Raw genomic sequence first — 56126 nt, 5'->3', positions numbered from 1 at the left:
GCCGGTTATTTTTGCGCTCAAGATTACACTCGCATTCAACGCGTCAGTGAACAACTTGAATGTGGCATGTTAGGGATTAATGCCGGCGCAATTTCTCACGCGTACAATGCTTTTGGCGGCGTGAAAGAATCCGGTATTGGCCGTGAGGGCTCTCGTTATGGCTTGGCCGAATACCAAGAAACTAAGAACATCACCTTAGGCGGCTTTGCATGAAACAACAGTTAGAACAACGCTTGCAGCGATTGAGGACCACCTACAATAGCGGTTTGACCCGCTCAGTTGCGTGGCGCAAAGAGCAACTCCAGAAATTGCAGCAGATGCTTGATGAGCACGAAAAAGAACTCCTAAACGCGTTACAAGAAGATTTAGGGAAATCATCAGCTGAAGGTTGGCTTACCGAGCTAGGTTTTCTTATAAGCGATATCAAGCATACACTGCATCATTTAAATCAGTGGGTGAAGCCAAAACGCGTACGGCAGCCACTGCTAGCGTGGCCAGGTAAAAGTTATCTGCATCCAGAACCTCTTGGTGTGGTTCTTATTATTGGGGCTTGGAACTATCCACTACAATTACTCCTTAGTCCTCTGGTAGCTGCTCTTGCCGCAGGTAACTGTGTGGTTGTTAAGCCATCTGAGTTATCACCTAAAACGGCAGAGCTTATTGAGCGCCTATTGCCTGATTACCTGGCTCCAGAAGCTGTTCATGTTGTCACCGGTGGCGCCGATGTCGCCTCTGAGCTATTAACACATCGTTTCGATCACATTATGTATACAGGTGGTGGACGCGTGGGCAAGATTGTTATGCATGCCGCTGCAGAACATCTAACCCCGGTAACTTTAGAGCTAGGTGGAAAAAGCCCAGCTGTGGTTTTAGCCGATGCCAATATCAGCGTTGCAGCACGACGAATTGCTTGGGGGAAATGGATAAATGCCGGCCAGACCTGCATTGCTCCCGATTATGTCTTGGTGGATGAGGCAAAACATGACGAGTTTATCGCTGCGTTAAAACAATCCTGCGAAGCTTTTTTTGGAGATGATCCGCAACACTCAGCTGATTATGGTCGAATTGTTAATCGTCAGCATTTTGATCGCCTTAAAACTTATCTCAATGACGGCCAAATTGTGTTTGGTGGCGAGTTTGACGGAGACGACCGTTACATTCAGCCGACTGTTCTATCTGACGTTGACCCTGACAGCAAGGTCATGCAAGAAGAAATCTTTGGCCCTATTTTACCGGTTCTGAAAGTTAAAAATCTGGCGGAAGCTATCAACTTTATACAAGAACGAGATAAACCTCTGGCTCTCTACGGCTTTAGTAATTCCGCACGGCAACTACAACAACTCACCGAACAAACTCACGCGGGGAACCAGTGTAACAATGACACCTTGATGTTTATGCTCAATCCAGAGTTGCCGTTTGGTGGCGTCGGACCTAGTGGTATGGGCCGGTACCACGGTAAATTTGGTTTTGATACGTTTAGCCATATGAAATCGGTAATGACGAGACCATTTGCTATTGACCCAAATTTTCGGTACCCGCCATACACGTCATTCAAGCAAAAATTACTACGTTGGTTCTCGTAATCGACACGTGACCAGACTAAAACCGCATATTTTTAGCGGTTGGTCTGGTCTGCTTGCCGGCGATGAACGCATGCGCTAGGATTGTGCGGTTTGCAAACCATTATAATAACGAATAGCAAGGGTTCTCTCTATGAGCGCATCTCGTGAGCATTTCAGCTCCAAAATCGGTTTTATTCTTGCCGCAGCTGGTTCTGCGGTCGGCATTGGTAATCTTGTAGGCTTCCCCGTTGCAGCAACCAAAAATGGCGGCGGCGCATTTTTATTAATTTATGCATTATTTGTAGCGTTCATTTGTCTACCTGTCATGTTGGCAGAAATGGGACTTGGCCGCCGAGCTCAGCACAGTCCTTATAAAGCGTATTCAGAACTTGGACAGGGCTTAAAACGTTGGCGTATAGCTGGCTTCTTGGCGACCATAACGCCGTTTATGATCGCCGTGTTTTATATGGTCATCACGGTATGGATTTTTGGCTATCTCGTGCAATCGTTGCTTGGCAACCTTGATGCTCTGGCCAGTGAGGGGTTCTTTACTAACTTCGTTAACGACTATGATTTCATTTGGTATTTAGTCGGCGTTACCATCATTATCAACTTTATTTTGGTTGGTGGTGTTCGCAAGGGCATTGAGCGCGCATCTAAAATTCTCATGCCAACGCTATTTCTGATGCTCATCTTGCTTGTTATTTTCGTCCTGACATTAGATAACGCATGGGCTGGAGTGAAATTCTATCTGGTGCCAGATTTTAGCCAAATTAATGGTTCAGTGATTAACGGGGCATTGGCGCAGGCATTTTTCTCATTATCGCTCGGTATGGGTATTCTGATCACATACGGTTCTTACTTCCGCCGTAGTGATGACATTGTCACATCAGGTAAACTGGTTGCAGTCACTGACACAGCGGTTGCATTTATTGCCGGTCTAATGACATTGCCAGCAATTTTCGCCATTTATCCAGATACTAATCCTGATTCGTTGAGCGATTCTTCGGTAAGCATGATATTTTCATTCTTTCCAAATATTTTCCTAGCACTATCAGAATCGGTTGGATACTTAGCTGCCAGTGTTGCTGCGACCATTTTCTTTTTATTAGCGTTTGTTGCGGCAATTACGTCGCTGGTTTCTATTATTGAAGTACCAACGTCATCATTAATGGAAAAGCGTGACATTTCACGTAAGAAAGCCCTATTGATTATGGGTATTGCAATTACCGTACTTACGCTAATTGCGGCAACCTCATTTGGTTTGGTTCCATGGTTCACAGCTTTCACCCATTATGCCGGTGTTGATAAATCGGTTTTTGATGTCATCTATGACGTCTTCTACGATACAATTTTACCGCTGAATGGTTTGCTCATCTGTTTGTTTGTACGTTTTCGTTGGAAACGCAGTCAGCTAACCGCAGAATTAAGCGAGGGGAATCAAGCTTATGCAACCTCATGGCTGGAAAAGTACGTAAGCTTTGCAATTGGTACATTTATTCCGTTGATTCTTGCTGTTGTATTCATCAACACCGTGCTAACTAAATTCTTCGCAATCTCGCTCATTTAAACTATGGGATTACAGCGAATTGCTCATCACCTAAAGACTGCTCGCGTTCGAGCAGTCTTTTTGTTTGATGGTCCACGTGATTGGCAGGCATTTCACAAAAATGCAGTGATAAATCAACTTCCTACTGCGTTGTGTTTATCTGATAACGAAAGCAATGACATTGCGGTACATCGGTATCGCGATTACTTAGGTTCGTCGAACGATTTCGTTGTGCTTGAGTTCACAGAAGTGATTCACGCTGATGCCCTTGCTGCATTAGCGGGGACCGTGAACGGAGGTGGCATTTTGTTTGTCTTTCTGCCGGAAGCAGTAACGCCTTTTAAAAAGCGTCTGCTCGCTTCCAGCGTTAATTTTGCTCGAATTGAAATCCTAAAACCGGATACAGATTTAAAAGCCTTAACGCAAGAATTAGCCGGCTCGAACTTACCGAAATCAAAAAAAATAAGCTTACCGAACTCAACGCAAAAGACAATTATTGAGAGCATGATTGATCTACCCGGCACCTGCCATATTCTCATGGCCGACCGCGGGCGAGGGAAAAGCACAACTCTTGGCTTGGCTTGCCAAGCATGGATACGAAATTATCGCGGCCGCGAGCTGGTAGTCACCGGACCTCGGCCCTCCGCAACCACAACGCTACTTGAACATGCAGCAAAATCAGTTCGCTTTGTACCTTGGGATAAATTATTGAGTGATTATGCCCCACAAAGCGTACGACTTATCATTGACGAAGCCGCAGCGATACCAATGCATGTATTACAACAACTAGTGCAACGATTTACCGTTTGGGCAGTAGCGAGTACCGTAGATGGTTATGAAGGTTGCGGCCGAGGTTTTGCAGTTCGCTTTGTTGAATGGTTACAGCAGCAGCGTACGTGCAAGCTGCATGACTTAACAGAGCCAATGCGTTGGTCGGTAAATGATGAAGTGGAGCCGTGGTTGAATCAGGCGTTATTAATGCAGGCTCACCATCAGAAAAATGACCATTCAATTTTTACAGATACGCAATCGTCGACAACGTTTCAAGACACGCGCGCAAGCGAACTGTCTGAGTATGACCTGCAAGAAGTTATTACTTTACTTCTAGAAGCTCACTATCAGAGTAGCCCTAACGACTTACGCTTACTGCTCGACGACCAGCAACAAAGACTTGTTTTAGCTCGTCGCCAAGATAGTATCATTGGTGTTATCTGGTATAGCCTCGAGGGTCAATTACCGCAAGAATTACAACAACCTATCGTCGATGGAAAACGCCGCTTGAATGGTCAAATATTGCCACAAGCAATAGCATTTTACTTGCAACAATTAGAGGTTTTGAGCTGGCGGTGGTGGCGAGTTACCCGAGTAGCAGTTCACGATAAAGTTCGTCGCCAGGGTATTGGTTTAGAACTCCTAAACGAGCTAAAGAAGCTATCATTACACGCACAAGTTGATGCGTTAGGATCAAGTTTTGGTGCCAGCCCCGACGTATTAGAGTTTTGGCGTCAAAGTCCTTATAAAATTGTGCGCATGGGCCGAAAACTCAATATGGCGAGTGGTTACCCAAACGCCATCCTCGCACTCGGGCTTAATGATGAAAGTCGCGAGCTTATTGAAAGACTTCACCAGTATTGTAATGCTGAGCTGGATTGGCGTAATCATGTTGATGTGAGTGTTAACACAGCCATGTACCGTATTGCACGAGCAGTATTGGTGGGATTCGCATATGGAAATTTACCATTTACTGAAGCTCAGTTCGCATGGAACGTTTGTGATAAAAAATATCCAATAAAAGCCTCTGGTGTCACCCTTCCAGGGCAGATATTGAACGTGGCTGAAGACCTTGCCCGACTCACTCAAAAGTACGGATACAGTAGTCAGCAAACGATGCAAAATCAGTTGCGCCAAATTGCACGCGAATATCTCGAACTCACCCGTTAAACACTGTTAAAATAGTTACCTAAACATGCTTAGTTAGCAAAATTATGCTATCTTTTAGCCTTTGTGTTCACCCACAACGGAAGGGTATTTTTAACATGTCACGAGTTTTAATTATTGGTGCGGGCGGCGTTGCTGGCGTCGTTGTAAAAAAATGTGCGATGCTGCCGGAGTACTTTTCGGAAATTCACCTAGCTAGCCGAACCGTTTCTAAATGCGAAAAGCTTCAAGAAGAAGTGGGCAAGGATCGCGTCGTCGGTGTTTATCAAGTTGATGCTGATCAAGCTAGCGAAGTTGCTGACCTTATTCGCAAAGTACAACCAAGTCTAGTGATCAACGTTGCCTTACCATATCAAGATTTACCAATTATGGATGCTTGTCTCGAAACTGGCGTACATTATCTTGATACCGCGAACTATGAACCGAAAGACGAAGCCAAGTTTGAATACTCATGGCAGTGGGCTTATCAAGACAAGTTTAAAGAGAAAGGCATTATGGCCTTACTTGGAGCTGGATTTGACCCGGGTGTGACTAACGTGTTCACTGCATATGCAGCGAAACATTATTTCGATGAAGTTCACTATTTAGATATCGTTGACTGTAATGGAGGCGACCACGGTCAGGCCTTTGCAACCAACTTTAACCCAGAAATAAATATCCGCGAAATTACCCAACGCGGTAAATTCTGGGAAAACGGTGAATGGCACGAAACCGATCCAATTAGTGTTCGCGAAGACCTAGACTATCCGGGTGTTGGTGTGCGCGCTTCTTACCTACTTTTCCATGAAGAGTTAGAGTCATTAGTGAAACACTTTCCAACCTTGAAACGTGCGCGATTCTGGATGACCTTTGGCGAGCAATACCTAACGCATTTGCGCGTGTTAGAGAATGTTGGCATGACCTCAATTGAGCCAATTGAGTTCCAAGGACAAAAAATAGTACCGTTGGAATTCCTTAAAGCCGTTTTACCTAACCCGGGTTCTTTGGCTGAAGGTTACACCGGTATGACTTGTATTGGTACCTACGTCACCGGTATCAAAGATGGCAAAGAGAAGACTATCTTTATCTACAACAATTGTGATCACGCTGTTTGTAATGCTGAAGTAGGCGCTCAGGCTGTGTCATATACAACTGGCGTTCCTGCGATGATCGCTGCATCAATGATGCTGCAAGGTCATTGGATGAAGCCAGGCGTTTGGAACATGGAACAATTTGATCCAGACGAGTTCATGGAACGCCTGAATAAATATGGCTTGCCATGGAAAGTTGTTGAAACTGAATCGCCATTTAAGCGCTAATATCATGACGAATCCATTTCTAGACTCGGCAATTCCGTCGCCTTGTTACGTTTGTGACGAGGCGGCGCTTGAGCGCAATCTTCAATTAATGCAGCGCGTTCAACAAGAAAGCGGTGCCGACATCATTTTGGCACTGAAAGGTTTCTCGATGTGGAGTACCTTTCCTTTAGTAAAACAGTATTTGAAAGGGTGCACTGCTAGCTCAGTTTGGGAAGCACGTTTAGCTGCCGAAGAATTTGGTCGCGAAGTTCATGCTTATGCTCCTGCGTACAAACAAAGTGATATTGATGAATTATTACCAATAGTTCATCACATTTCTTTCAACAGTTTGTCGCAATGGCAACGCTATCGCGAACGAACTCTCGCTTCCGGTGTTTCAGCTGGACTACGCGTCAATCCTGAACATCAAGAAGCAGAAACTGAGTTGTACGATCCGAGTGCTCCTGGTTCACGCCTTGGCATTCGCGCTTCAGAATTGGCAGGCGCAGATTTAACGGGTATCGACGGACTACACGTTCATAACCTATGCGAGTGCGACTCATTTGCTCTCGAGCGCACCCTTGCGGCGGTCGAGTCAAAGTTCGGGCATCTTCTGCATAAAATGAAGTGGCTTAACCTAGGCGGTGGTCATCTGATGACCCGTAAAGGTTATGATGTTGAACACCTGATTAAACAATTAAAGCGCATTCAAGAAACCTACAGCATTCAGGTTATTCTTGAACCGGGTTCAGCCGTTGCATGGCAAACAGGTCCGTTGGTAGCTGAAGTCGTTGATATTATCGAAAATGATGGGCAAATTGCCTTGTTAGATATATCTGCAACAGCACACATGCCTGATGTATTAGAGATGCCTTATCGACCGAATATCACCGGTGCTCGTGAACCTGGTGTATTACCACACACTTATAAGCTAGGTGGTAACTCATGCTTAGCTGGTGATGTGATTGGTCTGTATAGCTTTGAGGAACCGCTGCAGCCAGGCGATCGTCTTATTTTTGAAGATATGATGCACTACACAATGGTAAAAACATCATTCTTTAATGGCGTTGAACATCCTAGCATTGGCATTTTGCGCCGCGACGGTAAATTCGATTTGATTCGAAAATTTACTTACGAAGACTTCCGCGGAAGGCTCTCATAATTACTTGTTTTCATCGATGTTTGCTTACGCTTTACAGAAAAAAGCACAGCTAAATAAAGCTGTGCTTTTTTTATGCCTGCCGCGCGTAACAAGCTAGTCCTTGCAGAACTAACTCACTTCGGACTTCTCCTCGACGCTTTAAATCTGCAGGAAGTAGTGGAATCGAGCCACCGCTAAATAGAATGCGATAATCAAACCAGTCAAGCTCAGTTTCAGAAACGGCTATTGCTTGTCGAACTAAGCCAACAAAAGCATTCACACAGCCATTCAATAAACATTCAGGCGTGTTTTGCCCCAGTTGATGCGCCTTACCCCAATGATCATCACCTTCGTGGCCGACAAACACTCCTGGAGCCCGATTGATAACCGAATGTTTCATGAGATGCACACCCGGCGCAATCCAGCCGCCCAAATGCTGCCCATTCTCATCTATCCAGTCCACCGTGATGGCTGTTCCAGCATCGATGATCACTGTAGCTTTTGGTTGCTCATCAAATGCGCCTACCATAGCCAACCATCTATCAACACCGAGATTCCTGAATTCGGCATACGAGTTTGTTACACCGAAAGCCTTAGATTCTGTAACGACTCGTACAACCGTTTTCTTCGCATTATCGAGCCAAGCTTCAACCACCTGATTGCGGTCTTGGCTGCTCACGCTCGCCAACCACACACTTTCAATACCGTCAGGCAATGTGTGCTGATTAAGTTCTGCGTAAGCCACATTCAGCCATGGCTCTAGGTGCCCTTCTGCATCCATTAAGGCTGTTTTAACTCGCGTATTACCTGCATCTATTAACAGTTTATGCGCCATAACGTAAACTTACCTCTCCTGCGTGAAAACGCTCTAGCTTACCGTCGCGTTTTACTAGTAATGCCCCACTTTCGTCTATACCTTCAGCGATGCCATGCAGTTCCTTCTCTCCCATGATAATGCGAACGGGCTTAAGAGCGAGTCGATCAAATTTTTGCCAGCGAGAAATAAATGGCTTCAATCCCTTACCTTCATATAGCTTCAGAGCTTTTCGGCATTTTGCGAGCAGGAGCGCGGCCAACTGATTTCGGTCAAAGTTATTGTTCAAAAGCGTACTCAAGTCTGTCCATGGTTGATCGATCTGCTCGCCTAGCCATTTTGGCATTTGAATATTGATACCAATTCCAATAATGGCATGCGCAACACCAAGCGCTTGACCTTCGAGTTCTATAAGAATACCGGCAACTTTCTTTCCGTCGACGATCACATCATTTGGCCATTTCACCTCGACATCATAAACGCCAAGCTCCGATAGCAGCTCAGCAATAACAGTACCTAATGCGAGACTCAACCCCATAGCCGCGCCCATACCATCTTCAAGGCGCCAATACATGCTCATGTAGAGGTTGCTACCAAATGGTGAGATCCACCGTTTACCACGACGACCGCGGCCTTCGGTTTGCGCTTCAGAGAACACGGCATAACCAGAATCAATCGGACTGTTTAGCGCATGTTTAATAAAGTCATTGGTCGAGCCAATGACTCGCTCGAGGTGAACATTCTCTACGTTTTCATCGTTGGCGCGTAAATAATTGGTAACTCTTTCTAAATCGAGAAGCTTTAACTCATTGGCAAATTTATATCCTTTACCCGTAACTCGAAAAACATCGATACCAAGCGCTTGAACATCCTTTATATATTGACTAATCGCGGTTCGGCTTACGTGAAGTTTTTCACCCAAGGCTTCACCGGAGTGAAACTGACCGTCACTCAGCATTTCGATAACCTGAACTATTCTTTCTATTCGCTGTGGCTTCATAACGAAACTAATCCTTTTTCGTCTAACAACCGAACTTCAGCTTCCAACTCAATACCGTAATTTTCATAGACAACTGATAGTATATGACGCGCTAGTTTAACCACATCTGCACCAGTTGCCCCGCCTGAATTTATCAATACCAAAGCTTGCTGCATATGAACTGCCGCACCACCAATCTTAAATCCTTTCAGGTTTAAATGATCAATTAACCACCCTGCAGCTAATTTAATTTCACCGGTAACTAATTCAAAATAAGGCATTGTTGGAAAACGCTCAATCAGCTCGGAATATTTGCTTCTACTTATCACTGGATTTTTGAAAAAGCTACCAGCGTTTGGAATGACTTTAGGATCTGGTAGTTTCGCAGTTCGGATAGCTATAACCTTGTTCAAAATATCAGTAGCGGAAACTGGCTGATTTAATGCTTTTAGTTCACCATAAGATAACTCTGGTTGCCATAATTTTGGAATCAGGAAATGAACCTCAAGAATCACCCAGCGCATAGGATACTGTTTAAAAATGCTATCACGATAGCCAAACTGGCAATCAACAGTCGAAACGTTTACTAGTTTTCTTTCCTGTCTATCCCAAACCTGAACGTAGTCTATAAAATCACTGACTTCTCGACCGTATGCTCCGATATTCTGAACCGGTGCGGCTCCAACTGTTCCTGGAATGAGAGCTAAATTCTCAAGTCCATGAATACCCTTCTTGTTTAAGAATAGTACCAGATTATGCCAATCTTCACCGGCTCCGACTTTAACTGACCAGTGCTCTTTAGCTTGCCTTACTTTTATACCTTTAACACGAACACAGACAATCGGCTTTTTAAAATCAGTCAAGAATATAGTATTAGAACCGCCTCCTAATATATATGCATCAGAAGGTATGTCGTTTACCTGTTCTTGGCTATCCAAGAAAATAATATCTTGCGCCTTTGCAGGTAATCGAAATGTATGAAGTGTAGATAAATCAGTGGAGATTTTTGTTTCGCTCATTCGCTGATTATACGGCTAAAAAGTTTAGAACGGTAGAAGGTGAAGGGCGTTATTCGTTATTCGTTACTCGTTGTTCGTTGTTCGTGCGTTCACTTCGTTCACTGTTCGTCCGTGCTACGCACTGTTCGTTATCGAACAGAGAGGCGAAGCCGAACGCACGAACAGCGTAGCGCACGAACCACGAGTCACGCTTTTGGCTTTCCCAAACGAAAAAACCCCGAGCGTTAGCTCGGGGTCTCGTCGTATTTGAAGCCTGGCGGTGTCCTACTCTCACATGGGGAAGCCCCACACTACCATCGGCGCTGAAGCGTTTCACTACTGAGTTCGGAATGGATCAGGTGGTTCCACTTCGCTATGGCCGCCAGGCAAAAACTGTTAAACAATATAAACGCGCTGATTGTTCGTATGAATGCGCACCCTACAGGAACGTATTTTAATAGAAGCTCGAACTTGCGTCCCCGGCGTCAAACGCCGGGCTACATTAGCCCTAAACACCTTCGGTGTTGTATGGTTAAGCCTCACGGGCAATTAGTACGGGTTAGCTCAACGCATTACTACGCTTCCACACCCCGCCTATCAACGTTGTAGTCTCCAACAACCCTTCAGGACAATTACATGTCAGTGAGAGCTTATCTTGAGGCTCGCTTCCCGCTTAGATGCTTTCAGCGGTTATCGATTCCGAACATAGCTACCGGGCAGTGCCACTGGCGTGACAACCCGAACACCAGAGGTTCGTTCACTCCGGTCCTCTCGTACTAGGAGCAACCCCTCTCAACTCTCAAACGCCCACGGCAGATAGGGACCGAACTGTCTCACGACGTTCTAAACCCAGCTCGCGTACCACTTTAAATGGCGAACAGCCATACCCTTGGGACCGACTACAGCCCCAGGATGTGATGAGCCGACATCGAGGTGCCAAACACCGCCGTCGATATGAACTCTTGGGCGGTATCAGCCTGTTATCCCCGGAGTACCTTTTATCCGTTGAGCGATGGCCCTTCCATTCAGAACCACCGGATCACTATGACCTGCTTTCGCACCTGCTCGACGTGTCTGTCTCGCAGTTAAGCTGGCTTGTGCCATTACACTAACCGTACGATGTCCGACCGTACTTAGCCAACCTTCGTGCTCCTCCGTTACTCTTTGGGAGGAGACCGCCCCAGTCAAACTACCCACCAGGCACTGTCCTCGATCCCGATAAGGGACCTAAGTTAGAACATCAAACATACAAGGGTGGTATTTCAAGGATGGCTCCACGTCAACTAGCGCCAACGCTTCATAGCCTCCCACCTATCCTACACATGGAGGTTCAATGTTCAGTGCCAAGCTATAGTAAAGGTTCACGGGGTCTTTCCGTCTAGCCGCGGGTACACCGCATCTTCACGGCGATTTCAATTTCACTGAGTCTCGGGTGGAGACAGCGTGGCCATGGTTACACCATTCGTGCAGGTCGGAACTTACCCGACAAGGAATTTCGCTACCTTAGGACCGTTATAGTTACGGCCGCCGTTTACCGGGGCTTCGATCAAGAGCTTCGCTTACGCTAACCCCATCAATTAACCTTCCGGCACCGGGCAGGTGTCACACCCTATACGTCATCTTTCGATTTTGCAGAGTGCTGTGTTTTTAATAAACAGTCCCAGCCACCTGGTCACTGCGGCCAGCTCCAGCTCCCCCCGCAAGGGGTTCACTAGCTCTGGCGTACCTTCTCCCGAAGTTACGGTACTATTTTGCCTAGTTCCTTCACCCGAGTTCTCTCAAGCGCCTTAGTATTCTCTACCTGACCACCTGTGTCGGTTTCGGGTACGGTCAACATGTACCTGAAGCTTAGAGGCTTTTCCTGGAAGCAGGGCATCAACAACTTCGCATCCGTGGATGCTCGTCTCGTATCTCAGTCTTAGTCGCCCGGATTTTCCTAAGCAACCAACCTACATACTTTCACCGGGATAACCAACACCCGGCTTGCCTAGCCTTCTCCGTCCCCCCATCGCAGTACATGTCGGTTCAGGAATATTAACCTGATTCCCATCGACTACGCCTCTCGGCCTCGCCTTAGGGGCCGACTTACCCTACCCTGATTAGCATGGGATAGGAAACCTTGGTCTTCCGGCGTGCGGGTTTTTCACCCGCATTATCGTTACTCATGTCAGCATTCGCACTTCTGATACCTCCAGCATGCTTCTCAACACACCTTCAACGGCTTACAGAACGCTCCCCTACCCAGCACACAAGTGTGCTGCCGCAGCTTCGGTGCATGGCTTAGCCCCGTTACATCTTCCGCGCAGGCCGACTCGACTAGTGAGCTATTACGCTTTCTTTAAAGGATGGCTGCTTCTAAGCCAACCTCCTAGCTGTCTGAGCCTTCCCACATCGTTTCCCACTTAGCCATGACTTCGGGACCTTAGCTGGCGGTCTGGGTTGTTTCCCTCTTCACGACGGACGTTAGCACCCGCCGTGTGTCTCCCGGATAGTACTCACTGGTATTCGGAGTTTGCATGGGGTTGGTAAGTCGGGATGACCCCCTAGCCCAAACAGTGCTCTACCCCCAGTGGTATTCGTCCGAGGCTCTACCTAAATAGATTTCGGGGAGAACCAGCTATCTCCGGGCTTGATTAGCCTTTCACTCCGATCCACAAGTCATCCCCATCTTTTTCAACAGATGTGGGTTCGGTCCTCCAATTGATGTTACTCAATCTTCAACCTGCTCATGGATAGATCGCCCGGTTTCGGGTCTATACCTTGCAACTAAAACGCCCAGTTAAGACTCGGTTTCCCTACGGCTCCCCTATACGGTTAACCTTGCTACAAAATATAAGTCGCTGACCCATTATACAAAAGGTACGCAGTCACCCCGAAGGGCTCCTACTGCTTGTACGTAGACGGTTTCAGGTTCTATTTCACTCCCCTCGCCGGGGTTCTTTTCGCCTTTCCCTCACGGTACTGGTTCACTATCGGTCAGTTGGGAGTATTTAGCCTTGGAGGATGGTCCCCCCATATTCAGTCAAGATAACACGTGTCCCGACCTACTCGTTTTCACAATCATTGCCTCGTCGTGTACGGGACTATCACCCTGTATCGTCAAGCTTTCCAGCTTGTTCCACTAAAACTATGATTGCTTAAGGGCTACTTCCCGTTCGCTCGCCGCTACTAGGGAAATCTCGGTTGATTTCTTTTCCTCCGGGTACTTAGATGTTTCAGTTCTCCGGGTTCGCTTCCTTAGGCTATGTATTCACCTAAGGATACTGAGCAAGCTCAGTGGGTTTCCCCATTCGGAAATCCATGACTATAACGGCTCTTACTGCCTCATCATGGCTTATCGCAAGTTAGTACGTCCTTCATCGCCTCCAACTGCCTAGGCATCCACCGTCTACGCTTAGTCACTTAACCATACAACCCGAAAATGTTTATTCGAATCGCATGGGCTGTTCTCTATGCTGTACACAAGTTCGATACGCCTCTACCAAAATGGTGTTTCAAGTAGAGTGGCATTTCATTACTTTATTACAATCAGCTTGTTCATATTGTTAAAGAGCGTCGTAACATCAGGTTACTGATAACTATTCTCGTAAGAATGTTTATCGCTAACCTTGGATAAAAACCGTTATTCGTTATTGGTTATTCGTTATTCGAAAAACCCAACACCAAGCCAGAAGCTTGCTTCAAAGTTAGGCAAGGCGGGAAGCCGCGAAGCATACATCAGTATGTGAGTGGCTTTCCAACGCAGCATAACGTTGAAGTGGTGGAGCCAAGCGGGATCGAACCGCTGACCTCCTGCGTGCAAGGCAGGCGCTCTCCCAGCTGAGCTATGGCCCCACAGGCCGTAGGCCTGTCGTTGTTCGTTATTGGTTATTCGTTATTCGTGAAAACAACAACCAAACCAAACACAACAAACCGATAAGGGAAATTCGCGTGAGAGCAAGGCGAGAGGATGCGAAGCATACATCAGTATGCGAGTATCCGAACAACGCAGCTATCGCGAGAATTTGGTGGGTCTGAGTAGACTTGAACTACCGACCTCACCCTTATCAGGGGTGCGCTCTAACCAGCTGAGCTACAGACCCAGTATCCGCTAAATCTGCAACTCCGCTTCGGTCGGTACGACCTCACCCGCTTATGCAGGGCAGGTGCACTCTATCGAGCTGAGCTACAGACCCAGTTTCTATCCGTTACATCTACCAAACCAGGCAATCTGTGTGAGCACTTAACTTCTTCAAGGCTTTTTCATAAGGAGGTGATCCAGCCGCAGGTTCCCCTACGGCTACCTTGTTACGACTTCACCCCAGTCATGAACCACACCGTGGTAAACGCCCTCCCGAAGGTTAAGCTATCTACTTCTGGTGCAGCCCACTCCCATGGTGTGACGGGCGGTGTGTACAAGGCCCGGGAACGTATTCACCGTGGCATTCTGATCCACGATTACTAGCGATTCCGACTTCATGGAGTCGAGTTGCAGACTCCAATCCGGACTACGACGCGCTTTTTGAGATCCGCACACTCTCGCGAGTTAGCTTCCCATTGTACGCGCCATTGTAGCACGTGTGTAGCCCATCCCGTAAGGGCCATGATGACTTGACGTCGTCCCCACCTTCCTCCGGTTTATCACCGGCAGTCTCCCCAGAGTTCCCGCCATTACGCGCTGGCAACTAAGGATAAGGGTTGCGCTCGTTGCGGGACTTAACCCAACATCTCACAACACGAGCTGACGACAGCCATGCAGCACCTGTCTCAGTGTTCCCGAAGGCACTCATCTATCTCTAGAAAATTCACTGGATGTCAAGGGATGGTAAGGTTCTTCGCGTTGCATCGAATTAAACCACATGCTCCACCGCTTGTGCGGGCCCCCGTCAATTCATTTGAGTTTTAACCTTGCGGCCGTACTCCCCAGGCGGTCAACTTAGTGCGTTAGCTGCGTTACTCACTTCGTTTATGAAACGAACAACTAGTTGACATCGTTTACGGCGTGGACTACCAGGGTATCTAATCCTGTTTGCTCCCCACGCTTTCGTACCTCAGCGTCAGTTTCTGACCAGGTGGCCGCCTTCGCCACCGGTATTCCTTCCTATATCTACGCATTTCACCGCTACACAGGAAATTCTACCACCCTCTTCAGAACTCGAGCCTGCCAGTTCAAAATGCCATTCCCAGGTTGAGCCCGGGGCTTTCACATCTTGCTTAACAAGCCGCCTACGTACGCTTTACGCCCAGTAATTCCGATTAACGCTTGCACCCTCCGTATTACCGCGGCTGCTGGCACGGAGTTAGCCGGTGCTTCTTCTGTGGCTAACGTCAATATGCAAGAGTATTAATCTTACATCCTTCCTCACCACTGAAAGTGCTTTACAACCCGAAGGCCTTCTTCACACACGCGGCATGGCTGCATCAGGGTTTCCCCCATTGTGCAATATTCCCCACTGCTGCCTCCCGTAGGAGTCTGGGCCGTGTCTCAGTCCCAGTGTGGCTGATCATCCTCTCAGAACAGCTAGAGATCGTCGCCTTGGTGGGCCTTTACCCCACCAACTAGCTAATCTCACTTGGGCCTATCTCTAGGTGCAAGGTCCGAAGATCCCCTGCTTTGGTCCGTAGACATTATGCGGTATTAGCCACAGTTTCCCGTGGTTATCCCCCTCCTAAAGGCAAGTTCCCAAGCATTACTCACCCGTCCGCCGCTCGCCGGCAGAGTAGCAAGCTACTCCCCGCTGCCGCTCGACTTGCATGTGTTAGGCCTGCCGCCAGCGTTCAATCTGAGCCATGATCAAACTCTTCAGTTTAAAGTGTTTAATCGACCCATTGAATCAATGACTTAATAAATCTAATTTGTTAAGCACTTTTCCAATCAGTCAGGTGGTCTATTTAAAGACCTTTTGTGCATCCGAAGATGCTTTCTCTGCCTGAATCCGGTAAGTGCCCACACAGTTTGCTTGGCTTGGTATATTGTTAAAGAGCGTTCGCTTCTTCGTGAAGCGGGATGCGTATTTTACGCCATCCTTGGTTCAGGTCAAGATCCTTTTGGATCTTTTTTTGTGACCTACGTCACTTTCTGAACCCGCGTCACCACTCGGTGACAACGGCGGCGAATTATAAGGATCGCCGCCTACGGTGCAAGATCTTTTTTTACATTTTTTTCTAATTGGTTTATTTTTACTCAAATTGAACAAAGTTTAACTATTGATTGTCTATAAACACTGCTATTGTTCAAGGTCGTCACTAATAATTACTAGAAAGACACATTGTTAAATCGGGGTGCGCCTATGAAAGTTTTACCAACTTTATTGGCTGCGAGCGTATTTATGACTTACGCAAGTTACGCAGCAGACTCTGCTGTGGTCGAAACGACCAAACCTAGCGTTTATGTTTTAGATGAAGAGAACCAACGACTCGCAGATACATACGCACGGATGCTTCGTTATTATGAACAACGAAATTTTTCCTCTACTCGGTCAGTTAGGGTATTGATGAGTAATTATCCTCATCATGTTGAACCTATTCTCTACGCCGCTTTTGATCGCTACCCTCGTCATTACCGGCACATTATTAAAGCAGCTATAGATGCTGAACCTGCATTCACTCGCGACGTGATTTCAGCCGCACTCAATTTACGTGTCGCTGATCCCGCCGAAATTGTAAGAATTGCAGTTGAAACCGAGCCAAGTTATGCAGAAGCTATAGTCGGCACTGTCGACGAGATAGATCCTGCTCACTTAAATGAGGTGATTCGCGTTGCAGTAACAACCGAACCACATACCGCCGACGGAATTCTTCGCGCCAACAAAGAAGCCGAAGTAGGAAAACTAGAATCAATCATTCAAGCCGTATTAGCAGCAGCTCCAGCAGTGGGCGGCTATTTAGCTGATACGATAAGCGACATCATTGGTTCTGCAGAGGCCGAAGAAAGCGGTGAGATTAACCAAGATCAGGAACGGCAACGTGCGATTACATTACTACGAAGCGCATACAATGCTGGTGGTTTAACTAAAGAGCAACTCAATGCGATTGCTGCTCGGCATGAACTCACTTCACAAGAGTTAGATTCGATCGTTAATCAATAGTCAAATTTAGAAACTAAGAAACAAAAAAGCCGCTCATTGAGCGGCTTTTTTCTTAGCGAAATACTTCGCTTATTCCTCTACTGCTACTTCTTCAGCAACAGTAGCGTCTACTTCTGGACGGTCAACTAGTTCAACATATGCCATAGGTGCATTGTCGCCAGCACGGAAGCCACACTTCATGATACGAGTGTAACCGCCTGCGCGCTCTTGATAACGCGGACCTAATTCATTGAACAACTTACCAACCACTTCTTGGTCACGTGTACGTGCAAAAGCCAAACGGCGATTTGCAACACTATCTTGCTTCGCTAATGTGATTAGCGGCTCGATTACACGGCGCAGTTCTTTCGCTTTTGGCAAAGTGGTTTTAATCACTTCGTGACGAACCAGTGAGCTTGCCATATTGCTGAACATCGCTTTGCGATGGCTGCTGTTGCGGTTGAGTTGACGACCACTCTTACGATGGCGCATACCTATACCCTTCTCAGTAAATCTCTGTAAAAGATAACTTAGTCGCGATCAACGAGGCTTGCTGGTGGCCAGTTCTCTAGACGCATGCCTAAAGACAAACCACGTGACGCAAGCACGTCTTTGATTTCGGTGAGCGATTTTTTACCCAAGTTTGGAGTTTTCAACAACTCAACTTCGGTACGCTGCACTAAGTCACCAATGTACTGAATAGCTTCTGCTTTCAAACAGTTCGCAGAACGCACAGTTAATTCCAAATCGTCTACCGGACGTAAAAGAATCGGATCGAATTCCGGCTTCTCTTCTTTCTCTTCTGGCTCGCTCATGTCACGTAATTCAACAAACGCTTCTAGCTGTTGAGCAAGAATGGTTGCTGCGCGACGAATCGCTTCTTCTGGATCCAATGTACCATTGGTTTCCATATCGATAACCAGTTTATCCAAGTCGGTGCGTTGCTCAACACGTGCAGAATCTACACTGTAAGCAATACGCTCAACTGGACTGAAAGAGGCGTCAACTAATAGTAGACCGAGCGGACGCTCTTCATCGTCAGCAGACTGACGTGCCGAGGCTGGAACATAACCACGACCACGCTCAACTTTGATTGACATGTCAATCTCGGTGTCACCTGTAAGAGTACAGATGAGGTGATCAGGATTAATGATCTGGATATCACCATCATGAGTGATATCGCCAGCCTTGACAGGGCCCGCTCCGGATTTTTTCAAGGTCAGAATCGCTTCATCTTTGCCTTCCATGACTACTGACAAACCTTTAAGGTTCAACAGAATCTCGATGATGTCTTCCTGAACACCCTCTTTGCTGCTGTATTCGTGTTGAACACCGTCAATCTTTACTTCAGTCACTGCCACACCTGGCATTGACGAAAGCAAAATACGGCGCAACGCGTTGCCCAGCGTGTGACCAAAGCCACGCTCAAGAGGCTCCAACGTCACTTTAGCGTGAGTCGGGCTAATTTGTTCGATATCGACTAGCCTTGGCTTTAGGAATTCGGTAACAGAACCCTGCATTGTGTCCTCTCTTTATGCTTAAGCTTTACTTAGAGTAAAGCTCTACGATCAACTGTTCGTTAATTTCAGCAGACAAATCTGCACGCTCTGGAAGACGTTTGAACTGACCTTCCATCTTAGTGCTGTCTACTTCCAACCATACTGGTTTTTCACGCTGTTCAGCGAGTTCCAGTGCGGCTGCGATGCGCGCCTGCTTTTTCGCTTTTTCGCGAACGGACACAACGTCTTCCGGACGTACTTTAAACGACGGAATGTTGACTACCTGACCATTCACTACTACTGCTTTGTGGCTCACCAACTGGCGCGCTTCAGCACGAGTTGACGCGAAGCCCATACGGTACACCACGTTATCAAGGCGTTGCTCAAGCAATTGCAGCAGGTTCTCACCAGTATTACCCTTAATACGGGCAGCTTCTTTATAATAGTTACGAAATTGCTTTTCGAGTACGCCGTAGATACGACGAACCTTTTGCTTTTCACGTAACTGCAAACCGTAATCAGACAAACGACCGCGACGAGCGCCGTGCTGACCCGGTGCGCTTTCGAGTTTACATTTCGAATCGATTGCGCGTACGCCGCTTTTCAGGAACAAATCTGTTCCTTCGCGACGACTCAGTTTGAGTTTTGGACCCAAATATCTAGCCATGTTCTTTCTCCAACTATCGTATAGCGCCTATTAAACGCGACGTTTCTTAGGCGGACGACAACCGTTGTGAGGAATAGGTGTCACATCAGTAATGTTCGTGATGCGATAACCTACAGCGTTCAATGCGCGAATCGATGATTCACGACCAGGACCTGGGCCCTTAACGAACACTTCTAGGTTTTTCAAACCATATTCCTTCGCCATTTCACCTGCGCGCTCAGCAGCAACCTGTGCAGCAAACGGAGTTGATTTACGTGAACCACGGAAACCAGAACCACCTGCAGTTGCCCATGCTAACGCGTTACCTTGACGGTCAGTGATGGTCACAATGGTGTTATTGAAAGATGCATGGATGTGAGCCATGCCATCTGCGACTTGCTTTTTAACGCGCTTACGAGTACGAGTTGGTTGTTTAGCCATTTCTCAACTCCCTACTTCTTAATTGGTTTACGCGGACCTTTACGGGTGCGCGCATTTGTTTTAGTGCGCTGTCCACGTAGAGGCAAGCCACGACGATGACGTAGACCACGGTAACATCCGAGATCCATCAAGCGTTTGATGTTCATAGATACTTCACGGCGAAGATCGCCTTCAACAGTAAACTTAGCTACTGCATCACGAAGTACATCCAGTTTTTCTTCTGACAAAGAGCCGATTTTGGTATCTTCAGGCAGATCGATCGAAGCTAAGATAGCTTTTGAACGAGTACGGCCGATACCGTAAATCGCAGTCAAGGCAATGACTGCATGCTTATTGTCAGGAACGTTAATGCCAGCGATACGGGCCACTAACACGTCTCCTATAGTTTATGGGTGACCGGATTTGAAAAGCCCGTTAGGATACTCAACCGGTCGCCAATTTGCAAACATATCAAAGCCGCAGCCAAAAATATTTTTTGACTGCGGACTTCTTCTTCGAATTAACCTTGCCGTTGCTTGTGCTTAGGGTCACTGCAAATTACACGCACAACACCGTTGCGCTTGATAACTTTACAGTTACGGCAGATTTTCTTCACGGAAGCACGAACTTTCATTGCTACACTCCGTAATTATCCAACCTTAACGGCCGAAGCCTTTAAGGTTAGCTTTTTTCAGGACCGAATCATACTGATGTGACATCAGATGAGTCTGGACCTGCGCCATAAAGTCCATGATAACAACTACGATAATTAAAAGCGACGTACCACCAAAATAGAATTGTACGTTCCACGCAATCATCATGAACTCAGGAACCAAACAGACAAAGGTAATGTATAAGGCGCCAGCAAGCGTCAAACGAGTCATTACTTTATCAATGTACCGCGAGGTTTGCTCACCTGGACGAATACCAGGGATAAACGCTCCGGATTTCTTCAAGTTATCCGCTGTCTCACGTGGGTTAAATACCAACGCAGTATAGAAGAAACAGAAGAAAATAATTGCTGCTGCATATAGCATGACATACAGAGGTTGACCCGGTGACAACGTCAACGACAACTCCTGCAGGAAGTTTGCTACCGCACCTTCGCCTTGGCCGAACCAAGTAGCGATAGTACCTGGGAACAAAATAATGCTTGATGCAAAGATTGGTGGAATCACACCCGCCATATTAACTTTCAATGGCAAGTGAGTGCTTTGCGCTGCAAACACCTTACGGCCCTGCTGACGCTTTGCATAGTTCACAACAATACGACGTTGACCACGTTCTACGAACACAACGAAGTACGTTACTGCAAGAACAATAACACCAATAAGCAATAACAGTAATAAATGTAAATCACCCTGACGAGCTTGCTCTGCCGTTTGGCCAATGGCCGACGGGAGCCCTGCTACAATACCGGTGAAGATTAGAATAGAGATACCGTTTCCAATTCCACGTTCGGTAATTTGCTCACCTAACCACATTAAGAACATGGTACCAGTAACCAAACTCACGATAGCCGTGAAGTAGAATCCAAAACCAGGATCAATAACGAGACCTGGCATCAGATTTGGTAAGCCAGTGGCTATACCAATTGATTGGAAAGTTGCGAGTATCAACGTACCCCAACGCGTGTATTGGCTGATCTTACGACGGCCACTTTCGCCTTCTTTCTTAAGCTCAGCAAGACGAGGATGAATCACGCTTGCTAATTGCATAATAATTGAAGCCGAAATGTACGGCATAATACCTAAAGCAAATACCGAAGCACGCTCAAGAGCACCACCGCTGAACATGTTAAACATGGCAACGATGGTATCTTTTTGCTGATCGAATAATTGCGCCAACACAGCGGCATCTATACCAGGAATCGGCACAAAGGAGCCCGCACGGAACACGATTAACGCGCCGAGTACAAACAGCAGTCGACGTTTAAGCTCCGACGTGCCACCTTGAGCTCTGTTAGATTCCAATCCTGGTTTAGCCATGTGCCCTATCCTTCGATTTTGCCGCCAGCAGCTTCAATAGCTTCGCGGGCGCCTTTGGTGACCTTAATGCCTTGAACCGTTACTTTACGGCTGATTTCGCCTGACTTGATAACTTTAACAGTCAACACGTCGTGACGAATCACACCAGCTTCTTTTAATGAAGCTAGAGTAACAGTATCACCAGCAACTTTTGCGATCTCTGCCAGGTTTACTTCTGCAGTAGTCATAGCCTTGCGTGAAGTAAAGCCAAACTTTGGCAAACGACGTTGGATTGGCATTTGGCCGCCTTCAAAACCTGGCTTAATAGAGCCGCCAGAGCGTGAAGTTTGACCTTTATGACCACGTCCACCAGTTTTACCAAGGCCTGAACCGATACCACGGCCGAGACGCTTTTTGCTGGATTTAGCACCAGGTGCAGGGGAGATAGTGTTTAAGTACATGTCTTAGTCCTCCACCTTTACCATATAAGTGACTTGGTTCACCATGCCGCGGACGGCTGGAGTATCTTCCAGCTCGACCGTGTGACCAATGCGGCGCAGACCAAGACCACGAAGTGTAGCTTTATGTTTCGGTAAACGACCGATTGAGCTACGCGTCTGGGTTACTTTGATTGTCTTTTTCGCCATTGCTCACTACCCCAAAATTTCATCAACGCTCAATCCACGTTTAGCCGCTACTTGCTCAGGCGACTTCATACCGTGAAGTGCCTTGATAGTGGCACGAACAACGTTGATTGGGTTGGTTGAACCATATGCTTTTGACAGCACGTTGTGTACACCGGCAACTTCCAGTACTGCACGCATCGCACCACCGGCGATGATACCTGTACCTTCAGAAGCTGGCTGCATAAATACCTGTGAACCTGAGTGACGGCCTTTAACAGGGTGCTGCAAGGTATCACCTTTCAGCTGCACGGTTACCATGTTGCGACGCGCTTTTTCCATTGCCTTTTGAATAGCAGCTGGAACTTCGCGAGCTTTACCATAACCGAAACCCACTTTACCTTGACCATCACCAACCACAGTCAGTGCAGTGAAACTAAAGATGCGACCACCTTTAACTACTTTCGCTACACGGTTTACTGTGATCAGCTTTTCTTGCAGGTCACTTTGTTGAGCTTCTACATTTGCATTTGCCATGTTCGTCTCCTAGAACTGAAGTCCAGCTTCACGAGCTGCGTCAGCCAAAGCGGCGACACGACCGTGATAACGGAAACCACTGCGATCGAATGCAACGCTTTTCACGCCTTTTTCAATCGCCCGTTCAGCGATCAGCTTACCAACTGCTTTGGCTGCTTCTACGTTACCAGCAGATTTGAACTGCTCACGCATAGTTTTCTCAACAGTTGATGCTGAAGCTAGTACTTCAGAACCGTTCGGTGCAATAAGCTGTGCGTAAATATGCCGTGGTGTACGGTGAACGACCAGGCGGTTAGCACCCAACTCTTGCATTTTCTTACGAGCGCGAGTTGCGCGACGTAAGCGAGCTGATTTCTTGTCCATCGTCTTACCTTACTTTTTCTTGGCTTCTTTACGGCGCACTTGCTCATCGGCATAACGCACACCTTTACCTTTATAAGGCTCAGGCTTACGGAATGCGCGAATGTTAGCGGCAACTTGACCAACTAACTGCTTGTCGACACCTTTCACGACTACTTCAGTTTGTGCTGGGACTTCGATAGTGATTCCCTGAGGGATATCGAACTCAATCGGGTGAGAAAAGCCCAGCGTCAGGTTCAATTTAGAACCCGCAGTGTTAGCACGATAACCAACACCAATCAGCTGTAATTTTTTCTCATAACCCTGCGCAACACCAACCACCATGTTTTGCAGTAACGCACGTGCTGTACCTGCTTGCGCAGTAGCGTTTGCAACGCCTTCACGTGGGATAGTACGGATAACGTTGTCTTCTTTAACAACTTCAACCGCATCGTTAACTACACGGCTCAATGAGCCTTTGGCACCTTTGATTGTTACTTCCTGGCCATTTAGCGTAACTTCAACGCCAGCAGGAATGGCAATCGGTGCTTTAGCAACTCGTGACATTTCCTAACTCCTCGTTAAGCTACGTAACCAATAACTTCACCGCCAAGACCCGCTTTGCGAGCGGCACGGTCAGTCATCAGGCCTTTCGAAGTAGAGACAACTGCGACACCTAGACCACCCATAACTTTAGGTAGTTCGTTGCGTTTCTTATAGATACGCAGACCAGGGCGACTTACGCGCTCAATTGATTCAATAACAGGCTTACCTTCAAAGTACTTCAATGTAACTTCTAGTTCTGCTTTCACATCACCAGATACGCTGAAGTCCGCGATATAACCTTCTTCTTTCAGAACTTGGGCAATAGCCACTTTCTGCTTAGAAGCAGGCATGCGCACGGCAACTTTGTTAGCACCCTGAGCGTTGCGGATGCGAGTGAACATATCCGCAATTGGATCTTGCATGCTCATATTTGCTTTCTCCCGTGACTCGTGGCTTACCAGCTAGCTTTTTTCAAGCCAGGAATTTCACCGCGCATCGCTTTCTCACGTACTTTGATACGGCTCATGCCGAACTTACGTAGGAAACCGTGTGGGCGGCCCGTTACGCGGCAGCGGTTACGCTGACGGCTTGGGCTCGAATCACGAGGAAGACTTTGCAATTTAAGCACGGCTTCCCAACGCTCTTCGTCCGAAGTATTCGGATCGCTGATCACATTTTTCAGTGCGATGCGTTTCTCTGCGTATTTAGCTGCTAGCTTTTGACGCTTCAGCTCACGCATTTTCATTGACTCTTTTGCCATAACTCTACACCTTACTTCTTGAACGGGAAGTTAAAGGCAGCGAGCAAAGCGCGAGCTTCGTCATCAGTGCCTGCAGTAGTGGTGATAGTGATGTCAAGACCACGAACCTTATCAACTTTATCAAAGTCGATTTCAGGGAAGATGATCTGCTCACGTACGCCCATACTGTAATTTCCCCGACCATCGAAAGATTTCGGGTTCAAACCACGGAAATCGCGAATACGTGGGATTGCAATCATAATTAAACGTTGCAAAAAGTCCCACATACGCTCGCCACGCAGAGTCACTTTACAGCCAATTGGGTAGCCTTCACGGATTTTGAAGCCAGCGACAGATTTACGAGCAACAGTACGTACCGGACGTTGACCAGAAATTGCTTCAAGGTCAGATACTGCGTTGTCGAGAATCTTTTTGTCAGCCAGAGCTTCACCAACACCCATGTTAAGGGTGATTTTTTCAATCCGAGGGACTTGCATGACGCTGTTGTAGCCGAACTGTTTAAGCAGCTCAGGAACTACTGATTCTTTGTAAAAATCATGCAGTTTCGCCATCGTAAAACTCCAAATTAAAAATTAAATGATTGCGTTGTTAGATTTGAAGAAACGAACTTTTTTGCCGTCTTCAATCTTGAAACCAACACGATCTGCTTTACCAGTCTCTGGGTTGTAAACTGCTACGTTAGAAACGTGGATTGGTGCTTCCTGCTCCACGATACCGCCCGCTACGCCCAATGCAGGGTTTGGCTTCTGGTGTTTCTTAACGATGTTTACGCCTTCAACGAATACACGATTCGAAGCGGTATCGACTTTAAGCACTTTACCGCGCTTACCCTTGTCTTTACCTGCCAGGACTACTACTTCATCATCACGTTTGATTTTTGCCGCCATATCTGGACTCCTTACAGTACTTCTGGTGCCAGAGAGATAATCTTCATGAACTGCTCAGAGCGCAATTCACGAGTCACTGGTCCAAAGATACGAGTGCCAATCGGTTGTTTGTTATTGTTCAACAAAACAGCCGCGTTGCGGTCAAAACGGATGACTGACCCGTCTTGACGACGGACGCCTTTCTTGGTGCGAACGACCACCGCATTCACAACATCACCTTTCTTCACTTTACCGCGAGGAATCGCTTCTTTAACAGAAACTTTGATGATATCGCCAATGTTTGCGTAACGGCGGTGCGAGCCACCCAGAACCTTAATACATTGTACGCTGCGTGCGCCGCTGTTATCGGCCACTTCCAGAGTAGTTTGCATTTGGATCATTGCAGTGCTCCGCTTTATGTAAAAAACAGACCCTCTCGAGTCGCTGTTGTCCAGTTACCCTCTAAATTAAGCCACAAAACTCGTGAACCTAAATTTCGAGAATAAAAGACTTCCCCTTATAAAAAGGGCGGCGAATTGTAACAGATAAAATTTCGAGATGGTAGTGCGATGTAGGAAATAAACTAAGAAAAGTTTACTTGTTCGTGCTTGCTGATTTTCAAACTGCGAATTGGGTCGCGGTTCATATTGCTTAGAGTTATAAGCAACGCGACAAATTCTAACAGAATAAGGTTATATGTCGAGCGCTTTCACTCTACTTATTTATGAGTTCAGATCGCGCAGAACAAGAGTTAAACCGTCGATATGTCACGTTCGAAGCTGTTGGCAACCGCTTGAGCTAAGTGGTAAATTCAATCGTATAAACCTTGGGAACGATCAACTTTTTGCAATATAAGGATTCCAATGAATCTAGCTATACTCGTTATGTTGCCGTTTATCGGTGCGGTATTACCTCTACTGGTGAGTAACCGACCGCGCTGGGTCATTACGCTCACAACGGCAACAATTACTGCAATAAGCTTCTTTCTTCTCTTGTTTCTTGCCCCGCAAACTTTGCAAGGGCTAGTTCCAACAACCCATGTCGATTGGTTACCGGCGTTAGGATTGAGTTTCAGCTTTCGTTTAGATGGGTTATCGCTACTATTTGCCGGTTTAATCCTCGGCATTGGTCTACTGATCATCACTTATGCTCATTATTATTTAAGTGAGAAAGACGATAGCGGCCGTTTTTTCGCATGTTTACTATTATTTATGGGCTCGATGTTAGGCATCGTCACCGCAGACAACCTCATTTTACTTTGGTTGTTCTGGGAGCTCACCAGTATTTCAAGCTTCTTGTTAATCGGTTATTGGTTTCATCAAAGCAATGCACGCCGCGGTGCGCGAATGGCGCTTGCCATCACCGGTGCAGGTGGGCTGGCGTTACTTGCCGGTATTCTGTTGATTGGCAATATAGCGGGTAGTTATCAATTAGATGCTGTCTTTGCCGCAGCTGATTCTATCCGCGAGCATTCGCTATATATTCCTGCTTTACTGCTGGTATTACTCGGCGCATTTACCAAATCAGCTCAATTCCCATTTCAGTTTTGGCTTCCCCATGCAATGGCAGCACCGACGCCAGTAAGCGCATACTTACATTCAGCGACTATGGTGAAAGCGGGTATTTTCTTAATGGCTCGCTTATTTCCTGTATTAGGCGGCACACCTGAGTGGTTCGCGATCGTTACGTTAACCGGATTGGCAACAATGCTCTTCGGTGCCTACTTTGCGCTGTTTAAAACGGACCTTAAAGGATTACTGGCATTTTCTACAATTAGTCACCTTGGATTAATTACCATGCTACTTGGTTTAGGTAGCGCCGGTGCCTTACTTGCGGCACTGTTCCATATTCTGAACCACGCAACGTTCAAAGCCGGATTGTTCATGATTGCCGGCATTGTTGATCATGAAACTGGCAGTCGCGATTTGAGAAAGCTCAGTGGCTTGCGCAAGTTTATGCCGTACACCATGGTGCTTGCTCTAATCACGTCGGCAGCCATGGCAGGAATCCCACTATTCAATGGCTTTTTGTCAAAAGAAATGTTGTTCGTTGAGTCATATCAACAACACTTGTTCGGCGGTCTATCTTGGTTAGTTCCAGTATTGGCCACTGCTGGAGCGATGTTGTCGGTGGCTTACTCAATTCGTTTTGTGCACGGCGTGTTCTTCGATAAGGTCGCAGAGAACCTACCCAAAACACCACATGAACCACCGTTAATGATGCGCGCTCCAGTTATCATTTTAGCGACGCTGTGTATTGCCGTCGGCGTCGCGCCCATGTTGTTTGTTTCCGACTTATTACAAACAGCTATAGCGGTAGTCAGCCCTACTTCCATTGACGTTACTATTTCAATTTGGCATGGCTTTAACCTCGCGCTGTTGATGAGTATTCTGGCGATCATTGGTGGCGTGGGAATTTATGTCTATCGAGAAGATTTACTGTCGTTTAATCGGCAGTTTGACCACCACGACGCGAAAGAAGTATTCGCGAAAATTGTTAAGTCGGTGACCAACTTTTGTGATGGACTCATGAATCGAGTCGAAACCGGCTCGCTGCAACGCTACATCGCCGCCCTGCTCATTATAACTGTGGTATTTGTGTTACCAGAGTTGTATCAAATAAATCAGTTAACGGGGTCACGCGAGCAACTGCCTGTTAACGCAGTGAGTTTAGCTGGTGCAGTCATTACCATTTTGGCCGCGATTGGAACCGCGGCGTTTCACCATCAACGGCTCACCTCGTTAATGATGTTATCCGTGGTTGGCTTGATGGTATCACTTACGTTTATCCATTTTTCAGCGCCCGATTTGGCTTTAACCCAATTGGTAGTAGAGGTGGTCAGTATTATCTTGATGATATTGGCACTGTTCTTTATGCCACAACGTATACCGAAAGCGTCAAGTGGTGGCCGTGTCGCTCGAGATATTCTACTTGCGGGATTTGTGGGCGGAATAGTCGGCTCGCTCAACTACGCATTCTTGACTCGTCCAATGAACAGTATCTCAGACTTTTTCCTTGAGAACTCGGTATCGGGTGGCGGCGGTACGAATGTAGTAAACGTCATTCTCGTCGATTTCCGTGGCTTTGACACATTAGGCGAAATTACGGTACTCGCCATTGCTGCAGCCGGCATTCATAAGTTACTGAATAACTTACGTCCATTTATGCCATCTAGCGATGTCGATGGACGACCTTGGCACCGTGTGAAACACCCGCTGTTGGTACAGACTGTTTCGCAAGCAATATTGCCTTTAGCGCTCATGGTATCGTTCTATATTTTCTTGCGTGGACACAACTTGCCTGGCGGAGGGTTTATCGCTGGTTTGATTACTGCATCGGCCATGATCCTACAGTACATGGCGAACGGTGTAGACTGGGTCAAACATCGATTTAATTACAATTACCAAACCCTAGCGTCAGTTGGCGTCATGATCGCCCTATTCACCGGCGTTGGCAGTTGGTTCTTTGGCCATAACTTTTTGACATCGTGGTTTACCCATGTTCATTGGCCGATTGTTGGTGAGTTCGAATTCGCCACGGCAATTTTGTTTGATCTCGGTGTCTATCTCACCGTTATTGGTGCCACTTTGATGATATTGGCCAACTTCGGTCAAATGACTACACGTCACCGTCCAAGACAGGAGAAGCATTAATGGAAGCCTTATATGCAGTTACCGTAGGCATGCTAACTGCCTGCAGTATTTATCTGATTCTTCGCGGTCGCTCGTTTCCTATCGTCATTGGCATTACGATGCTGTCTTACGCCGTGAATTTATTTCTATTCTCGACTGGCCGACTGGTATTGAACCAATTACCAATTATTGGAAATCAATCGGAATATACCGACCCATTACCGCAAGCTTTAGTTCTTACTGCAATTGTTATCGGCTTTGCCATGACCGCTTATTCAATTATTTTAGCGGTGCGAGTGCGAGGCGAGCTTGGTACGGATGAAGTCAACGAACCCAATCAAAATGATGGGGAGGCGCAGCGCTAATGTTAAGCCAGCACTTTGTCATACTTCCCTTACTTATTCCAATGCTTGCCGCCTTGTTGCAACTGTTGCCTTGGGGCGATGAACCGCAGCGCTACCGCCGAGCAATTGGAATGACTTCATGTGTCGCATTGATAGCGGTGGCTATATTACTGCTATTACAGTCGCAGCACGGCCCTAGTGTTTACGCATTAGGAAGTTGGCAGGCACCGTACGGTATTGTCATCGTGGCCGACAAACTGTCTGCCCTCATGGTGTTATTAACCGCATTACTAGCGCTCCCGGTACTTTGGTATGCGTGCTACGGAGAAGATAATCTTGGTTCGCATTTCCAAGCACTATTTCAATTCCAGCTGCTTGGTATTCTCGGCGCATTTCTGACCGGCGACTTATTTAACTTATTCGTATTCTTCGAAATTTTGTTGATATCAAGCTATGCACTTTTAATGCACGGTGGTGGGAAGCAAAAACTTCGAGCGACTTTGCACTACGTGCTACTGAATCTAACTGGTTCGGCAATATTTTTGATCGCACTTGGCGTTATTTATGGCATTACTGGCACGTTAAACATGGCCGATCTCGCCCATAAAGTCGCAAGCCTGCAAGCAGACGATGCGCACATTGCTCGAGTTGGTGGGTTGCTGTTATTGATTGTTTTCGCACTTAAAGCAGCTCTATTACCACTGTATTTTTGGTTACCACAAGCTTATGCAATGACAACAGGAACTGTGGCCGCGTTATTTGCCATCATGACAAAAGTCGGTATTTACGCAATTATTCGCGTTTTCACTCTGATCTTTGGCGATGATTCTGGTGCCGCCGCATTATTAGGTTACGAATGGCTTTGGTGGTTAGGTCTCGGTACTCTCGCCATTGGTGCTCTTGGCGTTATAGGTAGTCGTGATTTGCGTTTAGTCATCGCCTATCTCGTTGTAATTTCAGTTGGAACAATGCTAACCACATTTAGCATGAATTCTGAACGCTCTATTACTGCCGTGATGTACTACATGTTGCACTCAACTTTTATCACAGCAGCCCTATTTTTGATTGTTGATGTGGTTGCCAAACAACGCGGCAAAACGGCATCGCGAATAGTTAAAGGACGTAAAATGGCACAACACGCCATTTTAGGTATGATGTTCTTCGCTGCCGCGATTGCGATTATCGGTATGCCACCATTTTCCGGATTCATCGGAAAATTATTTATCCTTGAAGCGGCAAGAACTGGAGCTCAAGTAGCACTGCTGTGGCCACTAGTTCTTGGCAGTACTTTTTTGGTGATGATTTCATTATCACGAGCTGGTAGCCGCATGTTCTGGCATACCTTCGATGGTAAACCTGGAGACGTCAGCCACCCAACCGGGCAGTTAGTCGCCATTGGATTATTGCTGTTAGCCATTATTGGATTAACTATTTTCGCGGGAAGTATTAGTACGTTCATTAATGGTATCGCATATGACGTGATGCACCCTGCTTCGTACATTGAAGCCGTGTTAGGAGAGGGGTATTCCAATGAATAAATTTATACCTGCGCCGTTTCTCAGCCTGTTTCTGCTGGTTTTCTGGTTACTGCTGCAAAACACGATTACACCTGGCTTGGTTGTGCTTGGTGCGATTCTAGCCGTGGCAATTCCCCTTTATACGAACCGTGGGCGAGATTTTCCAGCAACCATTCATAAACCGTTCAAGGCAATTGAATATTTCTTTTTGCTCTTGGTCGATATACTGATTTCTAACTTGAACATTGCGGCGATTATTTTGATGCCTTCGCGTCGCATCAAGCCGGCTCTAATTGAATACCCGTTGGACATTGTTGGTGAAGTACCAATCACGGTTCTGGCCAGCACAATAAGCTTAACACCGGGTACAATTACCGCGGAAATTCGTCGCGATGGTCGTGCACTGATGATTCATGCACTCAATGTTGATGATCATGAAAAATTGATAGCATCAATTAAGCAACGCTACGAAATGCGTCTAAAGGAGATTTTCAAATGTTAGTTTTCGCCGTTCAATTCGCCTTTGTCGCCTTTAGCGTGGCTTTGTTGCTGAACTTATGGCGACTATTTCGTGGGCCAGACTTACCTGATCGCATACTCGCGTTAGATACAATTTATATTAATTCACTTGCGCTATTGGTGTTGTTTGGTATCTGGCACGGCACCGCTTTTTATTTCGAAGCTGCACTTTTAATCGCCATGTTAGGTTTTATTGGCACGGTAGCGGCGGCAAAATTCTTGCTTCGCGGCGACATCATTGAATAGGGCATAACATATGAATATGACAGAACTCCCTGGCTGGGCAGATTGGTTGGTTTCAAGTCTGATCATTATAGGCGCCCTCTTTGCCTTGATAGGCTCGGTAGGCCTTGCGCGCTTACCTGATTTTATGGCGCGTTTACATGCACCAACCAAAAGCACAACATTAGGTGTTGGTGGTGTTATTCTCGGTTCTATCGTTTATTTTTCTGTCACTGCCACGTTCTCTTGGCATGAATTATTAATCACCATTTTCTTATTCTTAACCGCTCCCATTAGTGCGCATTTGCTTGCCAAAGCCGGTCTTCATCTTGAATTAAAGCGTGTTGAAAATACACGTGACCTGCGCGCACAACCTAATCAATATTCTGATGAAGATTGATATGGAGTCGGACCTTCTGGTTCAGATTCCATGTGCGCTGCAAGCTTACTATATTGTTGATTGATTTCGTTAAGTAACTTAGTCAATTCGTCAACCCGCAACGGGTTTGGAGCAATTTTATCAACCGTCACATGGCTATCGATGGCTAGCCACGCCATCGTTGCTGTTGTCGTTCGTAATCGATCCGGTTCACTCGGTGTTTTCACCTCGGCTTCTCGCACATAAACATCTCGAGCGCGAACTATATTGTGACTATCTAGAGAAAGATTTGACGCCATGGTTGAGCTTTCAGAACGATAAATACCTTCAACTTCATTCAGTGGCGTCGACATCCCCATTACCGCATCAATTTGATCTTCGGATAGTTCAACATGCGGATGACTTAACCCATTTTTCAATAACTCGATTTGTGTGGCGCTTAATTGCGTCCAGCTTAATCTGAAGCCGTTTTGCTCTGCAAACCCGGATAAGAAATCCGGTGCGGGTGTCAGATCAAACGTTAGAGCTAATTCGGTAAGTGACTGTGGCCACACATCGAACTTCCGATAATAATGGGCCGCCGCTTGTTGCCAAAACCACCAGACTGAGTGTTCATATCGCAACTTTTCAAGCTCGACAACTTGCTTACTAGGAGGTAACGGCATCATCGCGGCAGCGACAATAAGTACGATGGCAACAAATAGAGGAGTAAATAATCCCGCTTGTCTAACGCTCAATGCTGCTCTCCAGAATCAAACTGGATACACCATGCAGACGAGCAAGCTCCTGCAACAACAATCGATAATTCGCATTGAAAGTTACATTACTCTCATTGGGCTCCAAATAAGGTAATCCCGTTATTAGTAACTCGGTTGCTTGGCGCAGTTTGACAGCAGCTAGATTATGCCAAATTTGAGGTTGCTCAGCGCGCAGCGACAAACATCTTTGGTAGGCGTTATCGGCCGCTCGGTAGCTATTTAATCGATAGTAAACGTGCCCTAACAAACACCAACTTTCGCGGTGATTTGGCTGCGCTTTAATGACTTTTTGCAGAAAACCCTCTGCGGTATGCAAATCACCTTGCTGGTAGACATCGCTCGCGATTGAATAGTGTTGTTCAACCGAAGAAAAGTTCACATCTTTTGTGGTTTTGCAGCCACTCGTAAGTATGACCAAGGCGAGTAGGATAAACAGATAGGAGTAGTTAGTCATAAACCGGCTCCTTTACACAGAACTTGAGTGTTTGACCTTGCCAAAATTCTAAAGGAAGTGGACATCCGGCTTCACACTCAATGATGGAGTCAACACCTGTCAGTCGCACCACATTAGCGGGTTGAACATTGCGCACTACTTTCACTATTTTAAGTTGCTTATCCAATCCTATTACATCGATCGCAAAACGCATTCCCCAGGTATGAATAGCGCTACACCGAGGAAACCAAAATGCTCGTTGAGGTGATGCAACTCGCAGATAAAGCATTCCTACCAGACGCTGGGGGAAATACTCCATCACTTTGACATCACGCCAAATGCAGCGACCACTCGAATTAAGATAGAAACATCCCTGTTTCATATAACTCCTCCTTGGGTAAACCCGATAAACACCGGACCTAGTATCAGCAACATGGTTACGGGAAAAAAACAAAAAATAAGGGGTAACATTAATTTGACTGAAACTTCTTGCGCACGCTTTTCAGCTTCTAACAACTGTTGTTGGCGGAACTGATTCGCTTGCACTTTTAAAGTATTCGCTAATGCACCGCCGGTTTGGTGCGCTTGTAACACAGCGCCAGCAAATAAGCTGATCCACGGGTGGGGTATGCGATGAGACAATCCATCAACAGCTTGATGCAGCGAATAACCACTTTGCTGCAGCCGGTGAAGCCTTGAAATTTCGGTGGCGGCAGACAAATCATTCGGGATGTTTTGCAGCGCATGGAGTGCGGCTCGAAACGATAATCCGGAGTGCATCAACATGGCAACCATATCAAGCGCACTAGGCCACTGCCTTAGCACTTTTTTCAGATAGACTTGTCGTCGGTTACGGCGTGCAATCACCACAATGGCTAGCGGCAAAAGAACACTGAGTTTTATCAACAAACCAATTGGCAAACTCACAATGAGTAAAATCGTTAAAACGACGAGAATACGATGGAGTAACCATTCAGAAGGGCTTTGTTCGGGAACTGACTGCTGCGCCAACCTAGTAATCGTCGAGGTTAAGTTTTCGGGCAATGCGTTAAGTAACGCATTGAGCCCTCGTTTCAGCAGGCGACTTTCATTGCAAAGACCAATAACGCCAATCCATAAGGCCGAAATGGTCACGCTGGTCACCATTAAAACCACCCACATTAAATTATCAATTGGCATAGGCATCGCCTAAAATTTTTCGAATGAGGAAATGCCCTAACATCATCAATCCAGCGCTGGCTGCCAGTAAATAATGACCAGGCTCGGTTTGAGTTAGCATGACGGTGTTTTCAGGGTGCAAAAAATGTAGCGCTGTAAAAAGGCCAAGAGGAAGTAGCATCATAACTTTTCCTTGCAATCGAGCTTGCGCAGATAAACTCTTTACCCGCTCTATTGCATACTGCTGCTGCCTTAAAGTTACCGCCAATCGCTGGAGAATATCCGCTTGCTGAGAGCCATGCTGTATACCGAGTTGCATCGTTAGTAACATCTGCAAAACCGCTTCGGTATTAACTCGCAGATAGAAGCTCTTGAGCGCAACAATTGGCGTCTCACCTGTGCGCATTCTGCGAATAACGAGTAGCCATTCGTATCTCAGTGGCGCTGCAACCTGCAATCCGCTGCGCTCAAATGCTGCATTGAAGCTAAGTCCGGCCTGCATTGCCGTTACCAGAAGATCAATAGCGTCTGGAAGTTGAACGGTGATAAGACGATGTCGTCGCGCCAGCAAATAATTTTTCGTCACTATCGCAGCGACAGCCATGCCGCATCCGACTAGAAAACTGATTAGAGCAGAGGAGATTAAGCCAATGATCATCAATAGCGGCAAAACGAGCAACGCTAGTCTTTCCCAAAATATTTTAGCCGGTAAGTAAATTAAGAAATCTGCAAGCGATTGCTCGGTACTATCTTTCAACCACTTTTGTGCGGGATTTTTCCACCGCGAAATCATGGTAATCACGAGGACAACGGAGGTTAAATAAACGCATGCTAACGCAACAATAACGAGTGCTCCGATTGTTAACCCCATGTCGGTTAATGCCATGTGGAAAGCACTCCTGTGGCATTACACTGATTCATCTCTCGAATAAACATTTGATTCATTTGGATAACATCGGCATCAACTCCCGACACTTCGGAAATTTCACGAATGACCCGAGCGCCTTCATTTGTGCGCTGAATTTGGATAATGACATCGATCGCCGATGCAATTTGTTGCCGAATTGCCGACAGAGGAATCTCAAGACCTGCCATAAGAACCATAACTTCAAGCCGCCGAATTGCGTCACGAGCACTGTTAGCGTGTAAGGTTGTTAATGAGCCTTCGTGACCTGTATTCATTGCTTGCAACATATCTATCGCTTCAATACCACGGCACTCACCGACAATGATTCGGTCGGGGCGCATCCTGAGCGCATTGATCAATAAGTCGCGAATCGCTATTTTTCCGTTTCCTTCGGCGTTTGGAGGTCTCGCCTCAAGCGCTATTAAGTTTTGATGTGACAGCTGTAGTTCAGCGGCATCTTCAATCGTGATGACCCGTTGATGCGATGGAATGACGCCTGCCAACGTATTAAGAAGCGTCGTTTTTCCGGTACCAGTACCTCCTGCGATTAAAATATTCCGGCGCTCAACCACACATCGAAGCAAATAGTCAGCAGCTTCAGTCGATAGCGCACCTTGACGAACCAAGTCATCAAACTGCAGTCGCTTTGCTAGAAACTTTCGAACTGTTAAACAGCTGCCTCTAAGTGCCAATGGAGATAGCACCGCATTTATGCGAGAACCATCTGGCATGCGCGCATCAACCATCGGTTGCGAACTGTCTAATCGACGTCCCAGCGGCGTAATAATTCGATCAATAACGCGCAGCAACTCTTCTTCACTTGAAAATGAAATTGGACAGCGGGACAGTTGCCCTTCCTTCTCGACGAAGATTGTTTGAAAGTCATTTACCATGATCTCGGAAATCGCATTATCATGAAGCAAGCTGGTCAAGGGACCGAAACCGATGCAGTCATTTACGATATTCTCTATAGCTAATGATAATTCGTTCGCATCATTAACCGACAAACTAGCCTGATAGTTCTCTAAAATATTGACCGCATGCTGTTGCAGTTCTGCAGCTGACATTTGCTCGATATTTTGTTCACTTCGTTGCAAAGTTTGTCGCAGGTGTTGCCGCGCTAAATCACTATTAAAAGCCATCGGTTAACCCCACGCAGGTTGCGTTATCACGAAATGATTTAATTAATGACTTCGCATGCTCATGTGATTGTTGAGTTTGACGTTGATGTGATTGCAGCAACGGCGTCACAACTACGAATAACTCGGTTTCAGCATCACGAAATTCGCGCGATGAAAATAACTCTCCTAAGATCGGAATTTGATGCAGTAGGGGAAACGATTCCGCCTGCAACGATTGTTCTTGACTGAGTAATCCGGACAAAATAATGGCTTCGCCACTCTTGGCAGTAATCAGGCTGCTCACTCGTCGAGTTAGCATTCCTGGAATTCCTTGAATAGCGGTTGCCGGATCTATTGTGCTGATCTGCGCTTTAATCTCTGTTGATATTTGACCACCGCCCAGATCATGAGGCGACATGGATAAAGAGATGCCGTAATCACGAAACTCGACATCCTGTGCTCCTTGCGCCAGAACCTGGGGGATTGGAAACTCTCCGCCAACAAGAAAGTCTGCTTGCCCACCACTAGCGGCAATCAACTTCGGTTCAGCAAGTATTCGTGCATGTCCATTTTGGACAAGTAAATTTACTGTCGAGAGTAAAGTAATCGGAAACGTTACCCACTGCGCGCTCGCATCACTGAGGGTTGGGCCACTTATTGAATGCTGCCACTTAATTCCCAGGTGTTGAGCGCTTTGTCGTTTCACTTCAAGAATGGTGACCTGCAACTCGATCATTTGATCGATAGCGGCAGGCACTTCACTCACCTGAATTAACCAATCCGGATAATCAATTATCGCCCGCTTAAATTGCTCCAGTTCGAGTTGGGGTAATTGTCCAGAAATGACTGTCGTACCCGCTTTCTCGTCAAACTGTAATTGCGAGTACTGTTGCTTAAGCCACTGTAGGTGAAGCTGTTCTTTTTTATCCAACGGCGCATTAACGACTATTGGAATTTTATCATTACTCCCAGACTCGTAACGAACCAGCAGCTCGGTATATCCAGAAGAGATAGCTTTAATAACCAAATCATGTGGTGGCAATAACTCCACTTTCAGTAAGTTTTCATTTCCCACGACAACATCAGAAACGCCCTTGAGCGAAATAATTTGCGTTTCTCCTACTTTCAGGCTCAAGGTATTTAAGGCATGAGCGGAATTGACACTTATCGCCAGAATGATCGCGAGAAATAGATTAATAGATCGCATCGAGCTCGACCTCCTTGGCAAAAAATCGATGTATCTTTATTGGGGGTGATGGCGTTACTGAAACATATGAGCTTTCGGCGTGTTGCAACCAAACTTCAAAATTCTGCATTCTCATCGTCTCAAACTTAGCAGCTTGCTCCGCGGTCAATTCAAATGTCATTGTGCTAGGCAAATAGTGCGAGGGGTTGACGTCGATCTGTGCATGGTCATCAAAGTTGTCCATTGCAATCACTGGAATATTAACCAAGACTAATGGCTTATTATTTTCTTGGAAGTTATTCCCTCGAAGCGTCACTTTGTCACCAATTTTGACCAGTCCGTTGTGCAACTGCTGCACGGAAACTAGACTTGTTACAGCATAAAACCCAGGGCGTAATTTCGCCGCAAATCGCGGTGTTTGATAGGGCTCAATTGCATTAGCCGTAAGCGGCTCTCCGCGATCAATAAATCGGCTGGAGGCTAACCCGAGTATACTCGGAGCATCTTCGGGGCGGAGCCATCCATCTTGTACTAAGCTTTGCGGAAAGTTTCGAATCACCAACGTGTCAGCATTAATAATTTCCCCAACTAAAATGTCGCGTTGGGTAACTAATATGCCAAGCTCTTGTTCACGTTGTTCTTCGACTTCAATCGACGCTTGCTCGGCAACATAGCCAGTGACTAACTGATAGCTTGCAAGACTCAGAGCCAAACTCAGCATAACCAGCGCAGCGAGCTTTGCTTTCGGAGTTAAGGTCAACATGAGGCGTCACCAAACCAACGGATTCAGAACAAAATACTGCCAAATCCAATCAACGTGAGCCGCTGTCGATTGAACGATATGCTTAACCATCGTCACAATTGAGTGTCCGGCCGATGTTACTGGGATAATCCAAATAATACTCCCCAACAACATCACCACTATGCTCTCAACGAGGCTTTGCCCTTGCTGTAATTTGGATGCTATGGGTAACTGTTTTCTGTTGTACCAACAGCACCGAGGTTTCTGGGTTTTCCAAGAGTATGTGATAACGTCCATGTTCTATTTCCTTAACAGATGCAAGGCGAGCACCATATCGAAAGCTAAATCCATCAGCTAAAGTTTTTGACCGGTGAGGAGACGCAAAGATTTCAATCCGATACTTTTCAAATTGCTGCGTCAGAAGCTTCGTACCAAGCCAGGTATTTTGCGGTTGTAATGGTTGATCCCGCAATTTAAACGATTGCGCGAAATAAGCGCCATTAAGTATCTGGATGTGCCAAATTTCATGTTCGCTCGCGCGACAATAGAAGTTCGCGCGTAAATCACCGATTGGTTCACAGGAAAAATGTTCCACAAACTGCGCCACCAAATTTGCCTCGTTTAACTGCCACAGTGCGCCATGGCTATTCTCTGCCACCAATTGCGCATGAGCTAACATCCACGATGCAATTAGCGACATACTGGGTCGACACAGCGCAATTCGTAGGGGGTGATATCCGCATCCACTTTACCAAGAACCAGCGAGTCATGACTAAGCTCCTCGGCAATCGGCAATACCCCAACAACATCGAGTACATTACTCAAGCCAACTTGGTTTAAATAATGGCTCAAAGTTAGCGATTGTGGATAAGATAACAGTTCAGCATTGCTATCTAGCTGCCACCCATCTGTTAATCGCGCTAATTGATAAGGTGATTGTTCGGATGCGACATAATAAAGATTGTCCAAACCTAATTTTAGTGCGGTATAACGATTCAAAGGCGCTAGTACCGGCTTGACTTGCGCACTAAATGCATCTGACGGCTGACGTTGCCAGGAGCTGTCAGATATCGGCTGTAAGATTTTGGCTCGTAATTCATTAAGCTCCTGGTGCTGCGAAAACAAGGCTCCGTGCACCTTTTCAATACTGAAGGACAAAGTCACAGCAACGAGCCCAAGTATTAGAATAAACTCAACCATACCTTGCCCATATTCGTTATTTAATGACGTGTATTTCATAGAGAATCCTGCGCAAAGCGGCTCAAAATTAGTTTTTCTTGTGCACTAAGTGACTGTAGTTCTGGTTCCCAAAGCGCATTAAACATGTTCGCTCGCTCAATTGAGATTTTGGCTCTTGGCATGATTGTTTGCGGCCGTGAAAATCGAATTCCTGCTTTCGCGATAACGTGATCAAATTTAATAATGACGGAAGGCCAATCACTCGGATCTAACCGTTCACGACTAAAATAGTAAGGTGTATCTGTAGTTCCCAATCGTTGCTGATTAATCAGCGCCAGTTGCGTCGCTCGAGGATTAAGTCGGCGGCTTTCGCCAAATTGATTTTCATTGACGTTGTTTAACAATCTATTCTGATAGGTCGTGCCGTCACCCCAAGGAATTTCCTCTCGCTTAAACAGTAGGCGTAGATGCAGTGCTACCGTATCCATAGACTGCCATGCCCACTGCCCATTTTTACTGGCAACCAGTTCACTACCACCCGCTTTTTGCGCTTTAATTAAACCGCCATCAAACCATTTATAGCTGCGGCTTTTAGAGAAAGGATCACGGCTATTCTGTGTCATCTCCAACAACAACCCATCATCTCTGGAGGCATGTTGGAGCGGTAGGTATCGCCACCACAACCATGGAAACTTTAAAATTCCTGGAGCATGCAATAACGTCCATGAATGCTGCTCAATTTTTTGAACCTGGGCGATTTCTGCAAGACTCTTCGGTATCATCATGGCGAATGAAGCCCGAATCATCCATTGCGCGGTTTGTAGCGAGGCTAGCAGCGCTCGCTGCATCATTAACGCACTGTTAATAATCCTATTTAGAGGCCTCTCTATATGGTTTACCGCCGTTGCTAAATGACGTGTAATGACATTCACATAGGGGATGATACTACTCACTAATGCGAGCCTTTCAGTAGCTGAGTTGAGGTTGCTCAACCAACTCGCTAATCCCAATAATTGCCCTTGGGCAACGTGATTCGCAATTAACGCACGATTGATAATCGCAATGAGGTTAAACTCGCGCGCAATAATGGTTGCCGCGCTTATGGCCATATTGTCCGCCGCACTTTGCAGATGCCAACGTTGCTGAAGTCGTTGCTGCTGCGACACTATCAACACTAATAAGATTAACAATCCCGCAATGGCCGGTAATATCAGAACACTGACGTATCCACGATCACCTTGCATCTTAATTACCAGACTCAGTAACTTCATCATAATTACCCAGACTGACATCTTGACGCCCAAGCGTACTTGCTCGTCTCGCCGCACTTCGAGCACTATTCAGCTGATTGGTTGAGCTTTGCCCTGTTATTTCGCTGGCCATGCCCGCTACTTGGCCACGTACAGTTTTCCCAAGCAACGAATAGACACCAATGGCAGCAACTGCAATTAGCGCAACGATGATAATGTATTCGGTCATACCCTGACCGAGGCTGCGACGTAACGCGGAAGGATAGGAAAGCTTTTGGGTAGTTCGCATCTGAGTTTCCTTATCGAAGGTTGATTAGGAAACTCAGTGTAGCGCTACAAATTAGTGAGGCATTTGGTAGTCGGTTTTCACTTACTCAATATTAAGATACTTATGGAGCTGAACGGACAGACGCCAGTTGCGCTCAATACAAACTTTCATCGCTAACTCGGTTGCGCGAGGACGCTGACTAATTGGCTGCAATCCAATACTAACGCCCTCTCGCGGCGGACAGCTGGCTAATAACTTGTCAAGTTGATCAATGTGCTTTTGCATCGCCACTGGGTACTTGATCTCGTCGGCTCTTTTCATACAATCCGGGCGCACCATATAGCCACCTGGCATGTCGAGTTTAGGCGAAACGGTAACCCAGGTTGCATCAGTAACCTTTAATGGAAAAGTACCACTGGTTTCAATCTGTAATTTGAAGCCAGCTTGTTCGAGTGCCTCACCGAGCTGGGTTAAATCATACATAGCTGGTTCACCACCAGTGATAACGATATGACGCGCGCTATAGCCTTTTTGCCGCATAAGCTCGACCAGCTGTTCGGCCGTTGCATTCGCCCACTGCGCTGTTGGCTGAGTTTTTTCCGTAACCTGCGATAATGCCACCTCATCACTCGCATGCTGTTCCCAAGTATGTTGCGTATCGCACCACGGACACCCTACAGGACACCCCTGCAAACGAATAAAAACTGCTGGAACTCCGGTGAAAATGCCCTCACCTTGAATGGTTTGGAACACTTCATTAATTGGATAGAGCGTATTAATAGGATTCTCCAACATCTTGAAAATAATTTAGGTTACAATATTCAGCGAATTTTAGCGTAAATTGAGTCAAATTAGGATCGTAACATGGCAAAAGTTGTCGTTATCTACTCTGGTGGTATGGATTCATTTACCGTATTGCACCATGCAGTACGCCACGGGCATGAAGTTTTTGCACTTAGCTTCAACTACGGACAACGCCATGTGCGAGAACTTGATGCTGCAGCACGTGTTTGTCAGCAGCTTGGAATTCCGCATAAAGTGGTCGATATCACAGCGATAAATAGTCTATTAGCAGGAAGTTCTCTCACCTCCGATATTGAAATTCCTGAAGGTCATTACGCTGAAGCATCGATGCAATCAACAGTCGTTCCTAACCGAAATATGATTTTATTGTCGTTAGCGATTGGTTACGCCGTCAGTTTGGGCGCCGAAGCCGTTTACTATGGTGCACACTCAGGCGACCACGCCATTTACCCCGACTGCCGCCCTGAGTTTGTCGAAAAAATGAACGCTGTCAGCCTCATTGCTAACTACGAGCCAGTTCGAATTGAAGTACCTTATCTGCGCAACAACAAAGCAGAAATATTGGCGGATGGTTTACGTATGAACCTTGACTACAGCCAAACCTGGACATGCTACAACGGTCGTGAAAAGGCGTGTGGTAAATGTGGAGCCTGTGTTGAACGGCTTGAGGCTTTTGCAGCGAATCAGGTAACTGACCCGCTGCAATATGAATCGTGAGTTAACGTTTGTCTTTCGCATTACTCATTTCAGTAAGTACCGCCTGAGCGCCATGCCAGCGAGGATGATTCTGCAACACATTCATCGTCATACCGGCGGGTTTACTGAGTTGCTGATAACAACGTGCCGCGTTTTTCTTCAGTTGTTCAAGCCGTGGCTCAATGGCATTGATTACTTCAATTGCGCCAGCCCTATCGTTACATACCAACACCATATCGCAACCAGCATCCAGCGCCGCATGGGCGCGTTCGCTCATGCTTCCTGCAACTGTCGCGCCAGCCATACCTAAATCGTCACTAAAAATAATACCGTTGAATTGCAATTGCGCGCGCAAAATATCTTGCAGCCAATAACTTGAAAACCCAGCTGGCTTATCGTCGACTGCCGGATAGATAACGTGCGCAGGCATGACAGCATCGAGGCAGCTGGCAAGTTCGATAAACGGCGGCAAATCAGTTGCTAAAATTTCTTCCCAACTACGTTCATCAACAGGTATTTCAATGTGCGAGTCGGCGCGCACAGAACCGTGCCCAGGAAAGTGCTTACCGGTTGCCTTCATACCCGCTTGATGCATACCACGAATGAAAGCACGAGCAATTGGCGTTAACTGTTCAGCTTTCTGCGCAAATGCGCGATCGCCAATAACTTCACTTATGCCGTTCACATCGAGCACAGGAGCAAAGCTAATATCGATATCCAACGCTAAGACCTCAGCCGCCATTAACCAACCCAACTCTTGCGCCCAGTGTTGGGCTTGCCGTTCACTGTCAGCATAGCGACCAATTTCAGCCATTGCCGGAATGGCACTAAAACCTTCGCGGAAACGTTGCACCCGTCCACCTTCATGATCCACAGCTAAAATGAGTGGATTGCGAGCCGCAGCACGAGTTTGACGGACAAGTTCCAGCAATTGCTGATGATTTTCGAAGTTTCGACTAAAGAAGATCACGCCACCCACTGCAGGATGAGCTAACAGCTCACGTTCTGAGTCGGTTAATTCAGTGCCTTCAAGATCAATCATTACTGCGGTCATATAGCTATCTCTTATCTCCGTGTCGGCAGGCAGTGTGCCAAAATAAAAATCATCCGTCACTAGTCAAATCTTGGAGATTTAGTTAAAAATCTGTCATCTTATGAATACGTCGATTATCAACATAGAGATTATTCTTATGAAATCATCCGCCAAACTCGTCTTAACAAGTATTGCTAGTTGTTTAGTTTTAGCCGGCTGTGGGGGTGACGGCGATGTAACTGTAGGTCCTATCGTTGAACAGTGCAGCGCTCGCGGACAAGTCGACACCTTCTACGACTATATGCAAGAGGATTACTTGTGGAACGAAGATATGCCGACCAATGTTAATCCTGATAATTACAATAATATTTATGATTTGCTGGAAGCTTTGGTGGTACCGGAAGACCGGTACAGCTTTATTCTTACCGAAGAGGAATATCAAAGTCGCTTTGTTGACGCTGAGTATGCTGGTTTTGGTTTCAGTTCAAGATTAACGCTCGATGACCGTGTATTCATCAATTATGTCTACGCAGATTCTCCGGCCGAAATTGCCGGTATGAAACGTTCCGATGAGATAACACATATCAATGGCGAATCGGTGCAAACACTGATTCAGCAAAATCGTTATCAAGAAGCCCTCGGTGGCGCTGAAACTGGCGTAAGCGTTGAATTAACTTGGCGAGATATGGATGGTGTCAGCTACACCGATGTACTCACCAAAGAAATTGTCGAAACCAATACGGTACTAGCGACTGAGCGCTTCTTAATCGACGGCAAAGAAGTTGGTTATTACGTATTGAACAGCTTTATTAACCGCACCGGTGAAGACTTAAATAGTGCTTATGACCAATTTATGGGCGTCGATGAGTTGGTGATTGACCTTCGTTATAACGGCGGTGGTCTTACTCGTTATGCAAACCAAGCATCGACACAAGCTGCTGGCGATACAGTCATTGGTGAGGTATTCACCAAATATCTGTTCAATGCCAATAATACTGACTCCAATTTCATCGAGCAATTTCAACTATATGATGGCATTCAACAACTGAATTTGAACCGTGTCTATATTTTGACTACGGGTGCGAGTTGTTCCTCATCTGAGTTAATCATTAACTCTTTAGATCCGTACATTGACGTCGTTGTTATTGGCCAACCTACCTGTGGTAAGCCGGTTGGACAGATTCCTGAGTTGATTTGCGACAAACGCGCTTTTGTGGTGAATTTCGAAACCGTGAATGCTATCGACGAAGGTCGTTATTATGACGGTTTAGCGCCGAATTGTAGTGCAGACGATGTACTCGTTGGTGACTGGGGCGACGAAAATGATCCGATGTTGCAAGCTGCGGCTTATCACATTACATACGGACAGTGTCAGCCGGCTGCCACAATTTCTGACAAAGACACACGTCGCTCGCTCACTGAACAGCAGTTAGATGAGCAACGTCGCCCAACGAAACTGCCAGATTTGTGGCGTCAAGAACACTAAAGACGACGAGCAAGCATTGCAACGCCATTTCGATTGCATAACCAATCCACACTAACCTTGTATGCCAGTGCAAGGTTAGTGTCGGATAACACCTGGTTAGGCTCACCACTTGCAAGTAATTGCCCTTCGTGTAACAACATCAATTCATCGCAATATTGCGCGGCAAGTGCGAGGTCATGCAGCGCAACGAGAACCAGTTTACCCTGCCCGCTCATCGCTTTTAGCCAGTCCATCACTAACAACTGATAGTTTAAATCGAGGCTTGCTATTGGTTCATCAGCCAGAATCAATGGCCGATTCATCGCGTTGACGCAGGCCAGCATCACACGGCGTTGCTCTCCGCCGGATAATTCGGTAATCGAACGATTCATCAACGTTTGCAAATGAAAGTCTTCGATACTTCGTTCACGCCATGCCGTTAATGTTTGCGAAGATTCCTCAAGATTAACTTGGCTCGTCATAAGCAAATCACTAACCCGAACAGGCTCATGAAATTCATTTTTTTGCGAAAGGTATGCGAGTTGCTGGCGTTGTTCTGAAGGCGACCATCGAAACAGATCGTGACTGTGCCATAACGCAGCTCCTTTCGCCTTTTTCAGGCCACCCGCTAATATCGATAACAACGTCGACTTTCCGGAGCCGTTGGCACCAATAACACCTACTAATCGCCCAGCAGGTGCACGATAAGAGACACTTTGTAATCGCCGAGGATAAGAGATATTCGAAAGTTCAAGCATTACATACGTCCTGAGCGATGAAGTAACAACAACAGCCAGGGCGCGCCAATTAAGGCAATGACTACCCCCAGTTGTAGTTCAACTCGAGTATTGATGGTTTGTACGAGCGCATCAACCCCAACTAATAGCATTCCACCAACAAATCCGCTGCTATAAATAAGCGAGTTTGGCCGACGTATCCCCAATAATCGAACCAAATGCGGCGCCACCAAACCGATAAAGCCAATAATACCTGCGGTAACAACCGATGCTGATACAAGCAGTGCCGTAACCAGTAACAGCAAAAACCTCGACCAATACTCATTGAATCCAAGAGTTTGAGCTGTCGGCTCGTCAAAAATTTGAGCTTGAATATAACGACGTTGAGTGACCAGTATCAATAGACTAACAATAAGTAGTGGCAGAATTATCCAAACGTATGCCCAGCCGCGGTTGGCAACCGAGCCCATTAACCACAGTGCCCATTCTTGAAAGGCAAATGGATTCGGGGCTAAGTTAAGCACCACCGCAATGAGAGCACCCGAAATAGCTGAAAGAGCAACGCCAACCAAAATGATTCGAATACCTTGCGGCTGTCGCCCTGACAATAACCATAATAGGCCTAATGTGACCATGCCGCCGAGTAGTCCAACAGCTGGTAGCCACCAGGACACCGGCTCGACTGCCCCCCAATACAATGTCGCAACGGTTGCAAGTGCCGCTCCACCGGCAATTCCTGTAATGCCGGGTTCGGCAAGTGGATTCCGAAGTAAAAGCTGCAAGATGCTTCCCGCTAATCCCAGAGCAACACCGTTACAGAAGGCTAACAATACGCGAGGTAACCTAATTTCAGTAAGAATAAAGCTTTCTAACTCATTGCTCGGCAATAACGACCAAGTTTCACCGCCGCTACCGAGGTGCCACAACATCATCAATAACGCGAAGACTAGAATTAAGAAACTACGAGTCATCATGGCATAACTACCAGAGTAATATATTCAAGGGCTCGCTGGGCTGGGCAGCCACTTACGGTCGACGGAATTTGCACTACTTTGCGCTTGGCAAGCCATGGTGATAGCGCGCCGTGCCACAACCATTCATTGGCGCGAGCATAGTCGTTAGAAAAACCGTCAAGTACCACCCGCTCAGGCTTTAATTGCAGTAATTGTTCTAAGTTGAGCTGTACAAGTTGATTCGACTCATCGGCCACTACGACGGTTATCTGGTTAGTTCTCAGCATGTCGACGATAAAGCTTTCACCACCCCAACTGTATTGATTCGGCATAATCACCAAAACTGACTCAATCAAGCTAGGTAACTGAGCTAATTGCTCTTGTTGCTGCTGTTGCCAGCTCTGCAAAGGTTGTTCAAGGTTAAGCGCTACACCAACTTGCTGAAGCGTTTGCTGCCATTGCATCCATGTATTTGGCTCTTCCACCAGAACAGCACGCGTTGTCGCAGTCAGCTGCGCGACTAACCGCGGGTTCGTATAAGTTCCGTACAACACAACATCCGGCGAAGCTCGAAGCACTCGCTCTAAGCGATTTCCATGGGCTGTACTCGGAATGAACTCCCAATTTGCAGGTAGCCATTGAGGTACCCAATCATCGAAGCATGGGTTGAGCGACACTAAACGCTGTGCTGCGGCAGTGGTACCTGTTGTTAATCCGATTAATAAAAGACTGATACAGCCTAATACTTTCAGTTGCCCGAGCTTTGAATGCACAATTAAGTTGCCTCAAGCGCTTCTTGCAAACTTTTCACACCGATCACTTCCATCCCTTCAATTTTATCTTTAGGTTTATTGGCGACCGGAACGATAGCTTTAGTGAAACCATGTTTAGCCGCCTCGTGGAGTCGAGCTTGACCATTCGGTACTGGCCGAATTTCTCCGGACAAACCAACCTCGCCAAACACGATAAGATCACGAGGCAACTCGGTTTCGCGAAAACTGGAAACAATTGCGAGCAATAGCGCAAGGTCGGCGCCAGTTTCCATCACACGCACACCACCAACAACGTTTACAAAAACATCTTGGTCTGACATGTGCAACCCGCCATGACGGTGCAGCACTGCCAATAACATAGCTAAGCGCGTGGTTTCCATACCCACAGCAACGCGTCTTGGATTAGCAAGCTGACTCACATCAACCAGCGCTTGCAATTCAACCAACAAGGGACGCGTTCCTTCCCAGATAACCATCACCACCGAACCGCTACCGTGTTGCTCGCCACGCTGTAAGAATATCGCCGATGGATTCGTAACTTCTTTGAGACCTTGTCCTGTCATCGCAAAAACGCCGAGCTCGTTGGCAGGGCCAAAGCGATTTTTATGACCACGAAGCGTTCTAAACCGGGAATCAGTATCGCCTTCCAGCAATATTGAGCAGTCGATACAATGCTCCAGCACCTTTGGTCCAGCTAGCGAGCCATCCTTGGTAACATGGCCAACCATAATTATCGCAACGCCCTTTTGTTTCGCATACCGCGTGAGATAAGCAGCGCATTCACGAACCTGTGAAACACTGCCAGGTGCCGACTGAATATCAGCCAAGTGCATCACTTGAATCGAGTCGATAACCATCACCCGAGGTTGTTCTTGGTCAGCAAGGTCGCAAATCGTCTCAACCGAAGTTTCGGCCAACATGCGAAGTTTGTTTGTTGGCAACGATAGACGCTGCGCGCGTAAAGCTACCTGCTGCAATGACTCTTCACCAGTGATATACAAAACATTCATCTGGTCTGCCAAGCGACACATGGTTTGTAGTAACAAAGTACTTTTACCAGCGCCCGGCGAGCCACCAATAAGAATGGCAGAGCCTGGCACAATGCCGCCACCAAGAACTCGGTCGAATTCGGTGAAGCTACTGCTAAATCGAGGTAGCTCTTCTAAATCCACTTCATTCAATGTCTGCACTTTTGCAAGCGTAGCGCCAGCATAGCCGCGGCGTTCAGCACCAGTTGCTTTGACGCTTCCTAATCGCACCTCAGTAATGGTATTCCATGCTTTGCACTCAGGACACTGCCCCAGCCATCTAGCAAAGTCAGCGCCACAATCATTGCAGACATATGCTGTTTTCGTTTTTGCCATCGTTTAAATTTTTCCTTTAAAACTGTTCGATCTTATTTCGTAGCTAAAGTCTGTTGCTCAAAATAATCGATAACAGCTGATAAATCGGGAACATCGATACACAGGTCGGCCACATTTCGTAGCGCCGGCTTGGCGCAAAACGCGATGCCAAAGTTGGCAGCTTCAAGCATAGGAATATCATTTGCACCATCACCGATTGCAATCGTTTGCCGTTTGTCTATGCCGAGTTCATTAGCCCAGTTCACGAGACATTCAGCTTTCGTTTTTGCATCAACAATCGGCTCCGCAACCTCCCCAGTTAACCGGTCTGCGTTCCACAGCAACGTATTAGCGCGACAGAAACGTAAGCTCAATTGCTCCTGTACCTTGTCTGTAAACCAAGTAAAGCCACCAGATACCAGCCCGACATGCCAGTGATGCTGCTGCAACCAGCGTACGAGGTCCTCTGCGCCTGGCGTGAATGGGATTGGCTCGAAGAGTGTACTTAATTGCTTTGCTGTCACTCCAGTTAACGCTGCAACTCGCGCCCGCAAGCTTTCAGAGAAATCCAATTCACCTCGCATCGCACTCTCAGTAATTGCGCTCACCGTATCCTTACAACCAGCAAGTGCCGCTATTTCATCAATACATTCGATAGTGATTAGGGTCGAATCCATATCAAAAACAACGAGACCGGGTTTTGAAAAATCGGGCATGAAGGGTTCGCCTTAAATGTTAAGTAGGTTGCTAAGCACAAGCAATTCAACGTATATTTGCCGCATGATAAAAATCCCTACTCATGTTAACAGTCTATTCAAACTTGTCTATCGGCGAGGGCGCCGATTCGGGCTCGCGATACTGTTGATATTACTCATTGAGCAGTTGTGGAGTGCCATGCACACCACTAGTCTGCAGGAGTTTCAATCACACAGCCACCAATTAATGAGTTTAACCGCTGAACAAGCCGCTGCCGAAGCTCGTTATTGGATAACGGTAGATGATACCGAGAGTCTCGAACAATTAGTGTCACAACTGCAACTTAAACCGTTTATTGCGGCAGCACAAATTCAAAACCGCTTTGGTCAAGCAATCACCTCTTCGCTTGCCCAGGCCGAAAGTGACCAAGTTGAGCAAGCACTAGTTCTCGTTGAAGAAGTTATGGATGGTGATCGAGTTATCGGTTATTTGACGTTAACTGTTGATGAGTCATTGTTGCTTGAAGCGCCGGTTAAAACGCACGCCTATCTAACCTTCTACGGTCAGTTTTTATTAGGATTTGCGGTTCTGGCAGGTATTTTTATGGCCATCACCTTTAATCGTTGGCGATACCGACGTTCTGCGCTTCCTGAAACTACCGAATAGACGCGCCAAATAGACGACAGGTGTTATTCCAGATAACTTTTGCTAGTTGCTCTATCGGCTCGTCTCGCAGCTCACTGAGTTGTTCCAATACTCTAAAGCAGTGTGCAGGCTCGTTCCGCTGGCCTTGAAATCCTTTCAATGGCATATCCGGTGCGTCAGTTTCAAGCACTAGATGATGGATATTGGCTTGCTGAATGGCTTGACGTGTCTTATTGGCTCGTGAATAGGTAATGGTTCCGCCAACTCCCAGCATAAATCCTAGATTGATCCATTCATTGGCTTGCTCTGCGCTGCCAGAAAAGGCATGGATGACCCCGGGAACTTCAGGTAGCTTATCTCGCACAGGTTTTAAAATTCGAAGTAATTCGGGCTGGGTTTTTCGATGGTGTAAAACGACACGGCGCTTAAACGTTACGGCTAAATCAACTTGAGCAGAGAATAGCTCGTATTGTTTTTTGTAGTCGCTCATATTAGCGTCGAGGCCAATTTCTCCCACGACAGCGCCCGGAGCGCTGTCGAGTTGTCGCGCTAACCAATCAAGATCTGAAGCTTGATGTTCTTCAATAAAATAAGGATGCAGGCCATATCCTTCGATAATCTCTATCGGCAGACAGTCATCAATCCATCGTTTATCACTGCTTAATTGGCGGGTGACACCAGGAACGAAAAGCCGCTTTACACCTTGCTGCGCAGCCCGTTGCATCACAGCTTCTCGATCCTGTTGAAAGGCGTCAAAATTAATGTGACAGTGACTATCAAACAATTTCACGACGCCCCCTTTGATGAGCCGTTATTTAGTGCTCCCGCGTATGGCTAAAGACGATATCTGGGTAACGCTCGGTAGCCAAGCTCAGATTCACCATGGTCGGTGCAATATAAGTTAGATTGTCACCACCATCGAGAGCAAGATTTGATTCCGCTTTACGGCGAAAATCGTCGAGTTTTTTAGCATCAGAACAACTGACCCAACGCGCCGTCGCAACATTAATATTCTCGTAAACCGCATCGACGTTATATTCCGACTTCAATCGATGAACAACCACATCAAACTGCAGCACACCCACCGCGCCAACAATCAGATCGTTATTACTCAGTGGGCGGAAAACCTGTACCGCGCCTTCTTCAGATAGCTGCACTAATCCTTTGAGCAATTGCTTTTGCTTCAACGGATCTTTTAAGCGAATACGGCGGAAGAGTTCTGGCGCAAAATTCGGAATGCCACTGAACTTAAACTGCTCACCGCCAGTAAAGGTATCACCAATTTGAATGGTACCGTGGTTGTGCAAGCCAATAATATCCCCCGGATATGCCTCTTCAACCTGCTCACGATCACCGGCCAAAAAGGTTAACGCATCGGCAATACGAACGTCTTTACCAATGCGTACTTGGTGCATTTTCATACCCTTCTCATACTTGCCTGAAACGATACGCATAAATGCCACACGGTCACGGTGCTTCGGATCCATATTCGCTTGGATTTTGAAAACGAAACCAGAGAAATCTGGGTGAGTCGCTGCAATAGCCTTCCCGTCATCGGTTTCACGCGCAAGCGGCGTTGGCGCCCAATCCACAAGGCCATCCAGCATGTGGTCAACACCAAAGTTACCCAATGCTGTACCAAAATAGACCGGTGTTAATTCGCCAGCCAAAAACATCTCAAGATCAAAACCGTTCGAAGCCCCTTTCACCAACTCAATTTGCATGCGTAATTCGTCGGCAAAATCGCCAATTCGCGAATCCAGTTCAGGGTTATCCAAGCCTTTGATTACGTCGACCTCTTGAATGCGGTGACCTTGACCGGTTTTGTAAAAAATAACCTCATCTTTAAGAAGGTGGTAAACCCCTTTAAAATTCTTGCCAGAACCGATTGGCCAAGTAATTGGCGCGCACATGATATTCAGAACATTCTCGACTTCGTCCAATAACTCAAGTGGATCGCGAATATCGCGGTCGAGTTTATTCATGAAGGTGATGATTGGTGTATCACGCAGACGTGTTACTTCCATCAATTTAATTGTGCGATCCTCAACACCTTTTGCGCCGTCAATTACCATGAGGCAAGAGTCGACTGCTGTCAGGGTGCGGTAGGTATCTTCAGAGAAGTCTTCGTGACCTGGAGTATCAAGCAAGTTGACCAAGGCATTTCGATAGGGAAATTGCATCACCGAGGTGGTCACCGAGATCCCCCGCTCTTTTTCCATTTCCATCCAGTCAGATTTCGCATGCTGACCCGATTTCTTGCCTTTCACCGTACCAGCTTTTTGAAGCTTTTGACCGTGTAACAATACTTTTTCAGTAATGGTCGTTTTACCCGCATCAGGGTGCGAGATAATAGCGAACGTGCGTCGCTTGGCGACTTCTTTGGCGATAACTTTGGCCAGATCTGACATGCTGAACTCTTTTTCCTAATGGATAAGTCAATATAAATACAATAAATACGAAAGTGCCGCGAATTCTAACCGAATTCGCGGCACTTTTGTACGATTAACTCAAATAGAGAGTCAGCGGGTTTAGTGGTGCAACAAATGATTCTCGTCAATAATTTTCACCAAAGCCTTCACTGCATCGTCAACAGGTCGGTTCAAGCCTTCTACACGTTCTACCACCCGACCATGGACATCGAGTACGGTAACTAAATTACTGTGATCAAAATCTCCATCTGCGCGTTTGCGGTAACGAACGCCGAGTAAAGTAGCTAAGGCGCGAATGTTGGTGTCTTCACCGTGAAGAAATGTCCAAACATCGTCACCCAAATTATATTTCTCCGCATATTCTGCCAATGCAGCTGGGGTGTCGCGGTCTTCGTCAAAGCTTACCATGACTAATTTCACTTCACGTTTATAAGCTTCCGGTAACGCTTCGAAGATGCGGCGTGCATCATTGACTAGCACTGGACATGCGGTGGTGCAACTACCATAAATCATGGAAACAACAACTGGTTTCCCTTGGAAGTTGGCCAGCGTCAATGACTCGCCAGTGTGTGCTTGCCACTCACCATCTAAGTGATAAATCGAGTGTTCTTGATTCACCGGTTCAGCTTTGAACGTTGTGTGATTTTTATGATCATGATGATTATGTTGACTGTGATCTTGTGCCACAGCGACACCAGAGCTCAAAAAAATGACGGATAAAGCAAACATGATGTTTTTCATAATCATTTCTCCATATCGTAAGCACAACGGAAGCCTAAAGTGCTCGTTGTACTTTGTGGGCGATAGTTACTACGCGATTGATACCGAAAAAACGTTGCGTAGCTCGCATCACCAAAATCAGCCATAAATCTTGCGCTATCTCCGCAAGAACCGGCGAGTAAATCATTGTCGTCGCCGTTAGTTAGCAACAACTGATAATCTTCAACCCATTCGTTAACACGGTTGTGCATGTATTCAAGATGCTCAATATTCGCATCTACATGTTGCTTGCTATATGCGGTTGGATTGCTGTTTCGTGCAAACAACATCTGCGCGTATGCTTTGTCGCTCAAGTTTTGTTGTTGCAGGTAATAATTCGATGCATATTCCCATTCATCGAGCGTCGGTAAGCGCCCGCCTTGTGCATCACAATACGCACGAGCGGCAAACCAAGAAACCTGCGTGACGGCTTTATCTTCGTACTCAGCCGGTACTTGTTCATTACCAGGCCAGCTCTTCAAATAATTACCATCATGGAAAATGGCAGCAATGTTATCGCGTTGCCATTTCGAGTTTTCCGATACAAATTCAAGATACTGTGCATAAGTGACTGGTGCTGCATCGAGCTTAAACGCTGGCATCACCACAACCTCAACGGTTTCATCAAGGAGTACCGCTGGTTTATATTCACCGGCGGGAATGATGACCGGCTCGGCGGCTGCTTGCGCAGCCACCACCATACTCAAAACACTCAGCCACTTATACATGATCAACTCCTGTTGCCTTATTTCTTGCGAGGACCTGCGTATAACGCGCCAGCAGCACCACGTTCAGCATCTGCAAACTCATGGTCTACCAGTTTGTAAACGCCTTCTTCAGGAACAATGAATTCAACAGTTGCGCTACTGCTAGCACCCAGCAACACAGTCTGCATACCGTACCAAGTGTTACGCGGGTCGCCTTCAGCCCAAACTTTATCGAAAATTGCACCGATAACGTGGAAGCTTGAAGTGCCTGATGGACCAGCATTCAAGAAGTGAATACGCACGCGGTCACCAGCGTTAGATTTCAGCGGATTCTCGCTCAGAGCAGAAACGTGACCGTTGAAGACAACATGACTCGGATCACGTGCTAACGCCGCTGAGTGGTCGTAGATATATTCATCACCCATCTGCTCAAGGTACATCTCTGACTGAACAATCACGTACTCTTGGTCAACTTCTTTATCAGTTGGGTAACCTTCTTTTGGTGATACAACTACGGCACCGTATTGGCCCATTGCAGTGTGCATAAGTACGCTTGAAGTACCGCAGTGATACATATAAGTACCGGCGTAGTTCGCAATCCATTCAAACTCAATGGTTTCGCCCGGAGCAATTGTTGCCCATTTATCATCTGCCGCTACAGTACCGCTATGGAAGTCCATCGAGTGTGGCATTGGCGCAACAACCGGTTGATGCTTCTGCAATTGGTTCGCAGCAATTTGATCAAAGTATGGTGAAGCACCTTTGAATGGTTTGGTAATCACAACTTCTTCAGTTGAACGGTTCTTCATTTTGAAGACAACGCGGTCACCTTCGCGAACATGCAGTACTGGGCCTGGTACGCTGCCACCGAAAGTCCATGCGTTGTAGCTCACACCTGGCGCTACTTCAACTTTCTGTGAAAACACGTCCATGCGCACTTCGTGTTCTTTGTTGCCTTTATAATCAAGTTCAGCTAAATGCGGAACCATAGTCACATAGTCACCAACTACCGCTGGACCATTGTAATCATCGCGATAGATTTTAGCTTTTGGCATGCCATAGATTTTACCGTCGATAACATATTCGCTATCGTGTTTTAATGGTACGTTTGCTTCTGCAATAACGGGTAAGCCGGCAAAAGAAACGACTAAGGCACTTGCGACTGCACTTTTAATGAAGGTTTTCATAGTTATTCTCCGATGTATTTAATCTAAAACTGTTAGCGAACTGCTTTTACTTCAGCCGCTGAAATTTCTTTGCTTCCGCTAGCAAACTTTGTATTGACGTAGTTCACTACCGCAGCAATATCTGCGTCAGTCATATAAGCCATTGGTGGCATCATGCCGTTGAACTCAGCGCCATTAACGGTGATTTTGCCGGACTTACCTTTCACGATGGTTTCTGCAATGTAGGCAGGCTTATCGGTGATGTTTGAGTTATCCACCAGTGGAGGAAATACAGCCGCCATACCCTGGCCATTAGCCTGATGGCATGCCATGCAATTTTTCTTATAAACCGCTTCACCTGCATCGGCGTGAACGCCAGCAGAAAATAAAGCGAGAACAGAAGCTGCTGCAAAAATGCCTGATTTAAATTTATTAACGTTAGTCATCGTAATACCCCTTATTCGAAGTCTTTAGTTGATGACTATAGATTAGCGAATTGACGGGCTTTTACGAGTGAAATGAAGGAGTAAACGAGGGCTACCACTTTTAGGTTAAACCCTCTATTACCGATAGTATGAAAGAGGAGTAATGATTAGTTAAATTTATGGATAATTTTATTTTTTAACAATTAAATTAGTGCATCAAGAGTTAATTCGACCATGGCTTTAAAGCCTAGCTGGCGTTCATCCGAGCTCATCGCTTCGCCACGCATTATATGATCGGATACAGTTAGTACTGTTAGCGCTGCAACACCATGTTCCGCAGCAACACCATATAATCCGGCAGCTTCCATTT

At 46.6% G+C, this 56126-nt stretch carries 62 protein-coding genes, 2 tRNA genes and 3 rRNA genes (2 of these 67 only partly in view); 16 read left to right on the top strand and 51 right to left on the bottom strand.

The window, feature by feature from the left end:
- From LG272_RS05460 to nspC, 6 genes are all read left to right on the top strand, one after another.
- A protein-coding gene (locus LG272_RS05460) for an NAD-dependent succinate-semialdehyde dehydrogenase (RefSeq protein WP_404409930.1) crosses the window boundary here: on the top strand, window positions 1-213 show its end. Its footprint begins 1245 nt before the window's first position; the window shows 213 of its 1458 coding nt (coding positions 1246-1458); its start codon lies beyond the left edge, outside the window; the stop codon is at window positions 211-213.
- Window positions 210-1583 (top strand): aldehyde dehydrogenase family protein, encoded by a 1374-nt coding sequence (locus LG272_RS05455; RefSeq protein ID WP_404409929.1) that lies wholly within the window; start codon window positions 210-212, stop codon window positions 1581-1583. The genes LG272_RS05460 and LG272_RS05455 overlap by 4 nt, the downstream gene beginning before the upstream one ends.
- 130 nt (window positions 1584-1713) lie before the next feature.
- Entirely contained in the window at window positions 1714-3132 is a 1419-nt protein-coding gene (locus LG272_RS05450) for a sodium-dependent transporter (protein ID WP_404409928.1), read from the top strand.
- A gap of 60 nt (window positions 3133-3192) precedes the next feature.
- Window positions 3193-5052 carry a GNAT family N-acetyltransferase gene (locus tag LG272_RS05445; RefSeq protein WP_404409927.1) on the top strand — a complete coding sequence of 620 codons (1860 nt, stop codon included), beginning with the start codon at window positions 3193-3195 and terminating at the stop codon, window positions 5050-5052.
- Between the two features lie 95 nt (window positions 5053-5147).
- Window positions 5148-6347, top strand: a complete 1200-nt coding sequence (locus LG272_RS05440; protein ID WP_126758367.1) for a saccharopine dehydrogenase family protein — start codon at window positions 5148-5150, stop codon at window positions 6345-6347.
- 4 nt (window positions 6348-6351) lie between these two features.
- Window positions 6352-7488: a carboxynorspermidine decarboxylase gene (nspC, locus tag LG272_RS05435; RefSeq protein ID WP_404409926.1), complete on the top strand. Its 1137-nt coding sequence runs from the start codon at window positions 6352-6354 to the stop codon at window positions 7486-7488.
- 70 nt (window positions 7489-7558) lie between these two features.
- Here the strand turns inward: nspC and LG272_RS05430 are convergent, their stop codons facing one another.
- The 8 genes from LG272_RS05430 to LG272_RS05395 all read right to left on the bottom strand — a co-directional run bounded on the left by LG272_RS05430 (window position 7559) and on the right by LG272_RS05395 (window position 16047).
- Entirely contained in the window at window positions 7559-8302 is a 744-nt protein-coding gene (locus LG272_RS05430) for a type III pantothenate kinase (RefSeq protein ID WP_126758365.1), read from the bottom strand.
- The gene (gene birA, locus LG272_RS05425) at window positions 8292-9281 is read right to left on the bottom strand and encodes a bifunctional biotin--[acetyl-CoA-carboxylase] ligase/biotin operon repressor BirA (RefSeq protein ID WP_404409925.1); all 990 of its coding nucleotides are present in this window, start codon (window positions 9279-9281) and stop codon (window positions 8292-8294) included. The genes LG272_RS05430 and birA overlap by 11 nt, the downstream gene beginning before the upstream one ends.
- Window positions 9278-10279, bottom strand: a complete 1002-nt coding sequence (murB, locus tag LG272_RS05420) for a UDP-N-acetylmuramate dehydrogenase (protein WP_404409924.1) — start codon at window positions 10277-10279, stop codon at window positions 9278-9280. The genes birA and murB overlap by 4 nt, the downstream gene beginning before the upstream one ends.
- A gap of 251 nt (window positions 10280-10530) precedes the next feature.
- Window positions 10531-10645: ribosomal RNA gene (rrf, locus tag LG272_RS05415) — 5S ribosomal RNA — on the bottom strand.
- Between the two features lie 141 nt (window positions 10646-10786).
- A 23S ribosomal RNA gene (locus tag LG272_RS05410) occupies window positions 10787-13666 on the bottom strand.
- 350 nt (window positions 13667-14016) lie between these two features.
- Window positions 14017-14092 (bottom strand) — tRNA-Ala (locus LG272_RS05405).
- Between the two features lie 171 nt (window positions 14093-14263).
- Window positions 14264-14340: transfer RNA gene (locus LG272_RS05400), tRNA-Ile, on the bottom strand.
- A 163-nt stretch (window positions 14341-14503) separates the two neighbouring features.
- Window positions 14504-16047, bottom strand: a 16S ribosomal RNA gene (locus tag LG272_RS05395).
- The 16S, 23S and 5S rRNA genes sit together here with 2 tRNA genes alongside, the layout of an rRNA operon.
- Window positions 16048-16527: 480 nt before the next feature.
- On the opposite strand from LG272_RS05395, the gene LG272_RS05390 reads away from it, so the two are divergent.
- Window positions 16528-17325, top strand: coding sequence for a hypothetical protein (locus LG272_RS05390; RefSeq protein ID WP_404409923.1), 798 nt, complete (start codon window positions 16528-16530; stop codon window positions 17323-17325).
- A gap of 69 nt (window positions 17326-17394) precedes the next feature.
- Here LG272_RS05390 and rplQ read toward each other — a convergent pair whose 3' ends face one another.
- From rplQ to rplN, 17 genes are all read right to left on the bottom strand, one after another.
- Window positions 17395-17796, bottom strand: coding sequence for a 50S ribosomal protein L17 (gene rplQ, locus LG272_RS05385; protein WP_126760450.1), 402 nt, complete (start codon window positions 17794-17796; stop codon window positions 17395-17397).
- A 38-nt stretch (window positions 17797-17834) separates the two neighbouring features.
- The gene (locus tag LG272_RS05380; protein WP_092858664.1) at window positions 17835-18824 is read right to left on the bottom strand and encodes a DNA-directed RNA polymerase subunit alpha; all 990 of its coding nucleotides are present in this window, start codon (window positions 18822-18824) and stop codon (window positions 17835-17837) included.
- A gap of 25 nt (window positions 18825-18849) precedes the next feature.
- Entirely contained in the window at window positions 18850-19470 is a 621-nt protein-coding gene (gene rpsD / locus LG272_RS05375; protein ID WP_092858666.1) for a 30S ribosomal protein S4, read from the bottom strand.
- A 30-nt stretch (window positions 19471-19500) separates the two neighbouring features.
- Window positions 19501-19890 (bottom strand): 30S ribosomal protein S11, encoded by a 390-nt coding sequence (gene rpsK / locus LG272_RS05370; RefSeq protein ID WP_034734070.1) that lies wholly within the window; start codon window positions 19888-19890, stop codon window positions 19501-19503.
- A gap of 11 nt (window positions 19891-19901) precedes the next feature.
- A complete protein-coding gene (rpsM, locus tag LG272_RS05365) occupies window positions 19902-20258 on the bottom strand; it encodes a 30S ribosomal protein S13 (RefSeq protein WP_055439831.1) in 357 nt (118 codons plus the stop codon).
- A gap of 131 nt (window positions 20259-20389) precedes the next feature.
- Window positions 20390-20503 carry a 50S ribosomal protein L36 gene (gene rpmJ / locus LG272_RS05360; protein ID WP_055439830.1) on the bottom strand — a complete coding sequence of 38 codons (114 nt, stop codon included), beginning with the start codon at window positions 20501-20503 and terminating at the stop codon, window positions 20390-20392.
- Between the two features lie 25 nt (window positions 20504-20528).
- A complete protein-coding gene (gene secY, locus LG272_RS05355) occupies window positions 20529-21857 on the bottom strand; it encodes a preprotein translocase subunit SecY (RefSeq protein WP_092858668.1) in 1329 nt (442 codons plus the stop codon).
- A 5-nt stretch (window positions 21858-21862) separates the two neighbouring features.
- A complete protein-coding gene (gene rplO, locus LG272_RS05350; RefSeq protein ID WP_126760451.1) occupies window positions 21863-22297 on the bottom strand; it encodes a 50S ribosomal protein L15 in 435 nt (144 codons plus the stop codon).
- 3 nt (window positions 22298-22300) lie between these two features.
- Window positions 22301-22483: a 50S ribosomal protein L30 gene (rpmD, locus tag LG272_RS05345; RefSeq protein WP_055439827.1), complete on the bottom strand. Its 183-nt coding sequence runs from the start codon at window positions 22481-22483 to the stop codon at window positions 22301-22303.
- A gap of 6 nt (window positions 22484-22489) precedes the next feature.
- Window positions 22490-22996, bottom strand: coding sequence for a 30S ribosomal protein S5 (rpsE, locus tag LG272_RS05340; protein WP_055439826.1), 507 nt, complete (start codon window positions 22994-22996; stop codon window positions 22490-22492).
- Between the two features lie 9 nt (window positions 22997-23005).
- A complete protein-coding gene (rplR, locus tag LG272_RS05335) occupies window positions 23006-23359 on the bottom strand; it encodes a 50S ribosomal protein L18 (protein ID WP_126760452.1) in 354 nt (117 codons plus the stop codon).
- 9 nt (window positions 23360-23368) lie between these two features.
- Window positions 23369-23902, bottom strand: a complete 534-nt coding sequence (gene rplF / locus LG272_RS05330) for a 50S ribosomal protein L6 (RefSeq protein ID WP_126760453.1) — start codon at window positions 23900-23902, stop codon at window positions 23369-23371.
- Between the two features lie 14 nt (window positions 23903-23916).
- Window positions 23917-24309, bottom strand: coding sequence for a 30S ribosomal protein S8 (rpsH, locus tag LG272_RS05325; protein WP_126760454.1), 393 nt, complete (start codon window positions 24307-24309; stop codon window positions 23917-23919).
- Window positions 24310-24335: 26 nt separating this feature from the next.
- A complete protein-coding gene (gene rpsN / locus LG272_RS05320) occupies window positions 24336-24641 on the bottom strand; it encodes a 30S ribosomal protein S14 (RefSeq protein WP_092858678.1) in 306 nt (101 codons plus the stop codon).
- Between the two features lie 11 nt (window positions 24642-24652).
- Complete coding sequence (gene rplE, locus LG272_RS05315) at window positions 24653-25192, bottom strand: 50S ribosomal protein L5 (RefSeq protein WP_092858680.1); 540 nt, start codon at window positions 25190-25192, stop codon at window positions 24653-24655.
- 21 nt (window positions 25193-25213) lie between these two features.
- Window positions 25214-25528, bottom strand: coding sequence for a 50S ribosomal protein L24 (rplX, locus tag LG272_RS05310; protein WP_092858682.1), 315 nt, complete (start codon window positions 25526-25528; stop codon window positions 25214-25216).
- A gap of 11 nt (window positions 25529-25539) precedes the next feature.
- Window positions 25540-25908: a 50S ribosomal protein L14 gene (gene rplN, locus LG272_RS05305; protein WP_092593899.1), complete on the bottom strand. Its 369-nt coding sequence runs from the start codon at window positions 25906-25908 to the stop codon at window positions 25540-25542.
- A 462-nt stretch (window positions 25909-26370) separates the two neighbouring features.
- Between rplN and LG272_RS05300 the strand changes: the two genes are divergently transcribed.
- The 6 genes from LG272_RS05300 to LG272_RS05275 are packed head-to-tail and all read left to right on the top strand — an operon-like array spanning window position 26371 to window position 32141.
- Window positions 26371-29160, top strand: a complete 2790-nt coding sequence (locus tag LG272_RS05300; RefSeq protein WP_404409922.1) for a monovalent cation/H+ antiporter subunit A — start codon at window positions 26371-26373, stop codon at window positions 29158-29160.
- Window positions 29160-29504, top strand: coding sequence for a Na+/H+ antiporter subunit C (locus LG272_RS05295; protein WP_126760456.1), 345 nt, complete (start codon window positions 29160-29162; stop codon window positions 29502-29504). Before LG272_RS05300 ends, LG272_RS05295 begins: the two co-directional genes overlap by 1 nt.
- On the top strand, window positions 29504-31021 hold the full coding sequence (locus LG272_RS05290) for a monovalent cation/H+ antiporter subunit D (protein ID WP_404409921.1): 1518 nt from the start codon (window positions 29504-29506) through the stop codon (window positions 31019-31021). Before LG272_RS05295 ends, LG272_RS05290 begins: the two co-directional genes overlap by 1 nt.
- A complete protein-coding gene (locus LG272_RS05285; RefSeq protein ID WP_404409920.1) occupies window positions 31014-31502 on the top strand; it encodes a Na+/H+ antiporter subunit E in 489 nt (162 codons plus the stop codon). Before LG272_RS05290 ends, LG272_RS05285 begins: the two co-directional genes overlap by 8 nt.
- A complete protein-coding gene (locus LG272_RS05280) occupies window positions 31496-31765 on the top strand; it encodes a K+/H+ antiporter subunit F (protein WP_126760459.1) in 270 nt (89 codons plus the stop codon). Before LG272_RS05285 ends, LG272_RS05280 begins: the two co-directional genes overlap by 7 nt.
- A 10-nt stretch (window positions 31766-31775) precedes the next feature.
- Complete coding sequence (locus LG272_RS05275; protein WP_241968030.1) at window positions 31776-32141, top strand: Na+/H+ antiporter subunit G; 366 nt, start codon at window positions 31776-31778, stop codon at window positions 32139-32141.
- On the opposite strand, the gene LG272_RS05270 is transcribed toward LG272_RS05275, so the two are convergent.
- From LG272_RS05270 to queE, 13 genes are all read right to left on the bottom strand, one after another.
- Window positions 32120-32857, bottom strand: coding sequence for a hypothetical protein (locus tag LG272_RS05270; RefSeq protein WP_404409919.1), 738 nt, complete (start codon window positions 32855-32857; stop codon window positions 32120-32122). The two genes, LG272_RS05275 and LG272_RS05270, sit on opposite strands and share 22 nt — an antisense overlap.
- On the bottom strand, window positions 32847-33332 hold the full coding sequence (locus LG272_RS05265; protein WP_404409918.1) for a hypothetical protein: 486 nt from the start codon (window positions 33330-33332) through the stop codon (window positions 32847-32849). The genes LG272_RS05270 and LG272_RS05265 overlap by 11 nt, the downstream gene beginning before the upstream one ends.
- Window positions 33325-33693, bottom strand: a complete 369-nt coding sequence (locus tag LG272_RS05260) for a DUF192 domain-containing protein (RefSeq protein WP_126760462.1) — start codon at window positions 33691-33693, stop codon at window positions 33325-33327. The genes LG272_RS05265 and LG272_RS05260 overlap by 8 nt, the downstream gene beginning before the upstream one ends.
- Window positions 33690-34490, bottom strand: coding sequence for a type II secretion system F family protein (locus LG272_RS05255; RefSeq protein ID WP_404409916.1), 801 nt, complete (start codon window positions 34488-34490; stop codon window positions 33690-33692). The genes LG272_RS05260 and LG272_RS05255 overlap by 4 nt, the downstream gene beginning before the upstream one ends.
- Window positions 34480-35355, bottom strand: coding sequence for a type II secretion system F family protein (locus LG272_RS05250; protein WP_126760464.1), 876 nt, complete (start codon window positions 35353-35355; stop codon window positions 34480-34482). Before LG272_RS05250 ends, LG272_RS05255 begins: the two co-directional genes overlap by 11 nt.
- On the bottom strand, window positions 35346-36518 hold the full coding sequence (locus tag LG272_RS05245) for a CpaF family protein (protein ID WP_404409915.1): 1173 nt from the start codon (window positions 36516-36518) through the stop codon (window positions 35346-35348). The genes LG272_RS05250 and LG272_RS05245 overlap by 10 nt, the downstream gene beginning before the upstream one ends.
- Window positions 36508-37704 carry a type II and III secretion system protein family protein gene (locus tag LG272_RS05240; RefSeq protein ID WP_404409914.1) on the bottom strand — a complete coding sequence of 399 codons (1197 nt, stop codon included), beginning with the start codon at window positions 37702-37704 and terminating at the stop codon, window positions 36508-36510. Before LG272_RS05240 ends, LG272_RS05245 begins: the two co-directional genes overlap by 11 nt.
- Window positions 37691-38446 carry a Flp pilus assembly protein CpaB gene (locus LG272_RS05235; protein WP_404409912.1) on the bottom strand — a complete coding sequence of 252 codons (756 nt, stop codon included), beginning with the start codon at window positions 38444-38446 and terminating at the stop codon, window positions 37691-37693. The genes LG272_RS05240 and LG272_RS05235 overlap by 14 nt, the downstream gene beginning before the upstream one ends.
- A gap of 166 nt (window positions 38447-38612) precedes the next feature.
- On the bottom strand, window positions 38613-39125 hold the full coding sequence (locus LG272_RS05230) for a hypothetical protein (protein ID WP_404409911.1): 513 nt from the start codon (window positions 39123-39125) through the stop codon (window positions 38613-38615).
- Entirely contained in the window at window positions 39116-39664 is a 549-nt protein-coding gene (locus LG272_RS05225; protein WP_404409910.1) for a hypothetical protein, read from the bottom strand. Before LG272_RS05225 ends, LG272_RS05230 begins: the two co-directional genes overlap by 10 nt.
- Entirely contained in the window at window positions 39661-40878 is a 1218-nt protein-coding gene (locus LG272_RS05220; protein ID WP_404409909.1) for a hypothetical protein, read from the bottom strand. The genes LG272_RS05225 and LG272_RS05220 overlap by 4 nt, the downstream gene beginning before the upstream one ends.
- Entirely contained in the window at window positions 40850-41143 is a 294-nt protein-coding gene (locus tag LG272_RS05215; RefSeq protein ID WP_126760471.1) for a Flp family type IVb pilin, read from the bottom strand. Before LG272_RS05215 ends, LG272_RS05220 begins: the two co-directional genes overlap by 29 nt.
- 81 nt (window positions 41144-41224) lie before the next feature.
- Window positions 41225-41917 carry a 7-carboxy-7-deazaguanine synthase QueE gene (gene queE, locus LG272_RS05210; protein ID WP_404409908.1) on the bottom strand — a complete coding sequence of 231 codons (693 nt, stop codon included), beginning with the start codon at window positions 41915-41917 and terminating at the stop codon, window positions 41225-41227.
- A gap of 69 nt (window positions 41918-41986) precedes the next feature.
- Between queE and queC the strand changes: the two genes are divergently transcribed.
- On the top strand, window positions 41987-42643 hold the full coding sequence (gene queC, locus LG272_RS05205) for a 7-cyano-7-deazaguanine synthase QueC (protein WP_404409907.1): 657 nt from the start codon (window positions 41987-41989) through the stop codon (window positions 42641-42643).
- Window position 42644: 1 nt separating this feature from the next.
- Here queC and nagZ read toward each other — a convergent pair whose 3' ends face one another.
- Window positions 42645-43676: a beta-N-acetylhexosaminidase gene (gene nagZ, locus LG272_RS05200; RefSeq protein ID WP_404409906.1), complete on the bottom strand. Its 1032-nt coding sequence runs from the start codon at window positions 43674-43676 to the stop codon at window positions 42645-42647.
- Window positions 43677-43812: 136 nt separating this feature from the next.
- Here nagZ and LG272_RS05195 point away from each other — a divergent pair, with 136 nt between their 5' ends.
- Window positions 43813-45141 (top strand): S41 family peptidase, encoded by a 1329-nt coding sequence (locus tag LG272_RS05195; RefSeq protein WP_404409904.1) that lies wholly within the window; start codon window positions 43813-43815, stop codon window positions 45139-45141.
- Here LG272_RS05195 and LG272_RS05190 read toward each other — a convergent pair.
- Genes LG272_RS05190 through serB form a run of 5 tightly spaced genes read right to left on the bottom strand, consistent with a single transcriptional unit; the run spans window position 45138 to window position 49642 of the window.
- A complete protein-coding gene (locus LG272_RS05190; protein WP_404409903.1) occupies window positions 45138-45878 on the bottom strand; it encodes an ABC transporter ATP-binding protein in 741 nt (246 codons plus the stop codon). The two genes, LG272_RS05195 and LG272_RS05190, sit on opposite strands and share 4 nt — an antisense overlap.
- The gene (locus LG272_RS05185) at window positions 45878-46831 is read right to left on the bottom strand and encodes a FecCD family ABC transporter permease (RefSeq protein WP_404409902.1); all 954 of its coding nucleotides are present in this window, start codon (window positions 46829-46831) and stop codon (window positions 45878-45880) included. Before LG272_RS05185 ends, LG272_RS05190 begins: the two co-directional genes overlap by 1 nt.
- Window positions 46828-47583: a hypothetical protein gene (locus LG272_RS05180; RefSeq protein ID WP_404409901.1), complete on the bottom strand. Its 756-nt coding sequence runs from the start codon at window positions 47581-47583 to the stop codon at window positions 46828-46830. Before LG272_RS05180 ends, LG272_RS05185 begins: the two co-directional genes overlap by 4 nt.
- Before the next feature lie 2 nt (window positions 47584-47585).
- Complete coding sequence (gene radA, locus LG272_RS05175; RefSeq protein ID WP_126760479.1) at window positions 47586-48947, bottom strand: DNA repair protein RadA; 1362 nt, start codon at window positions 48945-48947, stop codon at window positions 47586-47588.
- Window positions 48948-48979: 32 nt separating this feature from the next.
- Complete coding sequence (gene serB / locus LG272_RS05170; RefSeq protein ID WP_126760480.1) at window positions 48980-49642, bottom strand: phosphoserine phosphatase SerB; 663 nt, start codon at window positions 49640-49642, stop codon at window positions 48980-48982.
- A 178-nt stretch (window positions 49643-49820) separates the two neighbouring features.
- Here serB and LG272_RS05165 point away from each other — a divergent pair, with 178 nt between their 5' ends.
- Complete coding sequence (locus LG272_RS05165) at window positions 49821-50288, top strand: hypothetical protein (RefSeq protein WP_126760481.1); 468 nt, start codon at window positions 49821-49823, stop codon at window positions 50286-50288.
- Here the strand turns inward: LG272_RS05165 and LG272_RS05160 are convergent.
- From LG272_RS05160 to deoD, 7 genes are all read right to left on the bottom strand, one after another.
- Window positions 50278-51057 (bottom strand): TatD family hydrolase, encoded by a 780-nt coding sequence (locus tag LG272_RS05160; RefSeq protein ID WP_404409900.1) that lies wholly within the window; start codon window positions 51055-51057, stop codon window positions 50278-50280. The two genes, LG272_RS05165 and LG272_RS05160, sit on opposite strands and share 11 nt — an antisense overlap.
- A 25-nt stretch (window positions 51058-51082) precedes the next feature.
- The gene (prfC, locus tag LG272_RS05155) at window positions 51083-52678 is read right to left on the bottom strand and encodes a peptide chain release factor 3 (RefSeq protein ID WP_126760483.1); all 1596 of its coding nucleotides are present in this window, start codon (window positions 52676-52678) and stop codon (window positions 51083-51085) included.
- Between the two features lie 120 nt (window positions 52679-52798).
- On the bottom strand, window positions 52799-53440 hold the full coding sequence (locus tag LG272_RS05150; protein WP_404409899.1) for an SCO family protein: 642 nt from the start codon (window positions 53438-53440) through the stop codon (window positions 52799-52801).
- A 2-nt stretch (window positions 53441-53442) separates the two neighbouring features.
- The gene (locus LG272_RS05145) at window positions 53443-54186 is read right to left on the bottom strand and encodes a formylglycine-generating enzyme family protein (RefSeq protein WP_126760485.1); all 744 of its coding nucleotides are present in this window, start codon (window positions 54184-54186) and stop codon (window positions 53443-53445) included.
- Between the two features lie 17 nt (window positions 54187-54203).
- Window positions 54204-55352, bottom strand: coding sequence for a multicopper oxidase domain-containing protein (locus tag LG272_RS05140; protein ID WP_126760486.1), 1149 nt, complete (start codon window positions 55350-55352; stop codon window positions 54204-54206).
- Between the two features lie 32 nt (window positions 55353-55384).
- Window positions 55385-55777 (bottom strand): cytochrome c, encoded by a 393-nt coding sequence (locus LG272_RS05135; protein WP_126760487.1) that lies wholly within the window; start codon window positions 55775-55777, stop codon window positions 55385-55387.
- Window positions 55778-55959: 182 nt separating this feature from the next.
- Window positions 55960-56126: the final stretch of a purine-nucleoside phosphorylase gene (gene deoD, locus LG272_RS05130; protein WP_404409897.1), read on the bottom strand. 538 nt of this gene lie beyond the right edge of the window; 167 of the gene's 705 nt are visible here — the last part of the coding sequence; its start codon lies off the right edge, out of view; the stop codon is at window positions 55960-55962.

It is taken from the genome of Pseudidiomarina marina (assembly GCF_044807045.1).
GTDB lineage: Bacteria > Pseudomonadota > Gammaproteobacteria > Enterobacterales > Alteromonadaceae > Pseudidiomarina > Pseudidiomarina marina.
This window is presented reverse-complemented; position numbering and strand designations above follow the sequence as displayed.

Excerpts from the sequence above, each read along its gene's own strand:
- LG272_RS05455 (WP_404409929.1), top strand. The coding sequence starts at position 210 with ATGAAACAACAGTTAGAACAACGCTTGCAGCGATTGAGGACCACCTAC.
- LG272_RS05450 (WP_404409928.1), top strand. The coding sequence starts at position 1,714 with ATGAGCGCATCTCGTGAGCATTTCAGCTCCAAAATCGGTTTTATTCTT.
- LG272_RS05440 (WP_126758367.1), top strand. The coding sequence starts at position 5,148 with ATGTCACGAGTTTTAATTATTGGTGCGGGCGGCGTTGCTGGCGTCGTT.
- nspC (WP_404409926.1), top strand. The coding sequence starts at position 6,352 with ATGACGAATCCATTTCTAGACTCGGCAATTCCGTCGCCTTGTTACGTT.
- LG272_RS05430 (WP_126758365.1), bottom strand. The coding sequence starts at position 8,302 with ATGGCGCATAAACTGTTAATAGATGCAGGTAATACGCGAGTTAAAACA.
- birA (WP_404409925.1), bottom strand. The coding sequence starts at position 9,281 with ATGAAGCCACAGCGAATAGAAAGAATAGTTCAGGTTATCGAAATGCTG.
- murB (WP_404409924.1), bottom strand. The coding sequence starts at position 10,279 with ATGAGCGAAACAAAAATCTCCACTGATTTATCTACACTTCATACATTT.
- LG272_RS05390 (WP_404409923.1), top strand. The coding sequence starts at position 16,528 with ATGAAAGTTTTACCAACTTTATTGGCTGCGAGCGTATTTATGACTTAC.
- rplQ (WP_126760450.1), bottom strand. The coding sequence starts at position 17,796 with ATGCGCCATCGTAAGAGTGGTCGTCAACTCAACCGCAACAGCAGCCAT.
- LG272_RS05380 (WP_092858664.1), bottom strand. The coding sequence starts at position 18,824 with ATGCAGGGTTCTGTTACCGAATTCCTAAAGCCAAGGCTAGTCGATATC.
- rpsD (WP_092858666.1), bottom strand. The coding sequence starts at position 19,470 with ATGGCTAGATATTTGGGTCCAAAACTCAAACTGAGTCGTCGCGAAGGA.
- rpsK (WP_034734070.1), bottom strand. The coding sequence starts at position 19,890 with ATGGCTAAACAACCAACTCGTACTCGTAAGCGCGTTAAAAAGCAAGTC.
- rpmJ (WP_055439830.1), bottom strand. The coding sequence starts at position 20,503 with ATGAAAGTTCGTGCTTCCGTGAAGAAAATCTGCCGTAACTGTAAAGTT.
- secY (WP_092858668.1), bottom strand. The coding sequence starts at position 21,857 with ATGGCTAAACCAGGATTGGAATCTAACAGAGCTCAAGGTGGCACGTCG.
- rplO (WP_126760451.1), bottom strand. The coding sequence starts at position 22,297 with ATGTACTTAAACACTATCTCCCCTGCACCTGGTGCTAAATCCAGCAAA.
- rpmD (WP_055439827.1), bottom strand. The coding sequence starts at position 22,483 with ATGGCGAAAAAGACAATCAAAGTAACCCAGACGCGTAGCTCAATCGGT.
- rpsE (WP_055439826.1), bottom strand. The coding sequence starts at position 22,996 with ATGGCAAATGCAAATGTAGAAGCTCAACAAAGTGACCTGCAAGAAAAG.
- rplR (WP_126760452.1), bottom strand. The coding sequence starts at position 23,359 with ATGGACAAGAAATCAGCTCGCTTACGTCGCGCAACTCGCGCTCGTAAG.
- rplF (WP_126760453.1), bottom strand. The coding sequence starts at position 23,902 with ATGTCACGAGTTGCTAAAGCACCGATTGCCATTCCTGCTGGCGTTGAA.
- rpsH (WP_126760454.1), bottom strand. The coding sequence starts at position 24,309 with ATGAGCATGCAAGATCCAATTGCGGATATGTTCACTCGCATCCGCAAC.
- rpsN (WP_092858678.1), bottom strand. The coding sequence starts at position 24,641 with ATGGCAAAAGAGTCAATGAAAATGCGTGAGCTGAAGCGTCAAAAGCTA.
- rplE (WP_092858680.1), bottom strand. The coding sequence starts at position 25,192 with ATGGCGAAACTGCATGATTTTTACAAAGAATCAGTAGTTCCTGAGCTG.
- rplX (WP_092858682.1), bottom strand. The coding sequence starts at position 25,528 with ATGGCGGCAAAAATCAAACGTGATGATGAAGTAGTAGTCCTGGCAGGT.
- rplN (WP_092593899.1), bottom strand. The coding sequence starts at position 25,908 with ATGATCCAAATGCAAACTACTCTGGAAGTGGCCGATAACAGCGGCGCA.
- LG272_RS05300 (WP_404409922.1), top strand. The coding sequence starts at position 26,371 with ATGAATCTAGCTATACTCGTTATGTTGCCGTTTATCGGTGCGGTATTA.
- LG272_RS05295 (WP_126760456.1), top strand. The coding sequence starts at position 29,160 with ATGGAAGCCTTATATGCAGTTACCGTAGGCATGCTAACTGCCTGCAGT.
- LG272_RS05290 (WP_404409921.1), top strand. The coding sequence starts at position 29,504 with ATGTTAAGCCAGCACTTTGTCATACTTCCCTTACTTATTCCAATGCTT.
- LG272_RS05285 (WP_404409920.1), top strand. The coding sequence starts at position 31,014 with ATGAATAAATTTATACCTGCGCCGTTTCTCAGCCTGTTTCTGCTGGTT.
- LG272_RS05280 (WP_126760459.1), top strand. The coding sequence starts at position 31,496 with ATGTTAGTTTTCGCCGTTCAATTCGCCTTTGTCGCCTTTAGCGTGGCT.
- LG272_RS05275 (WP_241968030.1), top strand. The coding sequence starts at position 31,776 with ATGAATATGACAGAACTCCCTGGCTGGGCAGATTGGTTGGTTTCAAGT.
- LG272_RS05265 (WP_404409918.1), bottom strand. The coding sequence starts at position 33,332 with ATGACTAACTACTCCTATCTGTTTATCCTACTCGCCTTGGTCATACTT.
- LG272_RS05260 (WP_126760462.1), bottom strand. The coding sequence starts at position 33,693 with ATGAAACAGGGATGTTTCTATCTTAATTCGAGTGGTCGCTGCATTTGG.
- LG272_RS05255 (WP_404409916.1), bottom strand. The coding sequence starts at position 34,490 with ATGCCAATTGATAATTTAATGTGGGTGGTTTTAATGGTGACCAGCGTG.
- LG272_RS05250 (WP_126760464.1), bottom strand. The coding sequence starts at position 35,355 with ATGGCATTAACCGACATGGGGTTAACAATCGGAGCACTCGTTATTGTT.
- LG272_RS05245 (WP_404409915.1), bottom strand. The coding sequence starts at position 36,518 with ATGGCTTTTAATAGTGATTTAGCGCGGCAACACCTGCGACAAACTTTG.
- LG272_RS05240 (WP_404409914.1), bottom strand. The coding sequence starts at position 37,704 with ATGCGATCTATTAATCTATTTCTCGCGATCATTCTGGCGATAAGTGTC.
- LG272_RS05235 (WP_404409912.1), bottom strand. The coding sequence starts at position 38,446 with ATGTTGACCTTAACTCCGAAAGCAAAGCTCGCTGCGCTGGTTATGCTG.
- LG272_RS05230 (WP_404409911.1), bottom strand. The coding sequence starts at position 39,125 with ATGTCGCTAATTGCATCGTGGATGTTAGCTCATGCGCAATTGGTGGCA.
- LG272_RS05225 (WP_404409910.1), bottom strand. The coding sequence starts at position 39,664 with ATGAAATACACGTCATTAAATAACGAATATGGGCAAGGTATGGTTGAG.
- LG272_RS05220 (WP_404409909.1), bottom strand. The coding sequence starts at position 40,878 with ATGATGAAGTTACTGAGTCTGGTAATTAAGATGCAAGGTGATCGTGGA.
- LG272_RS05215 (WP_126760471.1), bottom strand. The coding sequence starts at position 41,143 with ATGCGAACTACCCAAAAGCTTTCCTATCCTTCCGCGTTACGTCGCAGC.
- queE (WP_404409908.1), bottom strand. The coding sequence starts at position 41,917 with ATGTTGGAGAATCCTATTAATACGCTCTATCCAATTAATGAAGTGTTC.
- queC (WP_404409907.1), top strand. The coding sequence starts at position 41,987 with ATGGCAAAAGTTGTCGTTATCTACTCTGGTGGTATGGATTCATTTACC.
- nagZ (WP_404409906.1), bottom strand. The coding sequence starts at position 43,676 with ATGACCGCAGTAATGATTGATCTTGAAGGCACTGAATTAACCGACTCA.
- LG272_RS05195 (WP_404409904.1), top strand. The coding sequence starts at position 43,813 with ATGAAATCATCCGCCAAACTCGTCTTAACAAGTATTGCTAGTTGTTTA.
- LG272_RS05190 (WP_404409903.1), bottom strand. The coding sequence starts at position 45,878 with ATGCTTGAACTTTCGAATATCTCTTATCCTCGGCGATTACAAAGTGTC.
- LG272_RS05185 (WP_404409902.1), bottom strand. The coding sequence starts at position 46,831 with ATGATGACTCGTAGTTTCTTAATTCTAGTCTTCGCGTTATTGATGATG.
- radA (WP_126760479.1), bottom strand. The coding sequence starts at position 48,947 with ATGGCAAAAACGAAAACAGCATATGTCTGCAATGATTGTGGCGCTGAC.
- serB (WP_126760480.1), bottom strand. The coding sequence starts at position 49,642 with ATGCCCGATTTTTCAAAACCCGGTCTCGTTGTTTTTGATATGGATTCG.
- LG272_RS05165 (WP_126760481.1), top strand. The coding sequence starts at position 49,821 with ATGCACACCACTAGTCTGCAGGAGTTTCAATCACACAGCCACCAATTA.
- prfC (WP_126760483.1), bottom strand. The coding sequence starts at position 52,678 with ATGTCAGATCTGGCCAAAGTTATCGCCAAAGAAGTCGCCAAGCGACGC.
- LG272_RS05150 (WP_404409899.1), bottom strand. The coding sequence starts at position 53,440 with ATGAAAAACATCATGTTTGCTTTATCCGTCATTTTTTTGAGCTCTGGT.
- LG272_RS05145 (WP_126760485.1), bottom strand. The coding sequence starts at position 54,186 with ATGTATAAGTGGCTGAGTGTTTTGAGTATGGTGGTGGCTGCGCAAGCA.
- LG272_RS05140 (WP_126760486.1), bottom strand. The coding sequence starts at position 55,352 with ATGAAAACCTTCATTAAAAGTGCAGTCGCAAGTGCCTTAGTCGTTTCT.
- LG272_RS05135 (WP_126760487.1), bottom strand. The coding sequence starts at position 55,777 with ATGACTAACGTTAATAAATTTAAATCAGGCATTTTTGCAGCAGCTTCT.